Origin of the sequence: Psychrobacter sp. G (assembly GCF_000418305.1) — a bacterium.
Lineage (GTDB): Bacteria > Pseudomonadota > Gammaproteobacteria > Pseudomonadales > Moraxellaceae > Psychrobacter > Psychrobacter cryohalolentis.
Genome location: NC_021661.1, coordinates 2,709,288 through 2,766,958 on the forward strand (window position 1 = coordinate 2,709,288; position 57,671 = coordinate 2,766,958).

The following is a 57,671-nucleotide window of genomic DNA, read 5'->3' on the forward strand; positions in this document are numbered from 1 at the left end:
ACCATCGCGATCCATACCAGCAAGCTCTAACAGATCTTTAACTTGGCTTTCTCTTGCGCCGTCAAATACTGCTGTGCCCATTGGTACACCAGCACGCAAGTTGTCTGCTAGCGCCATGATGTCATCATCACTCAAGCTATCAAGATCAACTTGCTCACCGCCGACTTGGTTATAGATTTTGTCTAAGAAGTCACGTAAGTCTTTGATTGCTGCTTGCGATTTGAGCATACCATCGATCTTCTCGCCCAAGCCTTTTGCCGCCATACCCAAATGCGTTTCTAGAACCTGACCGATGTTCATACGAGATGGTACACCAAGTGGGTTCAAGACGATGTCAACGGTATTACCATTTTCATCATAAGGCATATCTTCAACTGGCATAATGCGTGATACCACACCTTTGTTACCATGACGACCAGCCATTTTATCACCAGGCTGAATACGACGCTTAACCGCTAGATATACCTTAACGATTTTTTGTACGCCATGTTGTAAGTCATCACCAGCGGTTAGTTTGCGTTTTTTCTCAGCAAACTTCACATCGATATCTTTTTGCTTATCAACCAAATACTCAGCGATTTGCGTGAGACGCTCAGAGATTTCTTCTTCAACAGGCTGGATGTCAAGCAACGTCTCAAGGCTCATATCTTTCATATCAGCCAATGCCATCACTGTACCGGCTTTTAAACCTGAACCACCACTGACTTTTTGACCATCTAATAGATTACCAATACGACCACGAGCCGCTTCTTCAAAGATACGTAACTCTTCTTTTAAATCTTTACGGTAGCTATCAAGCTGTGATTTTTCAATCGCTCTTGCACGTGCATCTTTTTCAACGCCATCACGGGTAAAGACTTGAACGTCAATAACCGTACCTTTGCTTGATGTTGGTACACGTAGCGACGTATCTTTAACATCAGCCGCTTTTTCACCAAAGATAGCCCGGAGCAATTTCTCTTCTGGCGTTAGTTGTGTTTCACCTTTTGGCGTCACTTTACCAACTAAGATATCACCAGCATCAACTTCAGCACCGATATAAACGATACCAGCTTCATCAAGGCTTGATAGAGCTGCTTCGCCAACGTTTGGAATATCCGCAGTAATCTCTTCGGTTCCAAGCTTGGTATCACGTGCCACACAAGTCAATTCTTGGATATGAATAGTAGTGAAACGATCTTCTTTAACCACTTTTTCAGACAGCAAGATTGAATCTTCGAAGTTGTAACCATTCCACGGCATAAATGCGATGCGGATGTTCTGACCTAGTGCTAGCTCACCAAGATCCGTTGAAGGACCGTCGGCCAATATATCGCCTACAGCAATAGCATCGCCTTGGTTAACAATAATACGTTGGTTGATACAAGTGTTTTGGTTAGAACGCGTATATTTAACTAAGTTATAGATATCTATACCGGCTTCACCAGCAATCATCTCATCTTCATTTACACGAACCACAACACGTGAGGCATCAACGTCTTCGATTACACCGCCACGCTTAGCAATAACACAAACACCAGAATCACGAGCAACGTGACGCTCCATACCGGTACCTACTAATGGCTTATCAGCACGTAGCGTAGGAACTGCCTGACGCTGCATGTTTGAGCCCATCAAGGCACGGTTAGCATCATCATGCTCTAGGAATGGAATCAGACCAGCGGCTACAGATACAACCTGACTTGGCGACACATCCATATGCGTCACTTTTTCTGGCGGCATACGGACGAATTCACCATAGCTACGTACACTAACCATTTCATCAGATAACGCGCCATCGGCAGTTACTGGTGAATCAGCCTGTGCAATGACCGTACCGACTTCTTCAATCGCTGACAGATATTCAATAACGTCCGTTACTTTACCATCAACTACACGGCGATAAGGTGTTTCCAAAAAGCCAAAGCTGTTGGTTTTAGCAAAAGTCGCTAATGAGTTAATCAAACCAATGTTTGGACCTTCAGGAGTCTCAATCGGACATACGCGACCATAATGGGTATCATGTACGTCACGTACTTCAAAGCCTGCACGCTCACGGGTCAGACCACCGGGTCCTAATGCAGACACACGGCGTTTATGCGTGACTTCAGACAATGGATTATTCTGATCCATAAACTGCGATAACTGGCTCGAGCCAAAGAATTCTTTGACCGCCGCAGCAACAGGTTTTGAGTTAATCAAATCTTGTGGCGATAAGTTATCAGATTCTGCTGAGCTTAAACGCTCTTTAACCGCACGCTCAACACGTACTAGACCAACACGGAATTGGTTTTCTGCCATCTCGCCTACTGAACGAATGCGACGGTTACCTAAATGGTCAATATCATCGACTTCACCGCGACCATTACGAATCTCGATAAGCTCTTTTAGAACGTTAACGATATCAGCATTGGTCAATACGCTACGTTCACGCTGAATATCAGCGTCATCGGTATCTACAAAATCAAGACCTAAACGACGGTTAAACTTCATACGACCGACATTCGATAAGTCATAACGATCCGCGTTAAAGAACATGCTGTCAAAAAGTTTCTCAGCAGTTTCAACCGTTGGTGGCTCACCTGGGCGCATGACTTTATAAATTTCAATCAAAGCTTCTTCACGGCTTGACGTACTATCAGCGCGTAGCGTATCAGCAATATAACTACCTTGGTCGATATCGTTGGTAAACAGAATACTAAATTCTTTGATAGATTCACTGGCTTCAAACGCACTTAATTTAACCAATAATTCATGGTCAATCAGCGTGTTAGCACGAGCAATAACTTCATCATTAACGATGATGTCTTCGGCTAAAATGCGCTCATATAAGTATTCATCAGGAATCGAGATTTTCGTCATACCTGCTTCTTCAAGCTGACGGATACGGCGAGCATTAATACGTTTGCCCTGCTCAACCACCACGTCACCTGCAGGAGTCACGATGTCGAACTGTGCCATCTCGCCACGTAAGCGATCTGCAACTAGATCAATCTCGAACTGCTCTTCGCCTTTATAAACTCGCACTTTATCAAAGAATAAATCTAAGATCTCAGAAGTACTTAAGCCTAAAGCACGTAGAATAATAGACGCCAATAACTTACGACGACGGTCAATACGAGCAAAAACCAAGTCTTTTGCATCAAACTCAAAATCTAACCATGAACCACGGTAAGGAATGATACGCGCGTTATAAAGCACCTTACCACTTGAGTGCGACTTACCTTTATCATGGTCAAAGAACACACCAGGTGAACGATGTAATTGAGATACAATTACACGCTCAGTACCGTTAATAATAAAGGTACCGTTAGCGGTCATTAATGGCATCTCGCCCATATAGACGCTTTGCTCACGGATATCTTTAATAGCCGCTTTGCTGTCTTTATCTTTGCTGTCTTTGTCTTTGATGATTAAGCGAATTTTGACACGCATAGGCGCAGCAAATGTCGAACCACGTAAGATACACTCACGCTCATCAAATTCAGGCGTACCTAAATAGTATTCAACGAATTGTAGCTCTGCGTTACCAGAGTGACTCTCAATTGGGAAAATAGAAGAGTATGCAGCTTGCAAGCCAGTATTCTCACGAGCTTTTGGCTTTTTATGCTCTTGCAAAAATTGCTCATAAGAATCTACTTGGATAGACAACAAATAGGGAATGTCCATCACAGTAGGCAATTCAGCAAAACTTTTGCGAATACGCTTTTTTTCAGTATAAGAATATGCCATCGAGAGTCCTTACAGTAAACGTGGAAACAAATTAAAATCGCGGCTGGCGTGCATAAATACTATGCAAACTAAGCGACGTAAACGATAATATAAAACAGGTGTTCTTTTTAAAGCACAGTTAATCTTTTTAGGGCGTTGTATCAATTACTATTTTAACAATCAGTGCTTGCTTTGCACTCTAAATACGATCTTGCTATCTTCATTTAAGTCAGCCTATATGACTGCTCAGAGCGAAAACTTCAATCTTAAAGTGTTGCCAATATGTCACTTTTAAAGCTTAAGTGACAGTTGCTTTATCTAAATATAAATGCGACTAGCATTGTGTATAAACGATTTAACATCCAAACTGGTTACTGCCAAAATCAATATCGTCGCTGATGTATACCGTCTACGAGCCTATATACTGACAGTAAAATCACGCTAGAAAGCTTATTCAATAGTTTTTGATTAGTAATAAATAGGACAATTATAATGCTTATAAATAATAATATTCAGAGTCAATATAAGTGATAATGTTAATAGAAAACGTGCAGACACAAAAAAATGCCAAACATCTATTGACGTTTAGCCACATTATCTGATTTCAATAACTACTAAGTGTGCTTGCATGTATATCGTCTGTCCTTTTGATGGGTATCCACCGTGTTGTTGCTTACGACTGTTGGCAGACACAAAAGGTCAAGCTACGAATTATAGTAAAAAAAAGCTGATAATGCAAGGCATTACCAGCTTTTTTTCGTACTGCCGTTAAACTATTTTAGTTCAACAGTTGCACCAGCTTCTTCAAGTTTCTTTTTCAACTCTTCAGCTTCAGCTTTGTTAACGCCTTCTTTGATTGGAGCTGGAGCGCTTTCAACCAAATCTTTCGCTTCTTTCAGGCCAAGACCAGTAGCTTCACGTACGGCTTTAATTACGCCAACTTTCTTCTCGCCAAAGCTGGCAAGAACAACGTCAAACTCGTCTTTTTCTTCAGCAGCAGCAGCAGCAGGACCAGCAGCAGCAGGTGCAGCGGCAACAGCAGCTGTTACGCCGAATTTTTCTTCCATAGCGCTGATTAATTCAACGATATCCATTACTGACATTTCAGCGATTGCGTTTAACACGTCATCTTTAGATAGTGCCATGAGAACTCTCCGTTATCTGATAAAAATTAATTGATTTTAAAATCGCTTGGATTGCTTGCCAAATTTTCAAATAGTGTTGGCAATAAAGTGCAATCGGCGATGTCAAAGTTACGTTAAAACAAGCAATTAAGCAGCTTCTTTTGCGTCTTTGATTGCTGCAACAGTGCGAACGAACTTGCCAGGAACTGCGTTCATAGTCTGGACAAGCTTGGTCACTGGTGCATTCATAGTAGCCATCAAGATAGAGATTGCTTCGTCGCGAGTTGGTAGCTTCGATACGCGCTCTAGCTCTTCTGGACCATAAACAACACCACCAACTGATACCAATTTGGTCTCTAAAGCTTTGTGATCTTTGCTGAAGTCAAAAATGACTCGAGCGGCAGATCCCAAATCTTCCATAGAGAAAGCCAAAAGTAATGGACCAGTCATACGGTCTGACATGCTCTCAAATTTAGTGCCTTCAAACGCACGTTTTGCTAGGGTATTTTTTACCACTTTTAAAACGACGCCTTTTTCACGGGCTTGTTCGCGTAGCTTAGTAAGCTTTGCAACACCAATACCATGATATTCGGCAGCTACTGCTGAGTAAGCATTAGCAGCAACTTCAGACACTTCAGCCACAACTTGTTGTTTTTGCTCTAGCGTTAATGCCATAAGTTGACTCCTTTAATCTAATCAATCATCCTGTAATCTAAATTACAAACTAAGATTGACTTGATACGACACGTTACGAGTTATATTTATTAAAAACAAATGTACTCATAACGACTGATTACGGCACCGTTATCAGAATGACATCAAGTGATAGGTTGCCCTATCGGCTCTTATCAACAACTGGGTGGGCCACCGTCTGCGTAGGACAATTAAGATTTTCATCTGTCATCGATTAACAACAGCAGCTCAATGTAATGAATTTTGATCTACAAGAGTCATAATCCATTCTACCAAACCGCTCTCTACCTACGGTCTTAGACAGCATAGCGTTTGCTACGCTGACCTAATTCTTTAAAATATTTTGTCCCATTATTCAAAATCGTTGAATAACAGATCATACTTAATTATTTCGCTGTGCGATATGGAACTGGATCGATACTTAGACCAGGACCCATGGTGCTAGACAAGGTAATTTTCTTAATAAAAGTACCTTTAGAAGTAGCAGGCTTAGCACGTCTCAAATCTGAAATCAGTGCTTCAGCATTTTGGATTACTTGCTCAGCAGTAAAACCAACTTGACCGATAGTCGTGTGGATAATACCTGCTTTGTCTACACGATACTGTGCTTGACCAGCTTTAGCGTTAAGAACAGCTTCAGCAACGTTAGGCGTAACCGTACCGACTTTAGGGTTAGGCATTAGACCACGTGGGCCTAAGATAGTACCTAATTGACCAACAACACGCATTGCATCAGGAGCAGCGATAACCACGTCAAAGTCCATGTTACCGGCTTTGATTGATTCTGCTAGGTCTTCAAAACCAACGATGTCAGCACCAGCTTCTTTGGCGGCTTCAGCAGCAGCACCTTGAGCAAATACAGCAACGCGTTTGGTTTTACCAGTACCCGCAGGTAGATTGGTTGCGCCACGTACAACTTGATCAGATTTACGTGGGTCAACGCCCAAGTTTACAGCGATATCAATAGACTCTTTGAATTTAAGAGCTGGCAAATCGTTTAGAATTTGAACCGCTTCTTCGATCGTGTATTGTTTTTCGTGCTCAATACGGCTATTGATTTCTTTTTGACGCTTAGTAAGTTTACTCATTTACACACCCTCCACGGTAATACCCATTGAACGTGCAGTACCAGCGATGGTACGAACAGCAGCATCAAGATCAGCAGCAGTTAAATCTGCATCTTTAGTCTTAACGATGTCTTCTAACTGAGCACGGTCAACTTTACCGACTTTAGCGGTGTTAGGTGTACCAGAACCTTTAGCAATACCAGCAGCCTTACGCAAAAGGTAAGCAGCAGGTGGTGACTTCATGATGAAGGTAAAAGACTTATCACTGTATACAGTGATCTCAGTAGGAATCGGTAAACCCGGCTCTTGGTTTGAGGTCGCAGCGTTAAATTCTTTACAGAACGCCATAATGTTCACGCCTTTTTGACCCAATGCTGGACCAATCGGTGGTGAAGGATTTGCTTTGCCTGCAGGCACTTGCAGTTTGATGTAACCATCAATCTTCTTAGCCATGATACTCTCCTAAATGGGTAATAGCGCCAAATCAATGTGGTATAAACCTTATTGACTAACAGCTCCCCGGTTGATGAACTTTTTTGCTGATTTAATCTAGCTTCTCAACTTTACTAAACTCAAGCTCAACCTGAGTCGGTCGATTAAATACGTTTACAGTTAAATGTAATTTAGACTTTTCGTAATCCACTTTTTCAACCAACCCTTTAAAGTCAGTGAATGGACCATCGATAACCAATAACTCTTCGCCCGGCTCAAATAGAGTCTTAGGACGCGGGTCAGTTTCAGTCTGATTCAAACGGTTTAGAATACGATCAGCTTCTACTTCCGTAATCGGCGCAGGCGTCTCTGGCGTACCGCCAACAAAGCCCATAATACGTGGGCAATCTTTAACGATGTGCCAAGTATTGTCGTTCATATCCATCTGGATCAATACATAACCCGGAAAGAACTTACGCTCACTTTTACGTTTTTTGCCGTCTTTCATTTCGACGACTTCTTCAGTAGGTACCAATACATCGCCGAAAAACTCAGCGAATTCACTACGATTAATACGATCAGTTAATGAACGCTGTACTTGCTTTTCATATCCTGAAAATGCTTGGACAATATACCAACGCATATCACGCTCCTGATCATTATAAGTAAGTCGTTATCCATAAATCTTGGCTAAACAGTCGCTAATACGCGCCATTAACCAATAAATATGCCAACGAACCAATTAAAAAAGTTATCTAATAGCCAAACTAATAAACCAACAACCGCAATCATGACAATCGTTTGCCATGTATATTGGAAGGTTTCGTCTTTGCCAGGCCAAGTAACGCGGCGTAGTTCTACAGCAGCGTCTTTCAATAAAGTTTTAAATGCACGGCCCTGATTCGTCATTGCAAGACATAACAGCGCAAATACAAAAAGCGCAACGATAATACCAATACGTACCCAAAGGTCATTGGCAGGTTGCCAATAGCCGGGCAGATATTGATTAACTAACGTTGCACCAATTAAAACAACTGCGGCTAGTAGCCACAAAATCACATCTTTTACTGAACCCGTCTTAGCAATCTCAACAGCAGTCGTTTGATTCCCCGCTGAAATATGCTTATCTTTGGACAGCATTCCACCAGCAACTGCCTTGGCATCAGATAACTTAGTCTCGAGGTTATCTTGATTATTGCTCATAAAGAACTCACTTCGGAGATGGTGGGGTATGACAAAGATGTGATAAGAAGATGGCAGGCGATGTAGGACTCGAACCTACAACCCTCGGTTTTGGAGACCGATGCTCTACCAATTGAGCCAATCGCCTAGGGGTGTTAAGGCTGATAATTATACAAGGTTTTACTAAGAATGCAAGTTTTAAGACGATATTTTATTTGCTTAATACAATGAATCATTACTTTAATGAATAAAAGTCAGAAAATTCTGTTTAAAATCAAAAATAGAAGTCAAAATCTGAGATAGATTTATTGCTTTAAACTTTTAAACATACAGACCTTATTTTAATAAATACTAAATTGATTAGCACTTCTGCGATTTAGCAAACCATACTCAAAAAAAAGCCACCCTCTTTCGAGGATGGCTTTTGACTAATTATTAACAACAATCAGATTGCTCTGACAGCGTTAAGTATTAGTTCAATACGTTAGCAACAACACCAGCGCCTACAGTACGGCCGCCTTCACGAATAGCGAAGCGAAGACCTTTGTCCATAGCGATTGGGTGGATAAGCTCTACGCCCATCTCAACGTTATCACCAGGCATAACCATTTCAGTACCGTCTTGTAATTGGATTGCGCCAGTTACGTCAGTCGTACGGAAGTAGAACTGTGGACGATAGCCGTTTAGGAATGGTGTGTGACGACCACCCTCTTCTTTTGACAATACATATACTTCAGCGTCAAACTTGGTATGAGGAGTGATTGAACCTGGCTTAGCTAGTACTTGGCCACGTTGTACGTCTTCACGCTTAGTACCACGTAGTAGTACGCCACAGTTTTCGCCTGCACGACCTTCGTCAAGCAGTTTACGGAACATCTCTACACCAGTACAGGTGGTTTTTTGAGTGTCACGGATACCGACGATTTCGATTTCGTCGCCAACGCGTACGATACCAGATTCAACACGGCCAGTTACAACAGTACCACGACCTGAGATTGAGAATACGTCTTCGATTGGCATTAGGAATGCTTTGTCGATGTCACGCTCTGGCTCTGGGATGTAGGTGTCAAGAACGTTTAATAGTTCTACAACGGCTGGTTGACCATATTTTTCTTGTGAGCCTTTTAGGGCTTCAGTTGCAGAACCATGGATGATTGGGGTGTCATCACCTGGGAAGTCATAGTCGCTTAATAATTCACGAACTTCCATTTCTACTAGTTCAAGCAATTCTTCGTCATCAACAACATCACATTTGTTCATGAATACAACGATGTACGGTACGCCAACCTGACGTGAAAGCAGGATGTGCTCACGAGTTTGTGGCATAGGGCCGTCAGTTGCAGATACGACTAGGATTGCGCCGTCCATCTGGGCGGCACCAGTGATCATGTTTTTAACATAATCGGCGTGACCTGGGCAATCAACGTGAGCGTAATGACGTGATGGGGTGTCATATTCTACGTGTGAGGTGTTGATGGTGATGCCACGTGCTTTTTCTTCTGGTGCTGAGTCAATAGACGCGTAGTCTTTGGCTTCGCCACCAGAGGTGATTGCAGCTACGGTTGCGATTGCAGCGGTAAGGGTGGTTTTACCGTGGTCAACGTGTCCGATGGTACCGACGTTAACATGTGGTTTTAGACGTTCAAACTTGGCCTTTGCCATGGGTATTTCCTCTTTTTTTAGGGTCAACTGCTTAATTTATATAAAGTAATTAAGTGAATACTGACCACATTAAGATAACTGTTAAAAGGGTGCACATACTAATGTGCAGATATTATAAGAAAATCACGAGCAATAACAAGTCTTTTAACCAATTATTGCTCGATTATCTACTGACAATATAAAGATATGTCCTATATTGCCATTATCGATAGATTTTTGCTTATTCGTCATCATCTTTATTGTTGAATTTAGAGATGATAGCTTCTGCAACTGATTTTGGAATTTCAGCGTACTTTTGGAATTCCATAGAGTAAGTTGCACGGCCCTGTGACATTGAACGCATTTGTGTGGCATAGCCAAACATTTCCGCTAATGGTACTTCAGCACGAATCTGCTTAGTGCCGCCAGGTAAGTCTTCCATACCTTGAACCATACCACGACGACGGTTAAGATCGCCCATGATATCGCCCATATAGTCTTCAGGTGTTTCAACTTCTACTTTCATCACTGGCTCAAGTAGCGTTGGGTTTGCAGCCATGAAGCCTTTACGGAATGCGATAGAACCAGCCATTTTAAATGATAACTCATCCGAGTCAACATCATGGTAAGAACCATCATACAAGGTCGCTTTTACGCCAACGATTGGGTAACCTGCAAGTACGCCATTTTTCATGCGCTCTTGAATACCTTTATCAACCGCACCGTGGAATTCTTTTGGTACCGTACCACCAACAACTTCTTCTTTAAATTCATAAAGAACATCGCCAGCTGGATCCATAGGCTCAAGACGTAACCAAACGTGACCGAATTTACCACGACCACCAGTCTGACGTACGAATTTGCCTTCTTGCTCAACCGTGTTACGAATCGTTTCGCGATAAGCAACCTGAGGTGCGCCGATGTTAGCTTCAACACCAAACTCACGCTTCATACGGTCAACAAGAATCTCAAGATGCAGCTCACCCATACCACTGATGATAGTCTGACCAGATTCTTCGTCAGTATGTACACGGAACGATGGATCTTCTTTCGCCAAACGACCTAAAGCGATTGACATTTTTTCTTGGTCAGCTTTGGTTTTAGGTTCAACCGCTAGACTGATAACTGGATCTGGGAATTCCATACGCTCAAGCGTAATAACATTTTGCTCATCACACAACGTATCACCAGTGGTTACATCTTTCATGCCAACCAAGGCTGCGATATCACCAGTACGGATTTCTTGCAACTCTTCTTGAGAGTTTGCCATCATCTGTACGATACGGCCAACGCGCTCACGTTTCATTTTAACTGGGTTGTAAACGCTGCTACCTTGCTTTAGAACACCTGAATAAACACGAACGAAGGTTAAGTTGCCAACGAACTTGTCATTCATGATTTTGAATGCTAAAGCTGAGAACGGTGCTTCGTCTGACGCTTCACGAGTGCCTTCAGATTCATCTTTGTCATCCAGGATACCTTTAATAGCAGGTACATCCATTGGTGCAGGAAGATACTGAATAACAGCGTCCAACATCTTCTGTACACCTTTGTTTTTAAAGGCAGTACCGCAAAGAAGAGGAATGATTTCGTTATCAATAGTCAACTGGCGAATAGCAGAGTTAATTTGATCAACAGTTAATTCACCGTTCTCAAGATACTCATTCATCAATTCTTCAGTCGCTTCAGCAGCGCTTTCTACTAGATACTCACGATATTCTTCCGCTTTTTCTTGTAGTTCTGCTGGGATTTCACGCTCATCATATTCCATACCTTGAGACGCTTCGTCCCAATAGATGGCTTTCATCGTTACTAGATCTACAACGCCTTCAAAGTCGTCTTCTTTACCAATTGGGATAACCAATGGTACTGGCTTGCCGCCTAGACGAGTTTTGATCTGTTCTACTACGCGGTAGAAATCAGCGCCAACGCGATCCATTTTGTTAATGAATGCAAGACGTGGAACTTTATATTTGTTTGCCTGACGCCATACGGTTTCAGACTGTGGCTGAACGCCGCCTACTGCACAGTAAACCATGCAAGCGCCATCAAGAACACGCATAGAACGTTCAACTTCAATCGTGAAGTCAACGTGACCTGGGGTGTCAATGATATTGATACGGTGTTCGTCAAACTGTTTTGCCATACCTGACCAAAAACAAGTTGTCGCCGCTGAGGTGATAGTAATACCACGCTCTTGTTCTTGCTCCATCCAGTCCATAGTGGCTGCGCCATCATGTACTTCACCAATCTTGTGGCTAACACCGGTATAGAACAAAACACGTTCAGTAGTGGTCGTTTTACCAGCATCAATGTGCGCAGAGATACCAATATTGCGATAGCGCTTTAGGGGAGTTTTACGAGCCATAGTGTTTTCCTAGGGAAATTCGTGTATATATTAATGTGTTGTGTCTCTACCTCTACTCTATGACAAAGCCATTCAGCCCTGCAATATTACTAATCATTGAACCTAATACGGGCAAAAAAGAGTAACTACTAAGAATAGTGCGGCATCAAACTCAGGAGACTTTCTTTACAGAATAGCATCCCTTTTCAGAACAGCATCTTGACAGATGTCCGCCATCTGAAATGAGTGTGTCTGTTATTATCTTTCAATAATTACAAGCAGATCATTTATTAACAATGGCGACAATCAATAGAATAAATAAATTATATCTAGATGACTGGCATACACCAGTCACCCAAAACTACTTTTAAAAAGCTATATTTAAAAGAACAGCTTAATTAAGAGTAGCTTAGAAACGGTAATGAGAGAATGCTTTGTTAGCATCTGCCATGCGGTGAACTTCGTCACGCTTCTTCATAGCATTACCTTTGCCATCAGCAGCATCATTCAATTCGCCAGCTAAACGCAAAGCCATTGATTTTTCAGAACGCTTTGCAGCAGCTTCAGCTAACCAACGCATAGCCAAGGCGGTACGACGGGAGGGGCGTACTTCCATTGGCACTTGGTAGGTTGCACCACCAACACGGCGAGCTTTTACTTCAACCATTGGGCGAACATTTTCCAATACTTCTTCAAAGAAAGAAACTGGATCTTCGATGTTACGCTTTTGGCTTACTGTCTCAAGTGCACCGTAAACGATACGCTCAGCAGTAGATTTTTTACCATGACTCATGACATGGTTGATGAATTTTGCAACAGTTTGGCTACCAAACTTAGGATCCGGTAGGATCTCACGGGTAGCAACGACGCGACGTCTTGGCATAATAAATATCCTTTTCTTCAGGAGTGTCTGACATTCACAATCTCGCACCAATTAATATTGGATGGCGTTATATCGAGTTGTCAGTCAGCCTTACTGCATGGCGGTGTGTGATAAAGGTTAATGACTCATTTGGTCAAAAATTACTCACATCAGACCCATGCACAGTTAATGTTTGATACAAAGAAACTCATTTAATAACGGTTAGTTATTAAACTTTAGGTTTCTTAGCACCATATTTAGAACGACCTTGCTTACGGTCTTTAACGCCTGCGCAATCTAGTGCACCACGAACGGTGTGATAACGTACACCTGGTAGATCTTTTACACGACCACCGCGGATAAGAACAACACTGTGCTCTTGTAGGTTATGACCTTCGCCGCCGATGTAGCTTGATACTTCATAACCTGAAGTCAAACGTACACGACATACTTTACGCATGGCTGAGTTAGGTTTTTTAGGGGTAGTAGTATATACGCGAGTACATACACCACGGCGTTGTGGGCACGCTTCCAACGCAGGAACTTTTGACTTTTCCTTGATGGTTTTGCGACCTTTACGAATCAATTGGTTAGTTGTTGCCATGAGGCATCCTTCTCCCGTTTGGTAAAAAACAAAAAAATAGGGAAACGCACCATCCATCTGACTTTAACGACAGATTTTGGCACACCCATTTTTAGGACAGTGTATTATAAAGACTTGTTGCTGCTATTTCAACCACTTATGAGCAGTTGGACTTTACAGCAGCGGATAGATATGTATTCGGTCTACTACTATACCACTTTATCTGTTTTTAACGGCATAACCGAAAAAACAGCTAACTAAATACGGTATCAAAAGTAGATGCTTACATCATTTAGATAAGATATTTAGAGATAAAAAACAGTCATTTACCTGAGCTATATGGCGATATCGGTTTAATTTTCAATAGAAGTAAGCCGATATCGCCAACATTAAAGATAAATAGCAATTACGTAGATCTTCAGTATTCTAAAACGAAATAATCAATAAACCTTAATGGCTTATTATTTACTCGACTTAGCAGCTGCTTTTTTTGTTTTGCTGTCAGAAGATTTATCTGCACTATTCTGCTTATCATTCTTAATGCTGTCGACTTTCTTTTCACTAGTCTTCTTTTCGTCAGCTATAGCATCAACATCATTTTGAACATCGTTTTCTTTATCGTCAGCTTTTTTCTGAGTATCTTTTGCATCCTCTTTTGCAGCATTAGCGTCTAACTTTATGTTCTTTGATGCTGCATCTTTTGATTCTTTTTCTTTCTGCTCAGTGCTGCCCGTTGCCTTACTAACCTTTACTTCGCTGCTACTATCATCAGTAATAGCACGATTGGCAAGCTTAGCTTCTGGCGCAAAAGTTGCTTGAGCAACGCCAATGACCTCATCAATCAGCTGACTGTTATAGCGCATACCAACGATAACGGCAGTGGCTGGCAGGAATCGACGTATCCATGTTAAGTTGATCTGATCCAAATCAACACCGACCTGACTGGCAATACTGTCCACTTGCTCTGCGTAAAAATTAACTTTTTTATTCTGCAAGCCTAAGTTTTTGAGCTCATTGTGTAAACCGCTGCTTTGGGCGCTATCCAGTAAACCTTTACCAATACCAATACCTGCCAGCAATGCTTGCTTCTCTTGCATTTTGCTGAGATCTGCATTGGCAAGTAACTCATAGGCCATTTTGACGCCTTGCTTGCCAGTCAACGGCTTGTTATATACAGCGCCCAATTGATAAACGGTGCGTAGAGAAACCAACAATAACCATAATGTATCCGCAAGCAAGCCCGGCAAACCTGCCAAACCTGTAACACCGCCAAGCGTCGCTAATGCACGGTTTTGATTGGCGATATCGGTCGCTAACGCGTAACGCTGCTCGTCGTCTAAGCTCACAATATTGGCAAAGCGATGCTGATTCGGTAAATCAATCTGACTCCAGTTGTCGGCAAGCTTAGCAATTTGAGCAAAAGCGCCATCAACGGTCGACTCAAAGAAGCTGTTCGGCACCACTTTTTTGGCATATTTACCATAAGCAGCAAAGCGTGTGCCCAATAACTGCTGAGTGGCTTTTAACGTTTGCTCACGGAACAAATCTTGTTGGTAATCTTCATCGCCTAAGTTCACCGCTTTAAATTGACGCGGTTTACCAGTTTTTGCATTCGCGCTATCAATCATGGCACCCATACGCTCTAGATTGCTACGCGTAAAAGAGCCAACCGTACTAATACCTTTCGATAAAGTGCTACGCTTTCCCATCTTAATATCCTTAATATGATGTTTGTTATAAAGTAATATGGTTAAAGTACTAAGTGTTAAATCACTATTGTTAAAATGCTGCTCTAACACCCTTTTTATAATAATACGCTGTTTGCCATTCTAGCGAACCCCTATTGTGAGTGTCAGTGCGAACAATGTTATCGCTATCAGCCCTTTTGTATCTAAAAGTGTCATTTATCGATAACAACTTAACCATCATAGTATATCTATTACATTAGCTCATATTAAAGAAGCTTGTACCATGGCATGCATCGCCCTTATTGTTTGCTTCTTAATAACAAACTGCATAAAACTATAGAATAACCATTGTTGCTGATAAGCCCTATTTTATTATTATTTTGCATTTACTCAAACATTTTGCCACCTCGATACGGTATCATATGCCATAATTCAAAGTACACTTGTACCATTATTTACCTGCACTCTATTTCTCTCAACTCTCTATGAATCCATGATAGCGTTAGAGTCCGCTTCTAGCACTGAAATGCCTTGATATAACAACACATTATATTATCAAAGACAGATAGAGATAAAGTGATATGGTAGAAGCAGATATTTTAAAACGATGATTAAAAGTAATTATCAAAAAAATCGTTACTAATAAGGAATATTGTATGCGCCGCGTTGTTATCACTGGAGCAGGGATTGTCTCTTGTATCGGACATGATTTGGCTACTGTCACAGAGGCTCTTAAACAAGGACGCTCTGGCATCACGTTCAACGAATCTTATGCTGAGCACGAGTTCAAATCACACGTCAGCGGCAGTATTGATCACTCACAGCTTGATACCTCAGCTATTGACCGCAAACTAAAACGGTTTTTTAGTGACGCAAGCCTATATGCTTATGTCAGCGCCCTAAATGCGATTGAGCACGCCGGTCTATCTCTCGAAACCATCAATAGTAATCCACGCGTGGGTGTGGTTGCCAGCTCTGGCGGCGCGTCAACAGAAAATATCGCCAATGCAATAGACGCCATGCGAGAAAAAGGGTTACGCGGCGTTGGTGCGATGGCTGTACCAAAAACTATGGGCAGCTCAGTATCGGCGGCGCTTGCTACTGGTCTAAAAATCCAAGGTATCTCATACTCATTAACCTCTGCTTGTGCCACATCGACGCATTGTATCGGTCATGCTGCCGAGCTGATTCAATTGGGTAAAGCCGATGTGATACTGGCTGGTGGTAGTGAGGCCGAACATTGGACACAGTCTTGTATGTTTGATGCCATGGGCGCGGTCAGCACTCAATATAACGACACCCCAGAGCTTGCCTCAAGAGCCTATGATAAAGACCGTGATGGTTTTGTTATCGCGGCAGGTGGCGCGATGGTGGTCGTTGAAAGTCTTGAGCATGCCGAGGCGCGCGGTGCCAATATCTTGGCTGAAATCGTCGGTTATGGTGCCAGCTCTGATGGCGCAGAAATGGTCGCGCCAAGCGGTGAAGGCGCAGTACGCTGTATGAAGCTGGCGCTTGCTGAAGCGGGTTTAGAAAGCGTAGATTATATCAATAGCCATGGTACCAGTACGCCACTTGGTGACATCACTGAGCTTAAAGCTATTGCTAAAGTATTTGATAACGATATCAGTAAAGTGCCTGCTATTAGCTCGACTAAGTCTATGACAGGTCATAGCTTAGGTGCGGTTGGTGCACAAGAGCTGATTTATTGCTTACTGATGTTACAAGACAGCTTTATTGCACCAAGTATCAATATTACAGAATTAGATCCGGCTGCCAAAGGCTTTGATATCGTCACTGAAAAACGCGATGTTGAGCTTGAAACTCTTATGAGCAATAGCTTTGGCTTTGGCGGTACTAATGCAACACTAATCATCAAAAAGTTTGACGCTTAAACTATGGTTGTAATAGATACTCATACCACTGTGCAGACAGATTCTGCCCTACCGCCAGCTAGCAAAACTAGCTGGCGTTTTGGTGACTTATCTGCTGCCGAATTAATGCTGCACCTGCAACGACATTTGTTAGAACAAAATAGTAAAGCAAACTGGCAGCTGGTTTGGCTCAATAATGATGGGCGACCTGTGATTGGCTTCTTACCAAAGACGAGCTGGTGCGTTTATCCTGTGACTAATGACAAGCTGCATGCTACTAAGCAGGGAAACCTTTATAAAATCGAGAAAACACGGCGTGGGCATGTTCACCTTTATAGTAATTCCAGTGATAGTGCTATTACAAGCTATATGAGTTATAGCGACTGGCAAGAAGAATTAATTGCTTACAGTCGGGCTCATGAAAATAACAGTGCTAGCTCAATTTCAATAAGTCAGGATAATCAGTCGCCGTATTATCAGCATGGCTTAATAGGTTTTATCAGTTATGACATTGGCGCTCATGAATTAAGCCCAACTGCCAATATTGAGATGGCAGCACAGCCGTGCGCGTTATTGGGGCATTATGATATTTACCTAACCGCTGATTCAGACAGTCAAAGCAGTTGGCAGCTAAAGGTAAAAAATGATAACAATAATAACTCTGACAGCAGCTCAGTCCAGCAGGATACAAATGCACTAATCAGAGTGCTGACATCTTATTTAGATGGTTTGGATAATCAACTATCGAATGAGAATGGCACTAAAAAATACTCCTGTAAAAAGCCGCCTTTATTACTAGAAGCTCAGTGGAGCAAACAGCATTATCAGCAGGCGTTTCATCAAACGCAAAATTATTTGCAACAAGGCGATTGTTATCAAATCAATTTAACCCAAGCATGGAGTGGCTATTTAAGCACTTATGAAGATAATTCAGTCACAAGCCTCATTGACTATTTACCTGCTTTGCACACTAATACCCAAGCACCTTTTGCAGGATATATAGCCATTGATAGCTATAATCATGAAGGTAAAGTAAATACATCAAACCAGCAGTTTGAATTATTAAGCTGTTCGCCGGAATTGTTTTTTACCTTTAGCAAAGATATTGAGACTGGCAAGCATCATATACGTACCAAGCCAATCAAAGGAACCATGCCGCGCGGCTTAACAATCGAACAAGATAATGACTACAAGCAGCAGTTAATCAACAGCGAAAAAGACCGTGCAGAAAACGTTATGATTGTGGATTTGTTACGTAATGACTTGGGTAAATACGCCAAAATCGGTAGCGTAAAAGTGCCTCAGCTATTTGCGATCGAGAGCTTTAGTAATGTACATCATATGGTCAGCACCATTACCGCCGAGCTCAAGACAGATACCCATCCGTTAAGCGTCTTATTTGGCAGTTTGCCTGCAGGATCAATTACTGGCACGCCAAAGAAACGGGCGGTGGAGATTATTGCAGAATTGGAAGCGGCACCGCGTAGTGCTTATTGTGGCACTATGGGCTATATGAACTTTGATGGTAGCGGTCAGTGGAATGTACTGATTCGCACACTGCAAGCGACCAGCACAGCTGACAATAGCAAACAAGTCAGTTTATGGGCGGGTGGAGGTATTACCGTTGCCTCAGACTGCGATGCTGAATATCAGGAGTGCCTAGATAAAGTCGGCAACCTATTATCTGTCCTTGCTAAAACAGCCAACCACTGAGCTTTATATTCGAAAACAGCTTAAAGCGGCACAAAAGAGCCTGCTAACATCATGTGAGCAGGCTCTTTTTATTACTTATGAAACATTGTTTTAGTACTATAGTTGAGCTAGGTATTAATTTGCCTCGACATCCGCTACAGCTTGTAGCGATTTTAACGCATCAATTAAACGCTCGTTCTGGGCAGCGGTGCCAATCGTAATGCGCAAATACTCATTAATACGCGGCTTATCAAAATGACGAACAATGATACCTTGCTCACGTAATACTTCTGCTATTTGACTGGCAGCACCATCATGAGGACGCGCAAAGACAAAGTTGGCATGTGATGGCAGTACGTCATAACCTAAGGCCGTCAACTCAGCTGTCAACGATGTACGCAAATCAATGACCTGCTGGCGGGTTTTCTCAAAGTATTCAACATCTAAGACGCTAGCTGTTGCACCAGCTTGTGCCAACTTATCAAGTGGATAGCTATTAAAGCTGTTTTTCATACGCGTTAATGCTTCAATCAACGAGGCATTACCAAATGCCATACCGACACGCAGTCCAGCAAGCGAACGCGATTTTGAAAAGGTCTGGGTAACTAGCAAGTTATCAAATTCATTAATAAGGCTAACCGCTGATACTTCTACGTCTGGACTACTCTCTTCTAGCTGAGCAAAATCAATATACGCCTCATCAATCACAATCACTGAGTTTGAGTGCTCGCCTGCAAGCTTACGGATATCAGCAAGCGACAATAATAAACCGGTTGGCGCATTTGGATTGGCAATAATGATACCACTGCAAGGTCGACGATAGGCATCAGGACTGATACTAAAATCTGCTTCTAATGGGATTTGCACAAGCTCTATACCAAAGGTATTAGCATAAACGGGATAAAAGCTGTAGCTAATATCAGGCGCCAAAATTGGGCGCTCTTTTAAGAAGAAGCTGGCAAATACCAGTGCCAATACTTCATCTGAGCCATTACCAACGAACACTTGATTGATATCAAGATCATAAAGCGTGGCCAATGCGCCGCGCAATTCTTCAGACTCAGGTGCAGGATACAAGCGCAAATCATCCGCTTGCTGCGCTAAGACTTCAATAATCGCCTCAGCCACTTTTGGTGAAGGTGGAAATGGATTTTCATTGGTGTTCAACTTGCACAAATCGTCATGCTGGGGCTGCTCGCCAGGAACATACGGCGATAAATTACGCGCTTTAGATGACCAAAGTCTGTTATCTATCTTTGATTCACTCATAAGTTATCCTACTATTAATCACAGAAATGGTTATTTCCAAAACTATTATTCCAATAATTGTTATCCAAAGACCTGTTATTCCAATAATTGTCTTTGAAAAAATTAGGACTGGTAACGATAACGGGCTGAACGCGCATGGGCTTCTAAGTCCTCATGCTGCGCTAAAATATCTGCCGTCTCAGCCAAAGGCTTACTGCCCGCTTCACTACAATAAATAATAGATGACTTCTTTTGAAAATCATAGACGCCAAGCGGTGACGAAAAGCGTGCTGTACCCGATGTCGGTAGCACATGATTCGGTCCTGCACAGTAGTCACCGATTGCCTCTGGCGTATGACGTCCCATAAAGATAGCACCTGCATGACGAATACTACCAAGCAACGCGTCTGGATTATCAACAGACAGCTCCAAATGCTCAGGCGCAACGCGATTGATAACTGCCATGCCTTCTGCACGATCTTTAACCAAGATAAGCGCGCCACGATTTTTTAGCGAATCACGAGCGATATCTGCCTTGGGTAATTCAGCCAAGGCTTTTTCAATTTCAATGGCGACTTCTTTAAGCTGTTTTTCACTTGTAGTCACAAAAATCGCTTGGGCAATACAGTCATGCTCTGCCTGTGATAATAAATCCATCGCTAACCAATCAGCACGGTCTTTCGCCGTGCCTTCTGCATAAACCAGTACCTCAGAAGGTCCGGCAATCATATCGATACCGACTTGACCAAATACCGCGCGTTTGGCGGCTGCAACATATTTGTTGCCCGGTCCAGTGATTTTATCTACTGCCGGAATCGTTTCAGTACCATATGCCAATGCCGCTACTGCTTGCGCGCCGCCAATAGTAAAAACGCGATCAACTTGTGCCAAATGCGCCGCCGCTAATACCAAGGGATTGAGCACACCTTTTGGAGCGGGTACGACCATGATGACTTCTTTGACACCAGCAACTTTGGCAGGGATAGCGTTCATTAATACTGAAGAAGGATAAGATGCCAGACCGCCCGGCACATAAATGCCGACACGGTCAAGCGGCGTGACCTTTTGACCTAAACGATTGCCGAACTCATCTTCATACTGCCATGACTCTTGTACTTGGCGCTCATGAAAGCTCTGCACGCGCGTCGCTGCTGTGGTCAGAGCGCTTTTCACGGCATCATCAAGATTGGCAAATGCTTCAGCAAGTGCCTCTTTGGATAATTCTAAAGCCTTCATCGTCGTTGCTGGATGTTGATCAAACTGCTGCGTCAATTCTAGCACCACACTATCCCCGCCATGACGGACTTTACTAATAATGTCCTCTACCGTTTTGAGTAAATCGGCATCATTAACGGTTTCAAAAGCAAGCAGTTCTATCAACTGACTGTCAAAATCGGCGTCTTGCGTACTTAATTGGCGCATGGCTTTGTCCTATATTTGAGCATGAATACGGCGGTAAAAAGGATGATATGAGGGCTTAAATGCCAGCTTATTTATAACAATCACATTCAGACTATACAGTGCTTTTATTAGCTGACATGCAAATACAATAAAACCAGTTTAGCACGCTATGTTCTCCTTAGAGCGCTAAACTGGTTTGGAATTTTGTATAACCATACTTGATATTATCAATCTACGATACGCTTTTATCATGTACTGGTTTATGAAGCATTGCTGATACTATTTTTAAAACTATCTAATATCGGCTCAAGCAACGAAAACTTGCGCTTATAACTGACTTGGTTGACGATAAGACGGGAGGAGACATCACAGATATGATCGCGCGCTTCGAGTCCATTGGCACGTAAGGTATTGCCCGTATCAACGACGTCGACTATCAAATCACCTAAACCAACCAAGGGCGCAAGTTCCATCGAGCCGTACAGCTTGATCACATCAACTTGCTGTCCTTGACTTGCAAAATAAGCACGGGCAACATTCACGTACTTGGTGGCAATACGTAGGCGACGGTTTGGCAAAGGTGCATCTTTTACGCCAGCGGTCATGAGCTTACACTGAGCAATCTTCAGATCTAATAATTCATAAACATGATTGGCGCCATGCTCAAGCAACACATCTTTACCTGCCACACCAAAATCCGCTGCACCGTGTTCAACATACGTTGGCACATCGCTTGCGCGTAAAATTAATACTCGGACATTGGGATTTGAGGTTGGAAAAATAAGCTTGCGTGAGGCTTCAGGATCTTCCAATAATTCAACGCCAGCGGCACGCAAAAGTGGCATCGTCTCTTCTAAGATACGACCCTTGGATAACGCCAGTGTTAAGCCTGAAAACTCATCATTTACTTCGTTTAATAAACCACTGGTTGGTAAGCTGTTGGTTACTTCAGTCATAGTGACGCTGGTCCGTGTGCTGATGGTGCTGAAAGTTGTCGCCGTCAAAGGGCATTTTTAATAAAATTACACTAGGCTTAAAATTTATTTTGATTATAACGCCAGTATTAATACTAGCGTTATAACTTTTAGCAAGCCATATTAATCGTTGCTGTTAATACGCTCGATATTGACACCAAGCGCACGCAATTTGTCTTCAACGTGCTCATAGCCACGGTCGATATGGTAAATGCGGTCAATTAAACTCTCACCTTCTGCTGTTGCGGCTGCCATTACCAATGACATCGAAGCACGCAAATCAGTCGCCATCACAGGCGCGGCTGTAAAGCATTCAACCCCTTTTACCACAGCCGTATGACCGTCTACTTGGATAGAGGCACCCAAACGATTAAGCTCAGGGACATGCATATAACGGTTCTCAAAGATATTTTCGATAAAGGTACTGGTGCCATCAGCCAAACAAGCAATCGCCATCACCTGTGCCTGCATATCCGTTGGAAAACCTGGATGCGGCTGGGTACGAATATCGACCGCTTTTGGTCGACCTTTCATTTGTGCGCGAATCCAATCATCACCCGTAGTGATAATTGCACCCATGTCTTCAAACTTTTCTAGCACAGGTGTTAATAGTAGCGCAGAAGTATTCTTAGTCAATACATCACCGCGTGTCATCAAAGCACCTGCAAGGTAAGAGCCTGTTTCGATACGATCTGGCACGACCGAGTACTCACAACCATGCAAGCGCTCAACGCCTTCAATCGTCATGGTTGCTGTACCAATACCACTGATTTTAGCACCCATTGCGACCAGCATATTAGCCAAATCAACCACTTCTGGCTCAAGCGCACAGTTGCCCAAAACAGTCGTGCCTTTAGCAAGTGCTGCTGCCATGATGACGTTTTCAGTACCGCCTACCGTCACCATGTCAAATGAGAACTTACAACCTAGCAGTTTGCCGCCTTTTGGTGCTTGCGCGATTACATAGCCGTTTTCTACTGTAATACTAGCACCCATTGCTTCAAAGGCTTTAAGATGCTGATCAACGGGGCGCGAACCAATCGCACAACCACCCGGCAAGGATACTTCTGCCTCACCAAAACGTGCCAACAATGGACCCAGTACTAAGATTGAGGCGCGCATGGTTTTGACTAAATCATAAGGCGCATAAAAATTATCGATACTCTTGGTATCGCAAGTGACGGTATCACCCTGCTTTTGGATTTTGATACCCATGCCACCAATCAACTCAATCAAAGTGCGCACATCTTGTAGCGATGGCACATTGTGCAATGTCGTCGGCGTTTCAGCCAATATCATAGCCGCAAGCAACGGCAACGCGGCATTTTTAGCGCCTGAAATGGTGACTTCCCCTGCGATACGACTACTACCAGTGATTAAAAATTGATCCATAAAGGTGACAACCTAACGATAAGTATAAAAATAATGAAAAACCGAATCGGTTATTAGCGGCAAAAATACTTGCTCGTGATAAACAATCCAGTCGTAAATAAAAAGCTTTAACCTACTCTAGCCTTGCGATTGAACATCCCATTCAGCAGGCGTTAACGCTTGAATATTGAGCGCATGAATATCACCACTGGCGATTTTATCATTGACCAAAGCATAAACGGCTTGCTGACGCTGCACAGCGCGTTTGCCCTCAAAACTGGCATCAACCACACGCACATCAAACTTAGTTCCTTGATTGGCAGCTTGAATAAAGGCATCTGGAAAATGCGTTTGTAAAAATGCAATCAAATCGTCAGCGTTCATGCTCATAGAATATTCTGCCTTAAGGTTTTAGATAGGGTATAGAGGTAAAGTGACGACATTATAACAAGAGTTTGACCATCTTACAGCACTGTCTTACACAACGATGCTTAACCATTATTAGCCTAAAATAGAATCAATACCCATGTCGGACTTATTAATTGCAACCCTTATTTAAGGGTTTTATCCAAATAACTTAATACTTGTGCACGTACATCATTGACCCAGCGTAGAGGTGGTGCCATCGCGCCAATACTGGTGGCATGACTGGCACCGGCAATTTCACTTGTCTGCACGGTAACACCTGCCGCTTTTAACGCCTGTGTCATTTTGATGGTATTGGTTGCATAAACAACTTTGTCTTTTTCAGCAGTCAATAATAAATACGGCGGCTGCTGCCCTTTGATCTGACGATCTGGCATTACCTCATCAGGTGTCGCGTCGGCAGCAAAAGCGGTGACGCTACTAAATTTACGAAAGTCATAACTATAAGGACCTGCAATACCAATCACTGCAGTGATATCTTTTGGCTTAATACCATAAGGCTTTAAAAAATCCTCATTGGCGACCGCAGCAACAGCGTTAAACGCTCCGGCAGAATGACCAACGACTGCAAAACGCTCTGGATTGGCATGGAAACGCTTGGCATTCTTATAGCTCCACGCAATCGCTTGCGCCGTATCTTCGACATAATCAGGATAGACATGCTCAGGGGCTTTACGATAATTAATCACTGCAGTCACATAACCTGCTTGCGCCAAACTCTGCCCGACAAAAGCATATTCTTCCTTACTACCACTCTCCCAAGAGCCGCCATGAACGAATACCACCATCGGATAATCTTGTTTGATGGTGGTATTCGTTTTCATGGCCTGCGCTAAAGGTTTTGGATAGTAAATATCCAAATCTTGTAATGGCTCGTCACCATACAGAATGTCTTTACTAACCCCAATGCCGCCATTTGAAGTAATACCATTAACGATAGCAAGCGCTGATAACGCTTGTGCTTGCTGCGTCGCTAGCGCAATACTGCCCACTGCCAACGCAGTAGTAACCCCTACACGTACGAGTTTGGACATACCTACCTTAGGTCGCTGTACATCATTATTTAAAGCCTTCATAGCAGTATTCCTGTTATATGTCAGTCAGTTATAGATTTATAATCTCACCTACACTGCATTAACTATATTTGCGATTAATATTTTTTGACTGTACATATTTTACGGAATAACAGGGAATTTATCGTGCTTCTACTGTTATGGGTATTTAGTGTTCTTGTGAGTGATATTTGGACTACTTTAAGATAAAACTAGCATTAGATAACAATATATTATCAAGATTAATCACTCATCTAATTCACTACAATCTATGGGTTTTGATACAGGTCAATGTAAGGGCTGGATGAAGGCTCGGTAACTGGTGAGCCATCTTCGGTCACTATAATAGGTGTGGCACTGATAGTCGCATCTGCTGCGACAGAACCACTGGTATTAGGTATTGCTCTGTTATTCACGACTGCAACTCTAGTTGGATGGGCTGAATTTGCAGCATTGGCCTCATACATGATGTCATCGTTACCCAGCTTTACGCCTCGATCATCGACGACAGTAGTCAGTAGTACCAATTCTGTAACACCAACCGTGCTATTGGCAATATCAATCAGATGGCTTTGCTGCGTCGGTGTCATACGACCCATGATATAAACCACGCCATTATTGGTCACTGCTCTAATTTGTGACGCTTTCACCCCATCAGCAGCGGCCGTTTTCGCCATCAGCTTTGAGGTGATATAACCGTCATGGACAGTTTGGCTATAGCCTTTTGAAGCACCAACTGTCAGCTCATTGTAGACTTGACGAACATCTGGCATAGAGCCTACGACTTTACTGACTTCTGCCTTAATTGTTTCAGTCGGCACTTCACCGGTCAGTAATACAATACTATTAAAGCTATCAATACTCATGCGACTGGTTTGCTGCAAATTTTCCTGCAAACCATAAACGTTAATCTTGACGGTATGCTCAATACTACGATCAAGAAGACGCTGCGGAATAGTACGCTCAGTCATGGGCACGCCATAAGTACCTTCTGTACTATTGGTCAAATAATTGGTGGTACAGCCAGTCGTGACAATGCTCGACATTAATATAATGCCTATCGCGTTACGGCGCGGTGAGCCAAAAATAGCAGTGCGCAGATTCATCTGTGTCATGATTTACCTCTTTAGTACATGAGTATTCATAATAAATAATAGCAACAGTCCATGGTTGTAATTTTAACAAATATGACAAAAACTTGATTCAATAAAATTATTTTAGTGCCGCTACTCTACTGAATTTTTACTGCTTACAGTTAGGCTTTTGGTAACGACAACTTCATTTAATTTGCTTTGACATTATAAAATTAGCCACGCTTAAATAAATCATAAACAAGTTTTATTACCAAGCTGACGTGATAAATGCGCCTTGCAGCCATTCAGGCTGATTAATTTCTAACCGTTGATTTGGTTGATTATCCAACGTGATATTGGCTTCATTTTTATTTTTTTTATTCATTGTATTATAAGCAATCACATCAAACCGGCATTCATATTTATGATATTGAGGGTTTTGCTGTAAAAAATAACGCGCTGCTTTGATAATTTTACGTTGCTTGGCTGCTGTGACGCTGAGTGCCGCATCACCAAAATGTGATTGCTGTCTTTGCCGCACTTCCACAAATACCAGTGTCGACCACGCTTGTCCTTTTTCTAACATCACCAAATCAAGCTCACCAACTTTGGGCTGCTGCCAGTTTTGCGCAATCAAAATCAGCCCTTGTCCTTGCAAAAATTCACACGCCTGCTGCTCAAAATAACTACCTTGGCGCTGCTTTGGGGAGGTTAACATTAAAGGTTTATCATTTGCCATGACGTCTATAAGTCTGCTCAACATTTCAGAATTATCATAGCACATCATGCTAAACTAACCACTTTCGCGTGCAGATACTGGTGTGGTTTTTTAGGCTGTGCTTAAGCCTTATTTGATAAGGCAGTTTTGCCTTTAATGTTGAATGTTGTTAGCCAGTTTTATCAGTCAGTGCGCCATATCCCTTTATTTATTATCTTAATGACCCGAGGTTTTCATGTCTAGCCCTACCGCGATGCCAGCTTGTCTATATATCGTTGCCACGCCGATTGGCAATCTGAGCGACATGACACCGCATGCGATTGATGTCTTAAAGCAAGTCGCTATCATTGCCTGTGAAGATACGCGCACTTCAGGTAAGCTGTTATCACATTTTGGCATCAACACCAAAGGTAATAAGGATGATGATGCCGAAGAAGTAACGGCGTACAATAATAAAAATGATGCCAATCTTGATCCTGATACCACCGTTAAGCAAAAAGGTCATAATAAGCTTTGGGCTTATCATGAGCACAATAGCGCCATTCAAACACCCAAAATTATTGAAATGATTGAGCAAGGTCATTCTGTTGCGTTGATTAGTGATGCTGGCACGCCACTTATTAGTGACCCAGGTTATCAATTGGTACAAGCAGCACATGCTGCTGGCGTTCGCGTATCCCCTATTATTGGCGCCTCTGCTGCTATTGCCGCACTGTCTGTTGCAGGATTGCCCTCAGACCGCTTTAGCTTTATTGGTTTTCTACCAGCAAAAACCCATGGTCGTCAAAAGCAGCTGGCAGCATTGCACTCTCGCACTGAAACCTTAATATTTTACGAAGCGCCGCACCGTATTATTGCCAGTTTAGAAGATATGGCGACTGTATTTGGTGCTGAGCGCGAAGTAACGTTTTGCCGTGAATTGACCAAAACCTTTGAGACCGTAAATAAAAGTACGCTTGGCGCTTTGGTTGAATTTGTTAAAGCGGATGACAATCAGCAGCGCGGCGAAATAGTGGTGGTGGTCGCAGGAGCCAATATTGCCCAAGACGATGATGACATCAGTATTCATGATAAATTACTGCAACGGCTACTAGAGGACTTATCAGTGAAAAGAGCCGCTGCTTTAGGTGCTGACATCACCGGTGTCAAAAAGAATGCACTCTATCAGCGCTTACTTGAGCTACAAGCATAATAATTTTTGGATATTATAACCAAACAGACGCAGTTATAAATTCTTTGAGGAGAGATAAGCAATGTACGATGTGATGGCGATAGGTAATGCTTTGGTTGACCACGAATATCTGTTATCAGATGCTGCACTAGAAGAAACTGACCTGACTAAAGGTAATATGACGCTGGCAGGTATTGAAGAACAACAGCAATTATTGGCATATTTTAAGCTGGCAGAAATAGAACCATCAAAACAAGCGGGTGGCGGTTCAGCTGCCAATGCCATGTATGCGTTTTCAAGTTTGGGCGGTAAACCTTTTTATGCCTGCCGCGTCGGCGACGATAAGCAAGGTGAATTTTATTTAAAAGACTTACATGAAGCAGGTGTTGCCACCTCACCTCAGTCCATTCATGTAGGCGGTGTAACTGGCTCATGTGTGGTTGCAGTAACTGAAGATGGCGAGCGTACTATGCAGACGTTCCTAGGTACTTCAAGCGATATAACCGCTGACAACGTTGACTTTGACGCGTTAACTCAAGCTGAGTGGTTGTATTTGGAAGGCTACCTTGCGATGTCTGCAGGTATTCAGCCAGCGATGGATCAATTGCGTCAGCAAGCGACTGTAAACGGTGCCAAGATTGCCGTTAGCTTTGCTGATCCAGCCGTTGTAAAATTCGCCAAAGAGGGTTTGCTGAATATGCTTGGCAACAAGGTATCCGTGATATTTTGTAATAGTGAAGAAGCACGTTTATTTACAGATGAAAAAGAATACAAGTCAGCGGCGCGTGCGCTACTTGAATACTGTCAAATTGTAGTAGTCACTGACGGTGCTAATGGTGCGGTGATTGCACATCAGCCAAATGATGAGTCCGACATTGAGATTTATGATATCCCTACGCCAGCAGTCGATAGTGTCATCGATACCAATGGTGCCGGTGATAACTATGCGGGCGCATTTCTATATGCTTTGTCACAGCAATATAGTTTGCCAGAATGTGGTCGTCTTGCCAGCGCAGTTGCCGCGCAAGTGATTCAACAGCTCGGTCCACGTTTAGCGTCAGAAGATTATCAGAATATTGCCAAACGTGTACTGACTGCTTAAAAAATGAAGCCTAATACTTAGCAGTGTTTAGATAGCTTAGAAAATATAGTTTAGAGAATATAAAAAGCCCATATCGATTTGATATGGGCTTTCTGCTTTATAAGCTATTATTTAATTAAGCCGCAGCCAATGCTTGCTCTAAATCGGCTTTGATATCTTCGATATGCTCAATACCAATTGATAAACGAACCATATCAATGCTGACGCCTGCCTTTTCGAGCTCTTGCTCATTGAGCTGGCGATGGGTGGTCGTTGCTGGATGACAAGCTAGTGATTTGGCATCACCGATATTCACCAAGCGTGTAATCAGCTTCAAAGCATCAATAAAGCGCGAGCCTGCTTCAAGCCCACCTTTTACCCCAAAAGTCAAAATAGCAGATGGCGTCCCTTTCATGTATTTTTTGGCAAGTTCATGCTCAGGATGGTCAGGCAGACCAGCATATTTTACCCAAGCAACTTTATCATGGTCACGTAGATACTCTGCAACCGCTTGCGCGTTTTGAACATGACGCTCCATACGTAAACCTAGCGTCTGTAAACCTTGTAAAATACTAAAGGCATTGAGCGGGCTAAGTGCTGCGCCAGTATTTCGCAGCGGTGCTACACGAGCACGGGCGATAAATGCTGCAGCGCCAACGTCTTTGACGAAGTTTACGCCATGATAGCTGGCATCTGGGGTGTTTAATAATGGAAAACGTTCAGGATAATCGCCCCAAGGGAAAGTACCACTATCGACAATAGCGCCACCAATCGAGGTACCGGTACCGCTCATATATTTGGTCAATGAATGAATGACAATATCCGCACCAAACTCAAATGGACGACATAATGCAGGTGTCGCAACGGTGCTATCAATCACGACTGGCACGCCATATTCATGAGCGATATCACTGAGTGCTTGGATATCAATAATATTGCCGAGTGGATTGCCGATACTTTCCGCAAAGACCATCTTGGTCTTATCATCGATTAAATCACGAATCGCTTCAGGGTTTTTGTGGTCAAAAAAGCGCACCTCGATACCTTGGCGTGGTAATGCATGAGCGAATAAGTTATAAGTACCACCATATAGTGTCGATACCGCAACGATATTGTCGCCTGCTTCACAAATGGTTTGAATCGCATAAGTGATGGCAGCCATACCAGAAGCCACAGCAAGCGCGCCGATACCACCCTCAAGTGCAGCAACGCGCTCTTCTAATACCGCATTGGTCGGGTTCATGATACGGGTATAAATATTGCCAGCGACTTTTAAATCAAATAAGTCTGCACCATGCTGGGTATTATCAAACGCATATGAGCTGGTATGATAAATGGGCACGGCGACCGCTTTGGTGGTCGGCTCTACAGTATATCCGGCATGAATCGCCAAGGTTTCAAGGCGTTGATTATTTTGCTTAGCTGGTTGTCCGTCACTCATATTGCGCTCCTATATATTTATTCGCTATCAAAAAATACTTGTTGATTAAAATAGCTATCGCTAAACGATAGGCATAAAAAAAGCTGAGTTAATCATAACTCAACTTCTTTATGAAAAGAATAGCAAATTACCCATCGCTTAATAACAAAAACGCATAAGCAATAAAAAACAAGCATCCTATTCGTACTTATAATCACCGATTAGTTTTATTAATCAAAGCATTCTTATTTATAATAAGCGTTTTCAGTACGCGTATGATCGGTCTCATCAATCACTTGAGTAAGCTCTGGTATTTGCTGTTTCAGCTGCACTTCAACACCTTGACGCAAAGTCATATCAACCGCTGAACAGCCTTGACAACCGCCACCAAATTTCAATACGGCAGTCAAGCCAATACCTTCTTCATCAATCAATTCAAGCAATTGCACATCACCACCATGCGCCGCTAGGCTTGGATTAATCTCAGACTGCAACACATAGTTGATACGCTCTTCCACACTGGCATCAGCACCCACTTTTGGCACTTTAGAGTTTGGTGCACGGAAGGTCAACTGACCACCAAAACGGTCTTTATTATAATCAATCACCGCATCTTCTAAATAAGGTACTGATGCCGCTTCAATAAAAGCAGAGAAATTATCGTAGCTGAATTTCAGGTCAGCACTATCCTCTTCGCCTGGCTGGTTATAAGCCATACAGCACTCAGCACGCGGTGTACCCGGATGTTCAACAAAAATACGTACGCCAATACCGTCGGTGTCTTGCTTCGATAACAAATCCGCTAAGTAACCTTGCGCCGCTTCCGTGATGGTAATATTGCTTTTAGCTTCGGTTTGCTCAGTATCAAGCGCTGACTCGTAATCGGCAGCAGGTTCTACTTGAGTATCCGTTGGGTTATGTTCACTCATAATGCGTCCTATCTGTGTTATGACACCAGCGTGCTGTGTACCCGCTTCTTGTGTCGTCAATGCAAGGGAATATGTGTCAGTGACTATCATGCTTATCGTTTGTTGCTTTGACCATGACAGCTATCTATTTATACGGCTCATTATAGCGCACTTAGTCGACTATTCCGACTGCAGCGGTGTGAATTAGCAGTGGCTATCTGTAATGATACTCACTTATAGTGAGCTGACCGTATCTTCATTGTATATAAAGACAGTAAGCTGACTTATCAAGTCTATGATGCATTCAGTGTAGTTAAAAGCTGTTACAAGCAATGAGAGCATCTAAAGAAATTTGCTCAGAAAACTTAAGTCTTAAGAGAGCCCTGTATGTTGACTGAAAATCTAAAATTTGTGAGCACAAAAGATAATGTGCAAATCGCTATTTGGCATATTTTTGATAGTAAAAAACAGCATTATTTATCTGATAGCTCTACTCATAAAGCCCAAAATATCTTTTTAACTCATGGTACATTTTCAGACAAAAAAACCTGTTTAAGAATCGCTGAATACTTAGCAATACTCGGACATCACTGTTATATCATGGAATGGCGCGGTCATGGTGCAAGCTCAGCATCAAAAGATAAATTTAATTTTGAAACCATTGCCACTTATGATTTTCCTGCGACATTTGACTATTTATGTCATCAATTAAACCTCGATAATCTACACTGCGTCACTCATAGCGGCGGCGGTATCGGCTTAATCATGTTTCTCATTCAACACCCAGACTATATCGACAAAATAAACAGTATCAGCCTGTTTGCCTGCCAAGCCTATGGCGCCGCCTTGCACCCTATTAACCGTGTCAAAATATTTATCGCCAAATATCTCAATCGCTTATCCGGCTATATCCCTGCGCAAAAACTCAATCTGGGTCCTGTCAATGAAAGCTACCATACAATGAAGCAGTGGTACGACTGGAACTTACAGCAAAACTTTCACAGTAGTTTTATCAAGCAAGGCGATACGAATAAAAGCAATGTGAATAAGAACAGGACGCCATATATACTTGCTGATTCTGAGCCTTTTGATTACCGACAGCATATGCCAAAGATTACCATACCCATATATGCTATTAGCGCCAAAGGTGACCAGTTTATCTCCCCCACTTTGGGTTGTCGCGCACTGTTTAATGATTTTAACAATCATGCGAATATCTTTCGTGAGTACTCGCTCAGCAATGGCAATTTAGACGACTATACGCATAGCCGCATTTTAAATAGCCGTCATGCTGCCAAAGAGGTTTGGCCAACAGTTGCGGCGTGGATTGACAAGCATAGCGACTAACTTTATATATTTACCTCTAGCTTGATTGCTCAATAATATAGATACAGCCTTAAACATCTTTACACTTGCCAGCCAGTTGCAGCCTGTGTCAGTATTGATGTCTTTAAATTATTTTGAATCCTAGTTAATAACTAATAATTAAAAAATCCCCATTAATGATTGATAGCAGTACGGTAGGAGCTGGGCGTTTATGAGTGAAGCATCAGAGCAAATTTCAGCTAAGAATAATACACACTATCGCTATTTGGTGTTTATCGGGCGTTTTCAGCCCTTCCATTGTGGTCATAAAGCAGTCATTGATGAGGCATTAAAGCGTGCTGACAATGTCATTATGCTCATCGGCTCTGCCAACCTCCCACGCAGTTTGCGAAATCCATTTAGTGTTGCTGAGCGCGCGGCGATGATTAAGGGTGCCTATTCAGCAGAGGAAGCTGCGCGTATCCACTGCGTTGGACTCGATGATGCACTCTACAATGACACGCGTTGGCTACAATATGTACAAGCTGGCGTCAAATCCGTCACCGGCGACTTACAGACTGATATAGGTCTGATTGGTCACTCAAAAGACAGCTCATCGTATTATTTATCTTTGTTCCCCAACTGGGCATCTGTCTCCGTACCCAATTATCATAACTTATCCGCAACGCCTATACGTGACAGCTACTTAATGGGTGCTACGCCGACGCCTGAGCGTACCCCTGAGTCAACGCGCAACGTATTGGATGAATTCAAGAAAACAAGCGAATATCAACAACTGCACGATGAAGCCGATTTTGTTGATAAGTATAAAAGACAATGGGAGTCTGCTCCTTATCCGCCAACCTTTATGACTGCCGATGCCTTAGTCGTACAGTCAGGACATATCTTGCTGGTTGAGCGCCGTAGTATGCCAGGGCAAGGATTGTGGGCACTGCCGGGTGGATTTTTAAATCCAAAAGAGACACTATTTGACGCCTGTATCCGTGAGCTCCGTGAGGAGACTCGCCTCAAAGTCCCTGAGCCCGTATTGCGTGGCTCTTGTCATAGTCAGCATACTTTTGACGATCCTTACCGCTCAGCGCGTGGGCGTACGATTACTCAAGCATTTTATTTTCAGCTCAAAAATGACCCAAAAGGCCTGCCAAAAGTAAAAGGCGGCGATGACGCAACCACAGCGTTTTGGTTACCGCTCGCCGAGCTTGATGCCAAAATGATGTTTGAAGATCATTATGCCATTATCACCAAAATGGTCGGCTTATAGTATTTTGTCAGACGGCTATGCGTTCCTTTATTAATAATTTCCCAAACCGATAGACGGTAAAGGCTTCGCGCTGCCATCGTTGCGGCATCTCAAAGCAGAGGAGTTCTGTGATGTACACCAGTAATTTAAATAATTTAATCCTAAATAGCGACAGCTACAAAACCTCACATTGGGTGCAATATCCAAGCGGTAGTGAATATCTATCGAGCTATATTGAGGCACGTAAAGGCGACTACGATGTGGTGTTTTTTGGGCTACAAGCGTTTATCAAAGAATATCTAAGCACGCCAATCACTCATCAAGACATCGATGAAGCCGAAATGGTCATTCAAGCACATGGCTTAACCTTCAACCGTGCTGGCTGGGAGCGCTTGGTTGATAAACATGGTGGTTATTTACCACTACGTATCGAAGCCATACCTGAAGGTAGTATCGTGCCTGTATCCAATGTCGTCTGCCAAATCATAAATACCGACCCTGAGTTTTATTGGCTACCAAGCTATATCGAAACGGCGCTACTGCGCGCAATTTGGTATCCATCAACGGTCGCTAGTGTCTCGCACTATTGTAAAAACATCATTCGTCAAGCACTAGAGAAGTCTGCGGACAATACAGAATCGCTAACCTTTCGTTTGCATGATTTCGGCTCACGCGGGGCTTCTAGCCAAGAGTCTGTCGCCCTCGGTAGTCTTGCACATTTAGTCAATTTTGCCGGTACCGATTCGATGACGGCTTTGGTAGCTGCCAGTCGCTGGTATCAGATGGATAAAGACATGCCAGCATTTTCTATCCCTGCCGCTGAGCATAGCACGATGACGGCATGGGGACGCGACGGTGAAACTGCTGCCTTTGCCAATATGATTGAACAGTTTGGTGGCGCTGGTAAAAGCTTTTCTGTTGTCTCTGACAGCTATGACTTATGGAACGCCATTGACAATATTTGGGGCGGCAGCCTAAAAGACGATGTAAAAAATATGGGCGGTACCTTAGTTATCAGACCAGACAGTGGCGACCCGGCCAAAGTCGTACGCGAAGCCTTGGAGCGTCTGGCAGTAAAGTTTGGTACGACAGTCAACAGTAAAGGCTACAAAGTCCTGCCCGATTATGTGCGTGTTATTCAAGGTGATGGCATCAGTCCACAAAGCTTGAGTAAGATTATCGATGTGGTCATGAAAGCAGGTTTTAGCGCTGATAACGTGACTTTCGGTATGGGTGGTGGATTGCTACAACAAGTCAATCGCGATACCATGAGCTGGGCAATGAAAGCCAGTGCCATCTCTATCAATGGTTTATGGAAAGACATCTATAAAGATCCGATCACCAGTCGTTCAAAGCGCTCGAAAAAAGGGCGTTTGGCATTAATCAAACACAGTAATGGGCAGCTAAAAACGATTAAGGCTGATGGGCTTACTGCTGAGAGCGATAACCTACTGCGTAATGTTTATGTTGATGGAAAATTACTTATAGACGAGAGTCTAACTATTATTAGAGAGCGTGCAGGATGGTAGCTACTAGCAAAATACAGAATAAAATAGCCGCTGTTGCAAAGGATGTTTTATTTGCTCCTGTATACCTTTATCAAGGTCGAAAAATCAAACGAGATACGGTCCGTTTGCCTGAGCCAAATGGAGAAAGACATGGGTCTGTGCAACTGGATCATGCCAGTAACGAGTCAGCCGCTCAGAATAAACCCGCACTACATATCATGATCGTTGGTGATTCAGCAGCGGCTGGAGTCGGTAGTGAAACGCAGCAAGAGGCGCTCGTTGGTAAGCTCATTCCAATCTTGCAGCAGCAGCCCACTATTAATGAGCAGTTTGCGGTATTGAACTGGTCATTACAAGCGACAACGGGGCACACCAGTTTTGATATTCTACGCAGGCTATATATTATGCCAGCACCAAACAAGCCTATCGATGTGATGATACTAAGTGTTGGGGTCAATGATACGACATCGAGTGTTGCTGTAGACAAGTGGCAACAGCAAATCAAAGATATTATTGCCATCGCTCAGCGTAAGTTTGGCGTGCGCGAGTTGGTTTTTTTAAGTCTACCGCCTATGGCACAAATGCCAGCAATACCTGCTCCGCTAAATAACTTTGTTGGCGCAAAAGCGTCTATTCTTGACGGAATATTGCAGCAAATCTGCATGGCTCATAAAAACGTCACTTATATGGCAACGGATTTCCCACGAATGATTGCTGAGCACTCTAACGGTACGCCGATCGATATCAAGGTAATGTTTGCGAGCGATGGCTTTCATCCAAGTAGCCTGATGTATGGCTATTGGGCACAGCAATTATCGGAGCTGATTGTGGAGTTACTCGATTCATCAACCCATTAGCCAAAAGCTAGCACAAAAAAACCGCCGAATAGTCAGCGGTTTTTTATATTCTTAATACCATCACTATGCATGCTTGAGAGAACACATGCTCAAAATAATATCACACAATACGTGTGAATTATTCTGCAGCGTCAGTATCAGCAGCTTTCTTACGGCCACCAAACGCACCAAAACGTTTGTTGAAGCTTGCAACACGACCTTCAGTAGAAGTTTTACGTTGCTCACCAGTATAGAATGGATGCGACGCACTTGAGATATCAAGTGGGTAGTATGGATATTCTGAACCTTCGTATTCACGAGTGGTTTTGGTTTTAACAGTTGAACGAGTCAAGAAGAACACGTCAGCGTTAGTGTCGTGGAATAAAACTTCTTGGTAATTAGGATGGATATCTTTACGCATAATAAACTCTCTATGTCCGATGCATGTATAACGACTTTGCAAAACAGCATTTTTAACGATGCATTCAGCAAACGATGACATACGTAACTGAGGCACTAAGGACATTCTCAGTCTGGCAACTGCGTCACTGGCTTATTCCAGCACCCAATACCACACCTCTGCTCGCTTAGCCTTTCCCCAGCGGGAAAATCAAACCGCGATTTTACCGGTTTTTGGGGTTTGATGCAAGCAGCAGTTGTGAGGGTTATCAGTGCTAATTTGTCACTGCAACATCGATAGTATTGAGGCTGATAGACAAGCTGCGTATAATAATACGTTAGATAATATAATCAATAACTATTAATTTTTAAGATTAATTTAATAATATTCAATTAGTATTGGTGATTTAATTATCAATATTGATTGAATACTAACATTTAATGAGGATAAGACAATGAAAAACACAATCGCGAAAAACAGTATAAAAGCTGTTTTATTTGGCTCAGCAATTGCTATGACAACGCTGGCAAGTGCGGCGCTGCCAACTCAATGGCAGCTAGATGACGCACATACCCGTGTCGGATTTTCAGTCAATCACTTAGGGTTTTCGACCACCATGGGTCACTTTAATGATGTCAAAGGCATGGTCAATTACAATATTAAAGCACCTAATAAAGCCAATATGAATTTCACTATTGTTACTAACAGTATCGATACCAATTGGGATGCTCGCGATGCTCACTTAAAAAAAGATGAGTTTTTTAATGTGGCAAAACATCCAACCATGACTTTTAAATCGACTAACATCACCTTTAAGAATCCACAACAAGCCACAGTCACAGGTGACTTCACTCTACTGGGTCAAACCAAGCCACTGACCCTAGATGTGACTTTGAATAAAATAGCCAATAGCCCGATGACCAAAGAGCCAGTTATTGGTTTTCGTGCTACCGCTGTGATTGACCGTGCCGCTTATGGCATGACCGCTTTTGCAAGTGGCATTACGACTGAAGTACCCATTCAAATAGACGGTGAGCTGATTGAGAAAAAAGCGGCGACGAAGAATAAAGCAAAATAGTTTTATACATATCAATGTGATGCTTTTATGAAGTAAGTTTGCGGTTAAAAATATCATAATAAAAAGCAGCCATTAGATGGCTGCTTTTTTATGGTAAAACTTAGTCTTTATATTCAGACCTTACTTGGTTCTAACGATATGCCAAACACCAAGTTTATTGTCGCCATCTTTATCCCCAACATTGGTGTCATTGGCATAGAAATACAGCGGCTTGCCGTTCATGGCCCATTGATACTTGCCGTCTTCACGTTGGAAGGCAGCAAACTGCCCTGAGGCTTTGGCATTGCTAGGTGCCATAAATGCCGGCCAAACTAGCATACAAGCGCTACCACACTCTGATCTATTCATCGAATCTTTATCAAAAGTATACAAAGTCATATGGTTACGAGAATCAACCAGCATGCCGTTTTTACTCATGACAGGCGCAGTATTTTTATTGGTTGCTTGCACGTCATGCATACCAGAGTCGTCATTACCGACCATATTGTTTAGCGTTGAACAACCGCTAAGAGCCAACACACCACTAAGAGCGGATAAAACTAAAATATGTTTCATAATAACTTCCTTGTCATTGTCATCATAGATTGTTAATTGTTATTAGATCGTTCTTATCACTCTAGGATTTAAGCCATAATAAATTGCAAGCGAATATCTTAAACCCATTATTGAGATTTTAAATATAGCATAGGATTTATAGCTGTTATTCTTGTCCTCATATAAATTTACAAAAGCCCATAAACATTACAATTTCGCCAAACAAAAATACTTAATACCATCAGTAATTAGCGGTTTTAAGAGAAAGTAAATCTGCTCGTCCCTATGGTAATAATAGGATGATGATTTTAAATTGAATTAAAAATATTATCTTGATTGAGTAAGTTTATGCCCCATAGAATTTTGGGTTAAACGTTGACAAAAATCATGTATGCACTTACCAATTTGCCGTTCTATTCCCCAACGTTTTTTGTAGAATAGCGCTATAGAAATTAAGCATGACTACACAATGGCGAATGTGACCATTGAGATTTATGATCACTGTTGAACTTGACTGCCTCTGCACGCATATCAATATCCATAAGCCACCTCATGCCTATGCCAAGTACCCCGTTAAATACTGATTTAAGTACCACTTGATGCAAATGCTATTAAGGATATAACCTCGACAATGACTCACTCTCTCATGAATAATCAAGTAATTGCTACTCAACGTGTCGGTATCCTCGGTGGTGGTACGGCGGGGGCAACCATTGCCATTCGATTGGCAGCGTTAGGGCTTGAAACTTACGTGTTCGAAAAAAACAAATCGCTGATTGATGGTCCGCCTATGTGCCATTTGCATGCCGGTGGCAATCTCTATCGCGAAATCCCTGACGAGGACTGCGTCGCCCTTCTCAAACAGTGCATCGATATTTTACGTCTTTATCCTTATACCATTGATGTACGTCCAACGGTATTTGCGGTGCCGACTCGTGATGACGGCTTGCCCGAAGACTTGCTACCGCGGCTTGAGATATTGACCGATGCCTATCGTGAGCTGATTGCTCAAGATGCCAATAACAAAGTACTGGGTGAACCGGAAGATTATTATCAGCTCTACAGTCATGAACAACTGATTGCATTGTCTGAGCGTGAGCAAGTGACTGTGCCAACTACCGTTGATGAATGGATGATACCGGTTGCTAAGTATTTAGATTTAAATAAAGTTAAATTTCCGCTGATTGTGGTACAAGAATATGGCTGGAATATCTTTCGCTTGGCAGCATCGGCGCAATTGGCATTAGATGGTTATGAGCATGCGCATGTCTTTACTGATACTCAAGTAAAGCAGGTCATGCCAGTTGATTGTGAAAACTGCTCAAATGCTGATCATCATGTGACCAAATGGCGTATTGATTATCAGCAAGGCGCTGGTTTAGATCCTGAAGCGCAATCTAATAGCAAAATCGAGTCCATCGAAGTTGATTACCTCGTCAATGCCTGTGGTTTTCGTACAGGGGTTATTGATGATATGGTCGGTGTCAAAGTCACGCGTATGGTAGAGTTTAAATCCTCTTATATTACTCATTGGGAAGATACCGGTGGACAGATACCAGAGATTATTGTCTATGGTAATCGCGGTACACCTGAAGGGATGGCACAACTAACCCCTTATCCAGGTGGTTATTTTCAGATACATGGCATGAGTAATTTTATCACGCTATTTAATGATGGTTTGGTGGCTTCAAGTAAAGACAGCGCCCAACCAAAATTGCCGCCGCAATATGTGCATTATATCGAAGATGGTTGGGACAAAGCACCGCTACAAGCGCGTAGCCAACAAGCGATTGATTATGTAGCAGAATTTGTACCGACCTTCCATAGTGCCCGTACTGTCGGCAATGCTTTATACGGTGGGCAGCAAATTCCTGGTGAGGATGATACACTCCGGGTCGCTGATGTGAGCTTATACTCTAATATTCGCTATGCCCGTGCTGAAAACGTCAAAGCATCTTCAACTCTAATTGCAGCAGATCAAATCGTTGACGAATTGAGTGAGCTTGGTTTGATTGAACTTGATACGCCCGTGAACCGCAATCGCTATGCTCATGAGTGGGCGTATCTGGCGCACAACGACAGTCTGGCTATTGAGACAGTCGCCCGTGATTTGGCAAAAGAGCGTGGCTTTCCGCAGGCAATGGCAGGCGTCAATCGTGGTATTCGCGAAAAAGCGTTAGAGGATTTAAATATTAATAATAGTTCAGATAATTATAGGACTTAAGAAAGACGTTTTTAATTAGCGGACAAAAAAAGGGAAAGAATTGCTTTTCTTAGCCATTCTTTCCTTTTTTCATATTTGCTTATATATCTGCTTTTAGTTGCCTGCCATCTTTTCTGTATCGACAGCAGCATCTATTTTGACCATCGTCTGCAGTAAATCAATGGCATCACCAATCGTGTTACATACTACCAAGCGCTCAAGATCTTCTTGCTTCATAAAGCCTTGCTCAGTGGTATATTTTAAATGCTCGATCATACGATCATAAAAACCATTAATATTCAAAATAATCATTGGCTTTTCATGTTGATACAGCTGGCGCCATGTGGCTATTTCCATGATTTCCTCTAAAGTACCAAGTCCACCCGGTAAAGTAATAAAGGCATCAGCATATTCTGCCATCACTGTTTTACGCGTGTGCATAGTATCTGTGAGATGCAAACGGGTCAGCTGCTCATGAGCAATTTCGTGTTTGAGCATAAAGGTTGGAATCACACCGACTGCTTCTGCACCACCTCGAATCACTTCATCAGCCACTGCGCCCATCAGCCCGATACTCGCGCCGCCGTATACTAAACCCATGCCATTGTCTGCTAATGCCACACCAAGCTCTCGTGCGGCTTGCTCATATATGACATCATTACCCAAACGCGACCCACAATAGACCGCAACTAGCGGCATAGTTAACGCTGATTTATCCACGGCTTTTTCGATATTAGTAATATCTTGACTGGTAATCACTTCATACGTGTCATTGTTGATTTTCATTTGCATATAGCTTCCTTAACTTTTATATCAATTGTTTTTATTAAGAACTTGTTTGTTAAAGCATTTTTATCCGTGCATGCTGAATAGTCAAGATAGTTATTCAGTCCAGTCTTAATGGATCATATCATGCAAGATAAATTGAGATAGAACTTAGAAGTCATATTTGAGCGCCTTCCCTACTGAGATTTATTTTAACATAAGCAATGCTATCACGCGGTCGCAACCATTTATCACTACGCAATTACTACATTTTTAAGGCTACACATTGGCAGCTTATTGCAAATTAACACTCTATATTTACTAGCAAAGCTCATTCATAAAAACGATAACAATATAATAAGGTTCAACCATGGAAAACAGCCCTACTATTACTCAAACAGAGGCCTATTCATTAAGCATTATGACCGATCGCAATCAGGCATTGGCAGCGACTATCTATCGTCCCAAAACGCCTGTAAAAAAAGCCGTCATGATAGCACCAGCAACAGGTATCAAACGTCAGTTTTATCATAACTTTGCCACTCACTTAGCCGAGCATGGCTTTGGCATACTGACATTCGATAATGAAGGTATCGGTGAGTCACTCTCAACTGACTTGGCAAAATGTGATGCATCTTTAATCAGCTGGGGTCGCCACGACATGCCAGCCGTCCTTGATGCCTTGCAAGATGAATTTACCGATGCCACTTATCATTTGATTGGTCATAGCGCTGGCGGTCAGCTCATTGGTTTGATGCCAAATTCCCAGTCTATTGCTTCAGTATTTAATGTCGCCTGCTCATCGGGTCGCATCAAAAACATGGACATGCCTTATAAGCTTAAGGCCATAGGTTTTATGGAGGCATTTATTCCTCTCACTAATCTGACGTTAGGCTACACGCCATCGGATAAAATCGGCATGGGCGAGCCGCTGCCGCGCGGCGTCGCTCGTCAATGGCGTGAGTGGTGTAATGGCGCAGGTTATATCAAGACCGCTTTTGGGAAAAGTATACACACGCATTTTTATGATGAGATCGATATGCCAGCATTATGGCTAGGGTTTAGTGATGATGAGATTGCCAATAGCAAAAATATGGATGATATGATTCGCGTTTTTACCAAAATGCCAGTAGAAAAACGCTTTTTAGATCCCAAAGATTTTGGTGTTAGTAGCATCGGTCACATGCGTTATTTCAGCAGCAGAACCAATGCTAAAGCACCTAAGTTGTGGCAGATGGCAGTTGATTGGTTACATAATCAATAGACTTCAGAGCCTATTTAATTACGGATTCGTCTATTGATTCTTTTGCGTTTGCTGCCGCTTCTGCCTTGACGCGTTTGGTCAATGCAGAATAAAGCGACGGCTGCATATTATGTATATTACCCAGCATCCATTTTACATAATCGATAGGCACCTCTTTAATCAATTTCCCTTTATATTTCCCAAAGGGCATTTTACTAACTGGATTGGCTTTATTGGCAATAGCATGCGCTGCTACAAAATCAGTTGGTGCAATCTCTAAGCGCTCGCAGCAAGCCTGATACAGCAGATAACACATACGAGCGTCACCGAGCGCATCATGAGCGGCAATCGTCATCCTACTAGCTTCACCCTTGCCCAATAACTGCTCAATACATTTGGACTGACCATAGGCGCTCCATTCAGGAAACGCGACGCGCGCCAGCCTAACGGTGCAAATTAGCTTAGCGGAAGGACTGCCAATCACCCGCCAATCAAAGCGTACATTATGACCGATAAGATACTCAGGTAACTCAAACTGCTCAAGCTCAAACCGCTCAAGCCCCGCTACATCGTCATCGGTAATGCCATGGACTCTAATCACAACTGGCGATATTGAGCGCCCACTATTAAAGTATTTCATCCACTCAAAGCCTGTAGCTACATTAATCGTCGCCACTTGGATAGGACGTGGATCACGACCTTGATCGGTTTCGGTATCGATAATCAGCGCAGTATCGACCATATTAAAAGCAGCAGCCATAAAAATTTAACCATAGCAAGTTGGACATAAATGACAGATAGTTTTGCTCGTTTAAAAGGAGCAAAACACTACTGGGGTTAATTATTCGCAGCCTCTGTCTGCGTAGGCACAGCAAGCAAGAAAAATTAACCCCAGTAGTGATTGATAATCATTTGTACTTCTTTTATTCAGGACCAACTACATAATAGATGCAATTAGATTCAGTAGCTTTTCATTTATGGGGATAAAAGTCAGATATAACAATGCTATACGAAGAGCCAAAGGTATTATCTATATAATATTAGTGAAAGCAATAATAAGACAAAGAGATGTCGATGCGACCAGATGGCAATCACGAACAACCAAATCCTACGTTTATCAGCCGTGCAATTAGCGTACTTATCAAGGCCGCAGTATTGCTGATGCTATTATTCGTATTTGACAGATTATTACCAAGTATCAGCCAACAAACTCAATCATTTTTCATAGCAAAATGGCAGCAGCTTAGCCTATTGCAACACCCGCTACCAACAGAGAATAGCCTGCCAAATCCGCTACCCAAGCAGCATCTGACTGATACATGGGGCGCTGCTCGTAGTCAAGGTCGCTCACATGAAGGGATTGATATTTTTGCAGCGCGTGGCACACCGATTCAAGCGACGACCCAAGGTATCGTCAGCAAGGTAGGCGAAAATGCGTTAGGCGGTCGCGTCGTTATGATAGTGGGACCAGGTGGCGCAGGACACTATTATGCGCATTTGGAAGACTATGCTGACATTTCTCCCAATGACTGGGTAAATGCCGGTGATACCATTGGTTACGTGGGTGATAGCGGCAATGCTAAAGGCACACCGCCGCATGTTCATTATGGGATTTATATTAATGGTAGCGCGGTAAATCCTTATCCACTTTTGCAAAAGGATTAAAGTGTATTAAGCATTAATTCATTGCGGCAGATCGTACATGGTTATTTGGAAACACGGCACTAAATGTCGAGCCAATGCCTTCTACTGACTCAATTTGCAAGCTCGCTTCGTGCTGATATAAGACATGTTTTACAATCGCCAGTCCAAGCCCCGTCCCACCTGTTGCTCGGCTGCGCCCGCTGTCAACGCGATAAAAACGCTCAGTTAAACGGGCAAGATGCTGCGGCGCGATACCGATACCATTATCTTCAACAGCAAATCGGCAGCCCTCAGCAGTCTTAGTCCAACTAATAGAGATATTGCCGCCTTTCGGTGTGTATTTAATCGCGTTAATCACTAGATTGGACAGTGCGCTATTTAGGTACATCTCTGAGCCATATAGTCCGTCATAGGTATCAATATGCAAGTGAATCGTATGCTTATATTCTTGATTATACGCCTGTGCATCATCATAGACATGAGTGAGCAGCTTGGTCATATCGATTTCATTAAACGCATGGGTTTCTTCGATTTCGATACGAGACAGTAGCAATAAGTCATTGACCACCCTATTCATGCGTGCCGTTTGCTGAGTCATCAGCTCAAAACCGCGATGCCAATTCGCAGGCATATCTGGCTGATCAGAAAAATTCTCCAGATATCCCATCAAGACCGTCAATGGTGTACGTAGCTCATGCGAGACATTGGCCACAAAGTCGCGGCGCATCGCTTCTAAATGCTGCAAGCGGGTCACATCATAAATGATCAGTAGTTTTTCATCGCCAAATGGCGTCAGCTCACACTTTAAATAACGATTTGGGTCTTGCCAAGAGACAATATGCACACTCTCGTCGGCATCGGCATCGTTATTAAGCGTCGTTGCCTCCTGATAATACTTAATAAATTCAGGAACTTGAATGAAGTCAAAAATACGCCTGCCTTTATCTGAGGATTGCAACAATAATAAATCCTGCGCCGCTTGGTTCCACCATTCAAGTCCATCATCGTCATTGAGCAAAATCACGGCATCACGTAATGCTCGTAAAGCACTTCTGATTTTTTTAAGTTGATTTGTGGCACCTTGCTCATTATCTTGGATAGGCATTTTTATTTATCCATTATTTTTTATAATTTTTTTACTATTGGTCGCTCCTGATAAAAGGCGACACTATTAAAAGGCGACACTATACAATATTCATATTGCTAGCGATTACCCTTTTTCGATACGACTAGAAAATCGATAACCTGTACCGCGTACCGTTTGTATCAATGTATCACAATCATGTGGACGTAGTAATGTGCGCAAACGCTTTACGTGAACATCAATGGTTCTATCTTCGATGTAGACGTTACCGCCCCATACTTGATCGAGCAGCTGAGCACGGGTATAAGCGCGCTCAGGATGGCTCATAAAAAACGCCAATAAGCGATATTCTGTCGGACCCATATCGATAATATCATCACCTACCATAAAGCGTTGGCTTTTGGCATCTAAAGTTAGCCTGCCTATATTGATAGGTTTGTCGCCGCTTAGCGCATTACTACGTCGCAATACCGCTTTGATTCTTGAGATAAGCTCACGGGTCGAAAAAGGCTTGGTCATATAATCATCGGCGCCTGCGTCAAGACCATGCACTTTACTGTCTTCTTCACTTTTGGCGGTCAACATAATAACCGGTATCTCGGCGAGCAGCGTATCGCTTTTTAGCATACGGCAAAAATCGATACCACTTTTATCACCGGGTAACATCCAGTCCAATAAAATCAGCGCTGGACGATGATCGACCACTTGTTGGTGCGCCTCTGACACATCCGCTGCCTGCAAACTATCAAAGCCCGCCATCTCTAGGGTCATGACGACCATTTCACGAATGGCGTCTTCATCTTCAACAATCAAAATTTGCTCTTTAGACATAATGTATTCTTAATATATTCTTAATGTTAGAGGACAAAATAGAGTTTATAAAAGCAGTAACAAACGCAAATAAGCGTTTCTTTATTAAAGGGCTTAATTATGACAGCTTAATGACATTTACTCTTAAATTTATAATACTTAGTAGCCATGCTAATGACTTAATGCACTTCTAATAAAAAGTTTAATGGTCCATTATTGACACTCAACACTTGCATATCAGCGCCAAACTGACCCGTTGCAACCGTTAAATACTGCGTCTTTGCGTAATCAACCAATTGTGCAAATAAAGCTTGAGCCATATCAGGAGCCATTGCGCTACCAAAGTCAGGGCGGCGACCTTTATCCGTCTTTGCCATCAGAGTAAATTGTGAGACCAATAATAGCCCACCACCGACTTGCTGGATATTTTTATCAAGTTTACCGTATTTGGCTGGATCGTCATCATTGTCAAAGAGTCGATAAGTCAAGATTTTATCAATCATCCGCTGGGTGCTTTGTAGGTTATCATCGTGACCCAAGCCGATATATGCCAGTATTCCTTCATCGATTGCACCGACTTCCTGCCCATCAACGCTGACACTGGCATATTTGACTCGCTGAATAAGAGCTCTCATTGCTTACTTCCTTTAACGATTATGGTCATACAGTCTGCTGCGGACCATGATAAAATACAATTATCTGTGCAGGTACTTATGATTATGTTTATGTTTATAAATAAATCTAGCTATAAAACTGCCTATCTATGATTTTTTAATACAACTTTTTATTTTAATAACTATTTTTAATCCCTACTTTGGTCATCTATTATGAATGTATTTACTACCTTACAGCAATTTGTCCCGCAGCAAAAAATCAGTAAAGTCGCAGGGCGCTTAGCTGCCAGCCGCCACCCTTGGGTTAAGCGTACGTTTATCCGCAGTTTTGCCAAAGCGTATGATGTTAGCTTAGATGAATATGAGCGTCAAAGCCTAAACGCTTATGAGAGCTTTAATGATTTCTTTACTCGTGAGCTCCAAGACAATGCCCGTATTATCGATGCCAGTATCAATGGTATTGTCAGTCCTGCGGATGGCATGATTTCGCAGCTTGGGCAGATTCATGACCATAAGCTACTGCAAGCCAAAGGTCGTGACTATGATATCGGTCAGCTCTTAGCTGATAGCGCAGATGGCGATTATTTTGCGGATGGTAGTTTTGCTACGGTCTATCTTGCTCCAAGCAACTATCACCGTGTGCATATGCCATTTGACGGTATATTAACCAAGACCCGCTATGTACCTGGTACACTATTTTCGGTCAATAACACCACGGCTGCTAATGTGCCGGATTTGTTTGCTCGTAACGAGCGCCTTGTCTGTCTGTTTGATACCGCCTATGGTAAAGCGGCAGTAGTGATGGTCGGTGCGATGATTGTCGCTGGGATTGAGACAGTAGCGACGGGTAAAATTAGCCGTACCGATGATATTCAAGAAGCAGACCATGATATGAGCTTTAAAAAAGGTGACGAGCTTGGTCGTTTTTATTTAGGTTCAACCGCAATTGTAGTACTGCCAAAAGCAGCAAAAACGGATTGGCAAGATACCATGCAGCATGGCTCAATCGTTCAAATGGGGCAACTGTTGGGTAGCGCTAAAACCTAATACCATTTATCTAAGTAAAAAACTTGTGTAATAAGTAATATTGAAAAAAAATGAGCATAGACAGTAATCAGAATACTGCCTATGCTTTTTTTGTGCCCACTCCTTTAACATCGTTTTTTTATCACTTTCTTTTTTCAGTCGTTTTTTGTGATAGCAAGGCTTTATGTCATCAAACTGTCATATTTATTTGGCACAATCTCCTTATTAACCGCAGAGCATCATTTCAGCCAACCCCAGAAAACCATTGTCATTGTTATTTATAAATGCTTGATACTCAAAATTGATTAATTTTAGGAGAAATAATGCGTTATTCATTCATGGCAGTAGCAATCGCTAGCACTTTGACATTAGCCGCTTGTAACCAAACGACTAGCAACAACGAGAGCGATAAAACCGACGAAGCAGCCACAACAGCACCATCAAACACTGCTGTGAGTAGCGACGCTAGTGCTAGCTCAGCTGAAAGTGCATCGATGAGTATTACCGGTGCTGGTGCTTCTTTTCCACAGCCTATCTATGCTAAGTGGTCAGATGCCTACAATAAAGCCACAGGTGGTCAAGTGAACTATCAGTCTATTGGCTCATCAGGTGGTATCAAACAAATCGTTGCTAAGACGGTAGATTTTGGGGCATCTGATGCGCCGATGACACCAGAAGAGTTGAACGAAGCCGGTCTGATACAGTTCCCAAGCGTCATCGGTGGCGTGGTACCTATTGTTAATATCGATGGTATTGAGCCCGGTCAGTTAAAGCTCGATGGCAAAATGCTTGCTGATATTTATCTGGGTAAAATCAGCAAATGGAACGACCCTGCAATTGCGGCGATGAATCCTGAACTTAAATTACCAGACGCTGCCATTACCACAGTGTTTCGCTCAGATGGTTCTGGTACAACCTTTAACTTCACTGATTATCTAGCCAAAGTGTCAAGCGATTGGAATGACAGTGTAGGTGTCGATAAGACCGTCAAATGGCCAACGTCGGCTACCGGTGCGGGTGGTAAAGGTAATGAAGGTGTGTCGAGCTATGTCACGCGTATGAAAAACTCTATCGGCTATGTTGAATACGCTTACGCTAAGCAAAACGGTATGGCACACGTCGCCCTGAAAAATGCTGCGGGCAATGTCGTACAACCTTCTGCCAAAACCTTTGCAGCAGCAGGTGACATCGATTGGTCACAGCAAGAAGGCTTTTATAAAGTCATTACCAACTCTGAAACAGCGCAAGCTTGGCCAATCGCCGCCGCCACTTTTATCTTAGTACATAAGCAGCCACAAGATGCCAAACAAGTCGCTGGTGTATTGAAGTTCTTTGACTGGGCTTATGAGCAAGGTGATGACGACGCTATGGCGCTTGATTACGTACCGTTCTCTGATACTGCAGTTGCCTTATTTAAAGCAAAATGGAGTGAGGTCAAAGGCAGTGACGGCCAACCTGTCTATAAGCCTGCACAGTAACCTGTTTATACTAGTGATTGCATAATCACTGTCGAGCCAACCTCTCAAACCACTATTCTCCGGTAGGGGTTTGAGAGGTTTTATCACAGAAAATTTAAAGATTTTTTTAAGTTTGTTGTGATAAAACCTCTTTTACTATTTTGACTTGATTCTATTCAACGCTGAGACACTTATGAATGATTTAAGGTCCCAACTGGCTAAACAAAAACGTTACGATGCTATCTTTGTCAATGCAACTAAAGCATTTGCAATCTTGGTGCTATTGTCACTTGGTGGCATCCTGCTCTCATTAATCGTAGGCGCTTGGCCCAGTATCACTGAATTTGGACTGGGATTTTATACCAGCAATAACTGGGATACAGTGAACGATCAATATGGGGCACTTGCACCTATTTACGGTACGATTGTCACCTCCCTTATTGCAATCGCTATTGCTGTGCCAGTGAGCTTTGGTATTGCTATCTTTTTGACCGAACTGTGCCCTAACTTCTTAAAAAAGCCATTGGGTATCGCCATTGAGCTGTTGGCAGGTATTCCTTCTATTATTTATGGCATGTGGGGTTTGTTTGTCTTTGCGCCGTATTTTAGCGAACACATTCAGCCATGGTTGATTGAAAACATCGGTCCTCTGCCTATTATCGGGCAAGTATTCACTGGTGCACCGATGGGGCTTGGTATGTTTACCGCCTCCTTGGTACTGGCAATTATGATTATTCCTTTTATTGCCGCCACCATGCGGGATGTTTTTTCTGTGGTACCTGATTTATTAAAAGAATCTGCGTATGGCATGGGTGCGACGACGTGGGAAGTGATGTTCAAAATCATCTTACCTTATACTAAAGCTGGCGTGGTCGGTGGTGTGATTTTAGGGCTTGGACGCGCATTGGGCGAGACGATGGCTGTGACTTTCTTAATCGGTAATGCCTTTAATATCAGCCCAAGTTTGTTTACCTCTGGGGTAACGATTACCTCTGCACTCGCCAATGAATTTGCCGAAGCATCAAGTGAATTGCATTTGGCATCCCTATTACATTTGGGTTTAATCCTATTTGTTATTACCTTTATTGTCTTGTCCATCTCTAAGCTAATGCTTATGCGTATCGACCAAAAAGCCGGTCACTAAGTAGCGCCAATATCTTGTTATAAAGCAAGCATGTTAATCAACCACTTAACCCAATCCTTCGACCAACAAAGGACAAACGCCTAATGACTTTAGCGACTGTCACGACTGATAACGACCAAACCAGCCAGCCGACTTCACGCTTTGAAGAACGCTACAACAAGCGTTTATATCATAAGCGTCGCCTGATCAATAGATTGGGGCTTGGTTTTGCCATCTCAGCCATCGCTTTTGGTTTGTTCTGGCTGACATGGATTTTGCTGACGCTTTTTGTTGAGGGTTTTCAAGGGTTAATCGAGATGCCGGTATTTATGGCAGATACACCACCGCCTATGGGCGACGGCGGTTTACGTAATGCTATTATTGGTTCATTGATGATCGCCTTGTTAGGTCTCGCGATTGGTACGCCGGTTGGAATGATGGCGGGCATCTATTTAGCGGAGTTCTCACAAGGCAGCTTGTTGGGTAAAGTTACTCGTTTTTTAAACGATATCTTGCTGTCAGCGCCCTCTATCGTGATTGGTCTTTTTGTTTATGCATTGATGGTGAAAGGTCAAAGCTTCTCCGGCTGGGCTGGTGCAGTTGCGCTTGCTTTGATTGTGATTCCAATTGTCGTGCGCACCACTGAGAATATGCTTAATCTGGTACCAAATACTTTACGTGAAGCGGCCTATGCACTCGGTACGCCAAAGTGGAAGCTGATCAGCACGGTCACGCTTAAAGCGGCTAAAGCGGGTCTAACCACAGGGGTGCTATTGGCATTTGCCCGTATCACTGGCGAGACCGCGCCGTTACTATTTACTGCGTTAAACAATCAGTATTTTAGTACCGATATGAGCCAACCGATGGCAAACTTACCGAACACTATTTATCAGTTTGCCATGAGCCCTTATGACAACTGGCATGCATTGGCATGGGCGGCAGCATTACTGATTACCATGACAGTACTGATAGTCAATATTCTCGCGCGCTTTATTGGCGGTAAAGATCATACAAGATAGCTGATTTAAGAATTGACTAAGCAGCCAATTTATAGCGCACGTTTAGCACTTATGTTCAGCACCTATATTGACAACATTCTAAAATAATTGGATATGATGATGACAGACTTACTAGAAAGAAAAGCGGTTAAGCAAGAGAATAAGCAAAACGTCAGCCAACGTGGTTTATTTGGTCAATCATTTTCCAATATAGATCAAGGAAGTCAGAAGCATCAAGGGCAGCAGCCTGACAGTGCCTTTTTGACTCAGCAAACAGTAGCAGATATCCCTCAGCATATGCCGCCTGCCAAGATGAGTATTCGAGATCTCAATTTCTATTATGGTGACTTTCAAGCGCTAAAAAATATTAATATTGATATTCCAGACAAAAAAGTGACTGCCTTTATCGGGCCTTCAGGTTGCGGTAAATCCACACTATTACGTACGTTTAATCGTATGTATGATCTATATCCCGGTATGCGTGCAGAAGGTAATATCAACCTCGATGGCAAAAATATCTTGGGCAAAGACATCGATGTGAACTTGCTACGCGCACAAGTCGGCATGGTCTTTCAAAAACCGACGCCATTTCCAATGTCCATCTATGACAACGTGGCATTTGGCGTACGCCTCTACGAGAAGCTAAGCAAAGCTGAGATGGATAATCGTGTCGAATGGGCACTCAAAAAGGCGGCTTTATGGCTTGAGGTAAAAGACAAACTTCGTGCATCAGGATTGTCGTTATCCGGTGGTCAACAACAACGTCTTTGTATCGCTCGCGGTGTGGCGACAAAACCTGAAGTACTGCTCCTAGATGAGCCAACCTCAGCGCTCGACCCTATCTCAACAGGCGCGATTGAAGAGCTCATTACCGATTTAAAAAACGACTATACGATTGCTATCGTGACCCACAATATGCAGCAAGCGGCACGCGTCTCTGACTATACCGCCTATATGTATCTGGGCGATATGGTAGAGATGGGTGAGACGGATCAGATATTTACCAACCCCGCTCAAAAGGCAACTGAAGACTATATTACTGGTCGCTATGGTTAAAACAGTTTGTATAAATATAGTCAGTCCTAAATACAATAAGTACAAATATTATAACGCGCTACTAGGATAAATTTTTCTTGCTTGCTGTGCCTACGCAGACAGAGTCGGCGCAAAACTTATCCCAGTAGCACTGTGTTTGATTTGTAGTGGATTGACTATAGATGTATTTTTTATGCTTATATCCTATTTAAATCTACAAGAATAAGGAAGCCGCCATGCTTATAACGCAAAAACATTTATCAAAGGGTTTTGATAATGACTTACATGATGTGATTGAGCTGTTTATGCAAATGGGTTACATGGCAGCAGAGCAAGTCATGGTTGCAACCCGCGCTTTGATAGCTGCAGATGAAGCGACCGCAAAAAAAGTGATTGCAGACGACCAGCTGATTAATCAGCTAGATATTAAAATCGATGAGCAAATCATTTTGTTAGTCACCAAGCGCCAACCCGCAGCAAATGACTTGCGTTTAGTGATGGCGGTTAGCAAAGGTATTGTTGACTTTGAACGTGTGGGTGATGAAGCCGAAAAAATTGCTCGTATGGCCTGCAAATTAATTAAAGACGGCGCTTCTCCAAGAGGATATTCAGAGGTTCAGCATTTATCCAATAAGGTGCACGTGATGCTACTTGATGCGATTGACGCCTTCTCGCATATGAATCCTCAGCAGGCATTTTCGGTATTGCAAAGTGATGTGGCGGTTAATGAAGAGTATCAATCTGCCACTCGAGCCTTGCTGACCTATATTATGGAAGACAGCCGCCACGTGTCCAGAGTGATGAATATACTTTGGGTATTGCGCGCCCTAGAACGTGTGGGCGATCATGCTAAAAACATTGCTGAGCTGGTTATTTTTTGCACCAGCGGCAAAGATGTGCGGCATACAAATTTTATGCAAGTAGAAAAAATCGTCCAGCAAACCACGGATGCTGGTAGTAATAAATGACATTTTAAATAGCATTTTCTTTATCGCACACGATGGTCCGTTTAAAACATAGTCCGTTCAAAATAAAAAAGACACGCTTTTAGTAGTGCGATACTGCTATAAATTTAACCATCAATCAACCAGCCCTGCGCGGTGGCAAATTCAATCTGCCGTGCCTGCCACTCATAAATACTCGGAAAGCTGTCTTTAATAAAGGCATGCGCGCCAGCTACTTGCGAGCGCGTAACATTACCCTCAAGCCACGTTTTTCCGTTGGTATTTAAATTAAGCAAAAACGGCAACAAGCGATCAACCACTTTCAGCAGCTGGGTTTCTTTGCTGCTGCCAGTTTCCTGCTCTTCCCAAATCTCATTTAAATCTTTAATGCCATTACCACGTTCAGCTTGTAAGCGCGCAATGCCAGCGCGTTCTTCAAGATGCGCATCAGTGCGTGTATCGGCATATAAAAAAGTATCACCGGCATCAATCTCGCCTAAGTCATGTACTAGCGCCATCTTTAGTAACTTTTCATGATTGACATCAAGTTCAAACAATTCAGCGATTGACCAACATGCCATAGCGAGATGCCAAGAATGTTCGGCAGAGTTTTCTAGACGAGTCGTACCCGTCACGTAACTGCGGCGATTTACCCGTTTAAGAGCATCAAGCTCTAACAGATAATGAGTGGCATGATCTATATCAATGTTTGAGGCAAGCGTTGGGTTAGTGAATGACATGGAATTAGCTGATGACATAAATATTCTCTTAATTTTTCTACTAATGTATAGCGCTTCATTCTACCTTTACGCATAAGCAATTATTATACATTTTATAAACGCTATAAAAGAAGACGTTAACCTATCGTTAATTGGCGTTATCATAAAAATAAAATAGCGCTTATGTTAGTAAGCGCTATTTTATTTTAAATCGAGTAAAAAGATTATTTAATCAAGTTACTAATGGTTTTGAACGCAGGGTCTTTGCTACTACGGCAAAGCTCAAACAGAATGGTTTCAACCGTGGTAATCACGCCACCAGCACGGCGAATACGGCGAATTGCTTGCTTTTTATCATATGGAAAACGCGAACCGACGGCATCACCAATAATAACCGGCTGCATGCCATTATCTAGCAAATCAAGCGCGGTTTGTAGCACGCAGACATGTGCTTCTACGCCGAATAATAAAATGATGCTTCGATTCTGCTGTGCAAGATGATTCCATGAATCGTCATTGTCGCAGGCACTAAAGGTGACTTTTTCAAAACCTTTAGCATTATCGCCTTCTAATAACTCACAAATTTCAGGCAATGTCTCGCCTAAGCCCTTTTTATATTGCTCATTAAGCATAATGGGAACGTCAAGCGCTTGCAGACCTTTAATCAAAGTCGTTATTTTTTTGAGAATATTTTCATGATCATAGATATGCGGAGTCAGACGTTCTTGGACGTCGATTATCATCGCTTGGGTATTTTCACGGTCAATACGGTAGGTACGATCAGTAATCATGGTGGACATAGTACACTCCTTGTACGGCTGAAGCTGACGGCTCTAAACTGATTTAGAATGAATATCAGACTTAAAATTATAATAATTAATTACTCTCTTATTTAGTCACAGTTTAGCGAATGCGTCAATGGAGATAAGCGATAGTAACAACTTATGACCTTTTTATTCTAAGTAAACCACTATGATCCCTGAATACAAAAACCCCCAGTTATGATAACTAGGGGTTCATATTAGAGCGCTTAACTATTTTAAAATTATTGCAATACTATAGGCTTAAACACGCTCAATAATAGTCGCGATACCTTGGCCAAGACCGATACACATAGTTGCTAGACCGATTTCAGTATCTGATTGCTCCATCGCATTTAGCAACGTAACCGTGATACGAGCACCAGAACATCCTAGTGGATGACCTAGCGCAATCGCGCCACCGTTGATGTTGACGATGTCTTGCTTGTCCGTCAAGTTCAAGGCTTTTAATACTGATAAGCCTTGCGCTGCGAATGCTTCGTTTAGCTCAATGGTTTGCATATCATCGATGCTCATGCCAGCACGTTTAAGTGCTTTTTGCGTCGCAGGTACTGGACCGTAGCCCATGATAGCGGCATCACAACCAGCCACAGCCATGCTGCGAATACGAGCGCGCGGCTTAAGACCTAGCTCTTTGGCTTTTTGGGCGCTCATCACTAGCATTGCAGATGCACCGTCAGATAATGCAGATGATGTTGCAGCCGTTACCGTACCACCTTTAGGATCAAAGGCTGGACGTAGATTTTGCATTTGCTCCATCGTCGCGTCTGGGCGAATCACTTCATCGACGGTACATAGTTGCAAGCGACCAGCAGCATCATGACCTTCGATACCGATGATTTCATTGTCAAAACGACCTTCAGTGGTCGCAGCCCATGCACGGCGATGTGACTCAAGACCAAAGGCATCTTGCTCTTCACGGGTGATGTTGTTCATACGACCTAGCATTTCAGCGGTCAAGCCCATCATGTTTGAGGCTTTTGCATAGTGCTTTGATGCTTCAGGATTCAGATCAACGCCATGCATCATGCCGACGTGACCCATGTGCTCTACACCACCGATGATGAAAACATCACCTTGACCGGTCATGATTTGAGCAGCGGCAGTGTGTAGCGCCTGCATAGAAGAACCACATAGACGGTTAACGGTTTGACCGCCCGCAGTCTTTGGGATACCAGCCAGCAGACCGATGTTACGACCGATGTTTAAACCTTGCTCTAGAGTCTGATTGACACAACCCCAGATGATGTCTTCGACGTCACGTGGATCGAAATCGTTACGCTCAACCAATGCACGTACCAATTCAGCAGACATGCTATCAGCACGGACATGACGGAACATACCGTTTTTAGTTTTACCCATTGCTGAGCGTACACCATCTACGATGACCACGTCTTTTGGACTTAAAATTGTCATACTATCTTCCTTTTCAATTTTTATTGTCAGTGGCAGTACCGTAATGCTCGCCTATCTAACTTAGAAGGTTATTGATAATAAATAAATTACCAATCATCTTATCGAGCATGTGTACTGCACTTCATCCTAGTAATGACTGCCTATTACGCGATAGCGTAAAAGGTCTCGCCTGCTGCTGCCATATCGCGAATTTTTTGCGGGGCTTCATAGGCTTTGCCAAGGTATGCGTATTTTTCACACAATGCCAAGTAATTATCTAGACCCATTTGGTCGATATAACGGCAAGGTCCACCGCGGAACGGCGGGAAACCAACGCCCATAATCATCGCCATATCGGCTTCTGACGGCGTGCTGACGATATTGTCTTCTAGGCAACGTACGGTTTCATTACAGAAAGCCAGCATGGTACGGTCGATAATCGCTTGATCTTCAAACGTTTGCTTGTCGCTATCAGTCGTGGTTTTTAATAGCTCATAAGTGGCTTCATCAGCAACTTTCTTTGGCTTGCCGCGCTTGTCCATTTCATACTTATAGAAACCAACGCCGTTTTTCTGACCTAGGCGTTTGTTTTCATATAAATGCTCGATAGCGCCTTTATAATCAGGCTTCATACGGTCAGGGAAACCTTCTGCCATCACTTCAGCACCGTGTACGCCAGTATCCAAACCAACGACGTCAATTAGATAGGCAGGACCCATCGGCCAGCCGAATTTTTCCATGACTTTATCGACATGAGCAAAATCAGCACCTTGCTTAAGTAGCAAATCAAAGGCACCAAAGTATGGGAACAATACACGGTTTACCAAGAAACCTGGGCAGTCATTCACGACGACAGGCACTTTGCCCATTTTTGTGGCCAAAGCAACGGTCGTTGAAATAGCTTCCTCAGATGACTTCTCACCGCGAATAACTTCTACTAGCGGCATACGGTTTACTGGGTTGAAAAAATGCATACCAACGAAGTTTTCTGGACGCTCTAACGCTTCAGCTAGGAAAGTAATAGAGATAGTCGAAGTGTTTGACGCTAAGATACAATCGTCTTTTACTAGACCTTCTACTTCCTTAAGAACCGCACGCTTCACGTTTGGATTTTCTACAACTGCTTCGATGACGATATCAGTTTCAGCAAAAT

Annotated in this window: 51 protein-coding genes and 1 tRNA gene (2 of these 52 cut by a window edge); 18 read left to right on the forward strand and 34 right to left on the reverse strand. The window is 42.8% G+C overall.

Features of this window, described 5'->3' with window-relative positions; all coding sequences use genetic code 11:
* From rpoB to PSYCG_RS11380, 13 genes are all read right to left on the reverse strand, one after another.
* Positions 1 to 3,711: the 5' portion of a DNA-directed RNA polymerase subunit beta gene (gene rpoB, locus PSYCG_RS11320; protein WP_011514490.1), read on the reverse strand. Its footprint begins 408 nt before the window's first position; only the first 3,711 of its 4,119 coding nucleotides appear in the window; its start codon is at positions 3,709 to 3,711; its stop codon lies beyond the left edge, outside the window.
* A gap of 752 nt (positions 3,712 to 4,463) precedes the next feature.
* Complete coding sequence (gene rplL / locus PSYCG_RS11325; RefSeq protein ID WP_011514491.1) at positions 4,464 to 4,835, reverse strand: 50S ribosomal protein L7/L12; 372 nt, start codon at positions 4,833 to 4,835, stop codon at positions 4,464 to 4,466.
* Positions 4,836 to 4,961: 126 nt separating this feature from the next.
* Positions 4,962 to 5,489, reverse strand: coding sequence for a 50S ribosomal protein L10 (gene rplJ, locus PSYCG_RS11330; RefSeq protein ID WP_011514492.1), 528 nt, complete (start codon positions 5,487 to 5,489; stop codon positions 4,962 to 4,964).
* A gap of 404 nt (positions 5,490 to 5,893) precedes the next feature.
* Positions 5,894 to 6,595: a 50S ribosomal protein L1 gene (rplA, locus tag PSYCG_RS11335; RefSeq protein ID WP_011514493.1), complete on the reverse strand. Its 702-nt coding sequence runs from the start codon at positions 6,593 to 6,595 to the stop codon at positions 5,894 to 5,896.
* Positions 6,596 to 7,027 carry a 50S ribosomal protein L11 gene (rplK, locus tag PSYCG_RS11340; RefSeq protein WP_010201717.1) on the reverse strand — a complete coding sequence of 144 codons (432 nt, stop codon included), beginning with the start codon at positions 7,025 to 7,027 and terminating at the stop codon, positions 6,596 to 6,598.
* 91 nt (positions 7,028 to 7,118) lie between these two features.
* Positions 7,119 to 7,649 (reverse strand): transcription termination/antitermination protein NusG, encoded by a 531-nt coding sequence (gene nusG, locus PSYCG_RS11345; RefSeq protein WP_011514494.1) that lies wholly within the window; start codon positions 7,647 to 7,649, stop codon positions 7,119 to 7,121.
* 71 nt (positions 7,650 to 7,720) lie between these two features.
* Complete coding sequence (secE, locus tag PSYCG_RS11350; protein WP_020444319.1) at positions 7,721 to 8,209, reverse strand: preprotein translocase subunit SecE; 489 nt, start codon at positions 8,207 to 8,209, stop codon at positions 7,721 to 7,723.
* A 51-nt stretch (positions 8,210 to 8,260) separates the two neighbouring features.
* Positions 8,261 to 8,336: transfer RNA gene (locus tag PSYCG_RS11355), tRNA-Trp, on the reverse strand.
* 323 nt (positions 8,337 to 8,659) lie between these two features.
* The gene (gene tuf / locus PSYCG_RS11360; protein ID WP_011512793.1) at positions 8,660 to 9,850 is read right to left on the reverse strand and encodes an elongation factor Tu; all 1,191 of its coding nucleotides are present in this window, start codon (positions 9,848 to 9,850) and stop codon (positions 8,660 to 8,662) included.
* Positions 9,851 to 10,070: 220 nt separating this feature from the next.
* Complete coding sequence (gene fusA, locus PSYCG_RS11365) at positions 10,071 to 12,197, reverse strand: elongation factor G (RefSeq protein WP_011514496.1); 2,127 nt, start codon at positions 12,195 to 12,197, stop codon at positions 10,071 to 10,073.
* Positions 12,198 to 12,585: 388 nt separating this feature from the next.
* The gene (rpsG, locus tag PSYCG_RS11370; RefSeq protein ID WP_011514497.1) at positions 12,586 to 13,059 is read right to left on the reverse strand and encodes a 30S ribosomal protein S7; all 474 of its coding nucleotides are present in this window, start codon (positions 13,057 to 13,059) and stop codon (positions 12,586 to 12,588) included.
* Positions 13,060 to 13,267: 208 nt separating this feature from the next.
* Positions 13,268 to 13,642 carry a 30S ribosomal protein S12 gene (gene rpsL, locus PSYCG_RS11375; protein WP_011281154.1) on the reverse strand — a complete coding sequence of 125 codons (375 nt, stop codon included), beginning with the start codon at positions 13,640 to 13,642 and terminating at the stop codon, positions 13,268 to 13,270.
* A gap of 440 nt (positions 13,643 to 14,082) precedes the next feature.
* Positions 14,083 to 15,330 (reverse strand): EcsC family protein, encoded by a 1,248-nt coding sequence (locus PSYCG_RS11380; RefSeq protein ID WP_020444320.1) that lies wholly within the window; start codon positions 15,328 to 15,330, stop codon positions 14,083 to 14,085.
* Positions 15,331 to 15,965: 635 nt separating this feature from the next.
* Here PSYCG_RS11380 and PSYCG_RS11385 point away from each other — a divergent pair.
* Together PSYCG_RS11385 and PSYCG_RS11390 are read left to right on the forward strand one after the other, a co-directional pair.
* Positions 15,966 to 17,201: a beta-ketoacyl-ACP synthase II gene (locus PSYCG_RS11385; protein ID WP_020444321.1), complete on the forward strand. Its 1,236-nt coding sequence runs from the start codon at positions 15,966 to 15,968 to the stop codon at positions 17,199 to 17,201.
* 3 nt (positions 17,202 to 17,204) lie between these two features.
* The gene (locus PSYCG_RS11390; RefSeq protein WP_020444322.1) at positions 17,205 to 18,893 is read left to right on the forward strand and encodes an anthranilate synthase component I family protein; all 1,689 of its coding nucleotides are present in this window, start codon (positions 17,205 to 17,207) and stop codon (positions 18,891 to 18,893) included.
* A gap of 114 nt (positions 18,894 to 19,007) precedes the next feature.
* On the opposite strand, the gene hisC is transcribed toward PSYCG_RS11390, so the two are convergent.
* The 8 genes from hisC to PSYCG_RS11430 all read right to left on the reverse strand — a co-directional run bounded on the left by hisC (position 19,008) and on the right by PSYCG_RS11430 (position 27,204).
* A complete protein-coding gene (gene hisC, locus PSYCG_RS11395) occupies positions 19,008 to 20,141 on the reverse strand; it encodes a histidinol-phosphate transaminase (protein WP_020444323.1) in 1,134 nt (377 codons plus the stop codon).
* Between the two features lie 102 nt (positions 20,142 to 20,243).
* Positions 20,244 to 21,542: a histidinol dehydrogenase gene (gene hisD / locus PSYCG_RS11400; protein WP_020444324.1), complete on the reverse strand. Its 1,299-nt coding sequence runs from the start codon at positions 21,540 to 21,542 to the stop codon at positions 20,244 to 20,246.
* Positions 21,543 to 21,781: 239 nt separating this feature from the next.
* Positions 21,782 to 22,477 (reverse strand): ATP phosphoribosyltransferase, encoded by a 696-nt coding sequence (gene hisG / locus PSYCG_RS11405; RefSeq protein ID WP_020444325.1) that lies wholly within the window; start codon positions 22,475 to 22,477, stop codon positions 21,782 to 21,784.
* A gap of 141 nt (positions 22,478 to 22,618) precedes the next feature.
* Positions 22,619 to 23,887, reverse strand: a complete 1,269-nt coding sequence (murA, locus tag PSYCG_RS11410) for a UDP-N-acetylglucosamine 1-carboxyvinyltransferase (protein ID WP_020444326.1) — start codon at positions 23,885 to 23,887, stop codon at positions 22,619 to 22,621.
* Positions 23,888 to 24,004: 117 nt separating this feature from the next.
* Positions 24,005 to 24,256 carry a BolA family protein gene (locus tag PSYCG_RS11415; protein ID WP_011514505.1) on the reverse strand — a complete coding sequence of 84 codons (252 nt, stop codon included), beginning with the start codon at positions 24,254 to 24,256 and terminating at the stop codon, positions 24,005 to 24,007.
* 161 nt (positions 24,257 to 24,417) lie between these two features.
* Positions 24,418 to 25,368 carry an alpha/beta hydrolase gene (locus PSYCG_RS11420; RefSeq protein ID WP_020444327.1) on the reverse strand — a complete coding sequence of 317 codons (951 nt, stop codon included), beginning with the start codon at positions 25,366 to 25,368 and terminating at the stop codon, positions 24,418 to 24,420.
* Positions 25,369 to 25,613: 245 nt separating this feature from the next.
* Positions 25,614 to 26,459: a BON domain-containing protein gene (locus PSYCG_RS11425; RefSeq protein WP_020444328.1), complete on the reverse strand. Its 846-nt coding sequence runs from the start codon at positions 26,457 to 26,459 to the stop codon at positions 25,614 to 25,616.
* A 226-nt stretch (positions 26,460 to 26,685) separates the two neighbouring features.
* Positions 26,686 to 27,204 carry a YraN family protein gene (locus PSYCG_RS11430; protein WP_041772321.1) on the reverse strand — a complete coding sequence of 173 codons (519 nt, stop codon included), beginning with the start codon at positions 27,202 to 27,204 and terminating at the stop codon, positions 26,686 to 26,688.
* A gap of 166 nt (positions 27,205 to 27,370) precedes the next feature.
* Between PSYCG_RS11430 and rsmI the strand changes: the two genes are divergently transcribed.
* Positions 27,371 to 28,327: a 16S rRNA (cytidine(1402)-2'-O)-methyltransferase gene (gene rsmI, locus PSYCG_RS11435; RefSeq protein ID WP_020444330.1), complete on the forward strand. Its 957-nt coding sequence runs from the start codon at positions 27,371 to 27,373 to the stop codon at positions 28,325 to 28,327.
* A gap of 61 nt (positions 28,328 to 28,388) precedes the next feature.
* Positions 28,389 to 29,408, forward strand: a complete 1,020-nt coding sequence (locus tag PSYCG_RS11440) for an adenosine kinase (protein ID WP_020444331.1) — start codon at positions 28,389 to 28,391, stop codon at positions 29,406 to 29,408.
* Positions 29,409 to 29,523: 115 nt separating this feature from the next.
* Here PSYCG_RS11440 and PSYCG_RS11445 read toward each other — a convergent pair whose 3' ends face one another.
* On the reverse strand, positions 29,524 to 30,828 hold the full coding sequence (locus tag PSYCG_RS11445; protein ID WP_020444332.1) for an O-acetylhomoserine aminocarboxypropyltransferase/cysteine synthase family protein: 1,305 nt from the start codon (positions 30,826 to 30,828) through the stop codon (positions 29,524 to 29,526).
* Between the two features lie 224 nt (positions 30,829 to 31,052).
* The gene (gene nfuA / locus PSYCG_RS11450) at positions 31,053 to 31,736 is read right to left on the reverse strand and encodes a Fe-S biogenesis protein NfuA (RefSeq protein ID WP_020444333.1); all 684 of its coding nucleotides are present in this window, start codon (positions 31,734 to 31,736) and stop codon (positions 31,053 to 31,055) included.
* A 366-nt stretch (positions 31,737 to 32,102) separates the two neighbouring features.
* Between nfuA and PSYCG_RS11455 the strand changes: the two genes are divergently transcribed.
* The 4 genes from PSYCG_RS11455 to PSYCG_RS11470 all read left to right on the forward strand — a co-directional run bounded on the left by PSYCG_RS11455 (position 32,103) and on the right by PSYCG_RS11470 (position 36,646).
* On the forward strand, positions 32,103 to 33,062 hold the full coding sequence (locus PSYCG_RS11455; RefSeq protein ID WP_020444334.1) for an alpha/beta fold hydrolase: 960 nt from the start codon (positions 32,103 to 32,105) through the stop codon (positions 33,060 to 33,062).
* A 190-nt stretch (positions 33,063 to 33,252) separates the two neighbouring features.
* Positions 33,253 to 34,302, forward strand: a complete 1,050-nt coding sequence (locus tag PSYCG_RS11460; protein ID WP_020444335.1) for a bifunctional nicotinamide-nucleotide adenylyltransferase/Nudix hydroxylase — start codon at positions 33,253 to 33,255, stop codon at positions 34,300 to 34,302.
* Positions 34,303 to 34,412: 110 nt separating this feature from the next.
* A complete protein-coding gene (locus tag PSYCG_RS11465; protein WP_020444336.1) occupies positions 34,413 to 35,810 on the forward strand; it encodes a nicotinate phosphoribosyltransferase in 1,398 nt (465 codons plus the stop codon).
* Complete coding sequence (locus PSYCG_RS11470; RefSeq protein ID WP_020444337.1) at positions 35,804 to 36,646, forward strand: SGNH/GDSL hydrolase family protein; 843 nt, start codon at positions 35,804 to 35,806, stop codon at positions 36,644 to 36,646. Before PSYCG_RS11465 ends, PSYCG_RS11470 begins: the two co-directional genes overlap by 7 nt.
* Before the next feature lie 118 nt (positions 36,647 to 36,764).
* On the opposite strand, the gene PSYCG_RS11475 is transcribed toward PSYCG_RS11470, so the two are convergent.
* Entirely contained in the window at positions 36,765 to 37,046 is a 282-nt protein-coding gene (locus tag PSYCG_RS11475) for a type B 50S ribosomal protein L31 (RefSeq protein ID WP_011281173.1), read from the reverse strand.
* A gap of 433 nt (positions 37,047 to 37,479) precedes the next feature.
* Here PSYCG_RS11475 and PSYCG_RS11480 point away from each other — a divergent pair, with 433 nt between their 5' ends.
* On the forward strand, positions 37,480 to 38,103 hold the full coding sequence (locus tag PSYCG_RS11480) for a YceI family protein (RefSeq protein ID WP_020444338.1): 624 nt from the start codon (positions 37,480 to 37,482) through the stop codon (positions 38,101 to 38,103).
* A gap of 120 nt (positions 38,104 to 38,223) precedes the next feature.
* Here PSYCG_RS11480 and PSYCG_RS11485 read toward each other — a convergent pair whose 3' ends face one another.
* Positions 38,224 to 38,658, reverse strand: a complete 435-nt coding sequence (locus PSYCG_RS11485) for a hypothetical protein (RefSeq protein WP_020444339.1) — start codon at positions 38,656 to 38,658, stop codon at positions 38,224 to 38,226.
* A 625-nt stretch (positions 38,659 to 39,283) separates the two neighbouring features.
* Between PSYCG_RS11485 and PSYCG_RS11490 the strand changes: the two genes are divergently transcribed.
* Positions 39,284 to 40,861 (forward strand): FAD-dependent oxidoreductase, encoded by a 1,578-nt coding sequence (locus PSYCG_RS11490; protein ID WP_020444340.1) that lies wholly within the window; start codon positions 39,284 to 39,286, stop codon positions 40,859 to 40,861.
* Between the two features lie 93 nt (positions 40,862 to 40,954).
* Here PSYCG_RS11490 and PSYCG_RS11495 read toward each other — a convergent pair whose 3' ends face one another.
* Positions 40,955 to 41,632, reverse strand: a complete 678-nt coding sequence (locus PSYCG_RS11495; RefSeq protein ID WP_020444341.1) for a TIGR00730 family Rossman fold protein — start codon at positions 41,630 to 41,632, stop codon at positions 40,955 to 40,957.
* Positions 41,633 to 41,975: 343 nt separating this feature from the next.
* Here PSYCG_RS11495 and PSYCG_RS11500 point away from each other — a divergent pair, with 343 nt between their 5' ends.
* A complete protein-coding gene (locus PSYCG_RS11500) occupies positions 41,976 to 42,869 on the forward strand; it encodes an alpha/beta fold hydrolase (RefSeq protein WP_020444342.1) in 894 nt (297 codons plus the stop codon).
* A gap of 10 nt (positions 42,870 to 42,879) precedes the next feature.
* Here PSYCG_RS11500 and PSYCG_RS11505 read toward each other — a convergent pair whose 3' ends face one another.
* Positions 42,880 to 43,608, reverse strand: a complete 729-nt coding sequence (locus PSYCG_RS11505) for a putative quorum-sensing-regulated virulence factor (protein ID WP_020444343.1) — start codon at positions 43,606 to 43,608, stop codon at positions 42,880 to 42,882.
* A gap of 314 nt (positions 43,609 to 43,922) precedes the next feature.
* On the opposite strand from PSYCG_RS11505, the gene PSYCG_RS11510 reads away from it, so the two are divergent.
* A complete protein-coding gene (locus PSYCG_RS11510) occupies positions 43,923 to 44,513 on the forward strand; it encodes a M23 family metallopeptidase (RefSeq protein WP_020444344.1) in 591 nt (196 codons plus the stop codon).
* A 13-nt stretch (positions 44,514 to 44,526) separates the two neighbouring features.
* Here the strand turns inward: PSYCG_RS11510 and phoR are convergent, their stop codons facing one another.
* The 3 genes from phoR to dtd form a co-directional block, all read right to left on the reverse strand.
* Positions 44,527 to 45,597: a phosphate regulon sensor histidine kinase PhoR gene (gene phoR, locus PSYCG_RS11515; RefSeq protein ID WP_020444345.1), complete on the reverse strand. Its 1,071-nt coding sequence runs from the start codon at positions 45,595 to 45,597 to the stop codon at positions 44,527 to 44,529.
* Between the two features lie 105 nt (positions 45,598 to 45,702).
* Positions 45,703 to 46,407: a phosphate regulon transcriptional regulator PhoB gene (phoB, locus tag PSYCG_RS11520; protein WP_011514526.1), complete on the reverse strand. Its 705-nt coding sequence runs from the start codon at positions 46,405 to 46,407 to the stop codon at positions 45,703 to 45,705.
* A 158-nt stretch (positions 46,408 to 46,565) separates the two neighbouring features.
* Entirely contained in the window at positions 46,566 to 47,021 is a 456-nt protein-coding gene (dtd, locus tag PSYCG_RS11525; RefSeq protein WP_020444346.1) for a D-aminoacyl-tRNA deacylase, read from the reverse strand.
* A 192-nt stretch (positions 47,022 to 47,213) separates the two neighbouring features.
* Here dtd and asd point away from each other — a divergent pair, with 192 nt between their 5' ends.
* The 6 genes from asd to phoU all read left to right on the forward strand — a co-directional run bounded on the left by asd (position 47,214) and on the right by phoU (position 53,607).
* Complete coding sequence (asd, locus tag PSYCG_RS11530) at positions 47,214 to 48,047, forward strand: archaetidylserine decarboxylase (RefSeq protein ID WP_011514528.1); 834 nt, start codon at positions 47,214 to 47,216, stop codon at positions 48,045 to 48,047.
* 302 nt (positions 48,048 to 48,349) lie between these two features.
* The gene (pstS, locus tag PSYCG_RS11535; protein WP_011514529.1) at positions 48,350 to 49,504 is read left to right on the forward strand and encodes a phosphate ABC transporter substrate-binding protein PstS; all 1,155 of its coding nucleotides are present in this window, start codon (positions 48,350 to 48,352) and stop codon (positions 49,502 to 49,504) included.
* A gap of 172 nt (positions 49,505 to 49,676) precedes the next feature.
* Positions 49,677 to 50,627, forward strand: a complete 951-nt coding sequence (pstC, locus tag PSYCG_RS11540) for a phosphate ABC transporter permease subunit PstC (RefSeq protein ID WP_011514530.1) — start codon at positions 49,677 to 49,679, stop codon at positions 50,625 to 50,627.
* Between the two features lie 83 nt (positions 50,628 to 50,710).
* Positions 50,711 to 51,625 carry a phosphate ABC transporter permease PstA gene (pstA, locus tag PSYCG_RS11545; protein WP_011514531.1) on the forward strand — a complete coding sequence of 305 codons (915 nt, stop codon included), beginning with the start codon at positions 50,711 to 50,713 and terminating at the stop codon, positions 51,623 to 51,625.
* 99 nt (positions 51,626 to 51,724) lie between these two features.
* The gene (gene pstB / locus PSYCG_RS11550; RefSeq protein ID WP_020444347.1) at positions 51,725 to 52,660 is read left to right on the forward strand and encodes a phosphate ABC transporter ATP-binding protein PstB; all 936 of its coding nucleotides are present in this window, start codon (positions 51,725 to 51,727) and stop codon (positions 52,658 to 52,660) included.
* Between the two features lie 215 nt (positions 52,661 to 52,875).
* A complete protein-coding gene (gene phoU / locus PSYCG_RS11555) occupies positions 52,876 to 53,607 on the forward strand; it encodes a phosphate signaling complex protein PhoU (RefSeq protein ID WP_011514533.1) in 732 nt (243 codons plus the stop codon).
* A gap of 104 nt (positions 53,608 to 53,711) precedes the next feature.
* On the opposite strand, the gene PSYCG_RS11560 is transcribed toward phoU, so the two are convergent.
* The 4 genes from PSYCG_RS11560 to fadB form a co-directional block, all read right to left on the reverse strand.
* Positions 53,712 to 54,341: an HD domain-containing protein gene (locus PSYCG_RS11560; protein ID WP_011514534.1), complete on the reverse strand. Its 630-nt coding sequence runs from the start codon at positions 54,339 to 54,341 to the stop codon at positions 53,712 to 53,714.
* Between the two features lie 185 nt (positions 54,342 to 54,526).
* Positions 54,527 to 55,102, reverse strand: a complete 576-nt coding sequence (locus PSYCG_RS11565; protein ID WP_011514535.1) for an isochorismatase family protein — start codon at positions 55,100 to 55,102, stop codon at positions 54,527 to 54,529.
* Between the two features lie 264 nt (positions 55,103 to 55,366).
* Positions 55,367 to 56,539: an acetyl-CoA C-acyltransferase FadA gene (fadA, locus tag PSYCG_RS11570; RefSeq protein WP_020444348.1), complete on the reverse strand. Its 1,173-nt coding sequence runs from the start codon at positions 56,537 to 56,539 to the stop codon at positions 55,367 to 55,369.
* Between the two features lie 143 nt (positions 56,540 to 56,682).
* Positions 56,683 to 57,671, reverse strand: partial view of a fatty acid oxidation complex subunit alpha FadB gene (gene fadB, locus PSYCG_RS11575; RefSeq protein WP_020444349.1) — the 3' portion only. The gene runs 1,171 nt beyond the window's last position; 989 of the gene's 2,160 nt are visible here — the last part of the coding sequence; its start codon lies off the right edge, out of view — the gene reads right to left on this strand; its stop codon occupies positions 56,683 to 56,685.

Bases quoted from the DNA above. Each gene is read 5' to 3' on its own strand.
- rplL (WP_011514491.1), bottom strand. From the start codon at position 4,835: ATGGCACTATCTAAAGATGACGTGTTAAACGCAATCGCTGAAATGTCA.
- rplJ (WP_011514492.1), bottom strand. From the start codon at position 5,489: ATGGCATTAACGCTAGAGCAAAAACAACAAGTTGTGGCTGAAGTGTCT.
- rplA (WP_011514493.1), bottom strand. From the start codon at position 6,595: ATGAGTAAACTTACTAAGCGTCAAAAAGAAATCAATAGCCGTATTGAG.
- rplK (WP_010201717.1), bottom strand. From the start codon at position 7,027: ATGGCTAAGAAGATTGATGGTTACATCAAACTGCAAGTGCCTGCAGGC.
- nusG (WP_011514494.1), bottom strand. From the start codon at position 7,649: ATGCGTTGGTATATTGTCCAAGCATTTTCAGGATATGAAAAGCAAGTA.
- secE (WP_020444319.1), bottom strand. From the start codon at position 8,209: ATGAGCAATAATCAAGATAACCTCGAGACTAAGTTATCTGATGCCAAG.
- tuf (WP_011512793.1), bottom strand. From the start codon at position 9,850: ATGGCAAAGGCCAAGTTTGAACGTCTAAAACCACATGTTAACGTCGGT.
- fusA (WP_011514496.1), bottom strand. From the start codon at position 12,197: ATGGCTCGTAAAACTCCCCTAAAGCGCTATCGCAATATTGGTATCTCT.
- rpsG (WP_011514497.1), bottom strand. From the start codon at position 13,059: ATGCCAAGACGTCGCGTCGTTGCTACCCGTGAGATCCTACCGGATCCT.
- rpsL (WP_011281154.1), bottom strand. From the start codon at position 13,642: ATGGCAACAACTAACCAATTGATTCGTAAAGGTCGCAAAACCATCAAG.
- PSYCG_RS11380 (WP_020444320.1), bottom strand. From the start codon at position 15,330: ATGGGAAAGCGTAGCACTTTATCGAAAGGTATTAGTACGGTTGGCTCT.
- PSYCG_RS11385 (WP_020444321.1), top strand. From the start codon at position 15,966: ATGCGCCGCGTTGTTATCACTGGAGCAGGGATTGTCTCTTGTATCGGA.
- PSYCG_RS11390 (WP_020444322.1), top strand. From the start codon at position 17,205: ATGGTTGTAATAGATACTCATACCACTGTGCAGACAGATTCTGCCCTA.
- hisC (WP_020444323.1), bottom strand. From the start codon at position 20,141: ATGAGTGAATCAAAGATAGATAACAGACTTTGGTCATCTAAAGCGCGT.
- hisD (WP_020444324.1), bottom strand. From the start codon at position 21,542: ATGCGCCAATTAAGTACGCAAGACGCCGATTTTGACAGTCAGTTGATA.
- hisG (WP_020444325.1), bottom strand. From the start codon at position 22,477: ATGACTGAAGTAACCAACAGCTTACCAACCAGTGGTTTATTAAACGAA.
- murA (WP_020444326.1), bottom strand. From the start codon at position 23,887: ATGGATCAATTTTTAATCACTGGTAGTAGTCGTATCGCAGGGGAAGTC.
- PSYCG_RS11415 (WP_011514505.1), bottom strand. From the start codon at position 24,256: ATGAGCATGAACGCTGACGATTTGATTGCATTTTTACAAACGCATTTT.
- PSYCG_RS11420 (WP_020444327.1), bottom strand. From the start codon at position 25,368: ATGAAGGCTTTAAATAATGATGTACAGCGACCTAAGGTAGGTATGTCC.
- PSYCG_RS11425 (WP_020444328.1), bottom strand. From the start codon at position 26,459: ATGACACAGATGAATCTGCGCACTGCTATTTTTGGCTCACCGCGCCGT.
- PSYCG_RS11430 (WP_041772321.1), bottom strand. From the start codon at position 27,204: ATGATGTGCTATGATAATTCTGAAATGTTGAGCAGACTTATAGACGTC.
- rsmI (WP_020444330.1), top strand. From the start codon at position 27,371: ATGTCTAGCCCTACCGCGATGCCAGCTTGTCTATATATCGTTGCCACG.
- PSYCG_RS11440 (WP_020444331.1), top strand. From the start codon at position 28,389: ATGTACGATGTGATGGCGATAGGTAATGCTTTGGTTGACCACGAATAT.
- PSYCG_RS11445 (WP_020444332.1), bottom strand. From the start codon at position 30,828: ATGAGTGACGGACAACCAGCTAAGCAAAATAATCAACGCCTTGAAACC.
- nfuA (WP_020444333.1), bottom strand. From the start codon at position 31,736: ATGAGTGAACATAACCCAACGGATACTCAAGTAGAACCTGCTGCCGAT.
- PSYCG_RS11455 (WP_020444334.1), top strand. From the start codon at position 32,103: ATGTTGACTGAAAATCTAAAATTTGTGAGCACAAAAGATAATGTGCAA.
- PSYCG_RS11460 (WP_020444335.1), top strand. From the start codon at position 33,253: ATGAGTGAAGCATCAGAGCAAATTTCAGCTAAGAATAATACACACTAT.
- PSYCG_RS11465 (WP_020444336.1), top strand. From the start codon at position 34,413: ATGTACACCAGTAATTTAAATAATTTAATCCTAAATAGCGACAGCTAC.
- PSYCG_RS11470 (WP_020444337.1), top strand. From the start codon at position 35,804: ATGGTAGCTACTAGCAAAATACAGAATAAAATAGCCGCTGTTGCAAAG.
- PSYCG_RS11475 (WP_011281173.1), bottom strand. From the start codon at position 37,046: ATGCGTAAAGATATCCATCCTAATTACCAAGAAGTTTTATTCCACGAC.
- PSYCG_RS11480 (WP_020444338.1), top strand. From the start codon at position 37,480: ATGAAAAACACAATCGCGAAAAACAGTATAAAAGCTGTTTTATTTGGC.
- PSYCG_RS11485 (WP_020444339.1), bottom strand. From the start codon at position 38,658: ATGAAACATATTTTAGTTTTATCCGCTCTTAGTGGTGTGTTGGCTCTT.
- PSYCG_RS11490 (WP_020444340.1), top strand. From the start codon at position 39,284: ATGAATAATCAAGTAATTGCTACTCAACGTGTCGGTATCCTCGGTGGT.
- PSYCG_RS11495 (WP_020444341.1), bottom strand. From the start codon at position 41,632: ATGCAAATGAAAATCAACAATGACACGTATGAAGTGATTACCAGTCAA.
- PSYCG_RS11500 (WP_020444342.1), top strand. From the start codon at position 41,976: ATGGAAAACAGCCCTACTATTACTCAAACAGAGGCCTATTCATTAAGC.
- PSYCG_RS11505 (WP_020444343.1), bottom strand. From the start codon at position 43,608: ATGGCTGCTGCTTTTAATATGGTCGATACTGCGCTGATTATCGATACC.
- PSYCG_RS11510 (WP_020444344.1), top strand. From the start codon at position 43,923: ATGCGACCAGATGGCAATCACGAACAACCAAATCCTACGTTTATCAGC.
- phoR (WP_020444345.1), bottom strand. From the start codon at position 45,597: ATGCCTATCCAAGATAATGAGCAAGGTGCCACAAATCAACTTAAAAAA.
- phoB (WP_011514526.1), bottom strand. From the start codon at position 46,407: ATGTCTAAAGAGCAAATTTTGATTGTTGAAGATGAAGACGCCATTCGT.
- dtd (WP_020444346.1), bottom strand. From the start codon at position 47,021: ATGAGAGCTCTTATTCAGCGAGTCAAATATGCCAGTGTCAGCGTTGAT.
- asd (WP_011514528.1), top strand. From the start codon at position 47,214: ATGAATGTATTTACTACCTTACAGCAATTTGTCCCGCAGCAAAAAATC.
- pstS (WP_011514529.1), top strand. From the start codon at position 48,350: ATGCGTTATTCATTCATGGCAGTAGCAATCGCTAGCACTTTGACATTA.
- pstC (WP_011514530.1), top strand. From the start codon at position 49,677: ATGAATGATTTAAGGTCCCAACTGGCTAAACAAAAACGTTACGATGCT.
- pstA (WP_011514531.1), top strand. From the start codon at position 50,711: ATGACTTTAGCGACTGTCACGACTGATAACGACCAAACCAGCCAGCCG.
- pstB (WP_020444347.1), top strand. From the start codon at position 51,725: ATGACAGACTTACTAGAAAGAAAAGCGGTTAAGCAAGAGAATAAGCAA.
- phoU (WP_011514533.1), top strand. From the start codon at position 52,876: ATGCTTATAACGCAAAAACATTTATCAAAGGGTTTTGATAATGACTTA.
- PSYCG_RS11560 (WP_011514534.1), bottom strand. From the start codon at position 54,341: ATGTCATCAGCTAATTCCATGTCATTCACTAACCCAACGCTTGCCTCA.
- PSYCG_RS11565 (WP_011514535.1), bottom strand. From the start codon at position 55,102: ATGTCCACCATGATTACTGATCGTACCTACCGTATTGACCGTGAAAAT.
- fadA (WP_020444348.1), bottom strand. From the start codon at position 56,539: ATGACAATTTTAAGTCCAAAAGACGTGGTCATCGTAGATGGTGTACGC.